Origin of the sequence: Shewanella sp. GutCb (assembly GCF_002836135.1) — a bacterium.
GTDB lineage: Bacteria > Pseudomonadota > Gammaproteobacteria > Enterobacterales > Shewanellaceae > Shewanella.
Map to the genome: position 1 here is coordinate 1 of NZ_PJBL01000016.1, position 57,671 is coordinate 57,671.

At 43.5% G+C, this 57,671-nt stretch carries 51 protein-coding genes (1 of these 51 running past the window's edge); 27 read left to right on the plus strand and 24 right to left on the minus strand.

All coding sequences use genetic code 11. The features are described from left to right. Positions 1–214 precede the first annotated feature (214 nt). The 4 genes from pepT (at position 215) to CXF86_RS08555 (ending at position 4,454) form a co-directional block, all read left to right on the plus strand. Positions 215–1,447, plus strand: coding sequence for a peptidase T (pepT, locus tag CXF86_RS08540; protein WP_101092865.1), 1,233 nt, complete (start codon positions 215–217; stop codon positions 1,445–1,447). An 807-nt stretch (positions 1,448–2,254) separates the two neighbouring features. Beyond that, positions 2,255–2,965 carry a Rossmann-fold NAD(P)-binding domain-containing protein gene (locus CXF86_RS08545; protein ID WP_102038785.1) on the plus strand — a complete coding sequence of 237 codons (711 nt, stop codon included), beginning with the start codon at positions 2,255–2,257 and terminating at the stop codon, positions 2,963–2,965. A gap of 100 nt (positions 2,966–3,065) precedes the next feature. Beyond that, positions 3,066–3,767, plus strand: coding sequence for a tRNA (adenine(22)-N(1))-methyltransferase (locus tag CXF86_RS08550; protein ID WP_102038836.1), 702 nt, complete (start codon positions 3,066–3,068; stop codon positions 3,765–3,767). Between the two features lie 171 nt (positions 3,768–3,938). Next, positions 3,939–4,454 carry an NUDIX hydrolase gene (locus CXF86_RS08555; RefSeq protein ID WP_101092674.1) on the plus strand — a complete coding sequence of 172 codons (516 nt, stop codon included), beginning with the start codon at positions 3,939–3,941 and terminating at the stop codon, positions 4,452–4,454. Positions 4,455–4,525: 71 nt separating this feature from the next. On the opposite strand, the gene CXF86_RS08560 is transcribed toward CXF86_RS08555, so the two are convergent. From CXF86_RS08560 to CXF86_RS08575, 4 genes are all read right to left on the minus strand, one after another. After that, positions 4,526–4,894, minus strand: coding sequence for a DUF6768 family protein (locus tag CXF86_RS08560; RefSeq protein ID WP_102038786.1), 369 nt, complete (start codon positions 4,892–4,894; stop codon positions 4,526–4,528). A gap of 1 nt (position 4,895) precedes the next feature. Continuing rightward, the gene (locus CXF86_RS08565) at positions 4,896–5,432 is read right to left on the minus strand and encodes an RNA polymerase sigma factor (protein ID WP_102038787.1); all 537 of its coding nucleotides are present in this window, start codon (positions 5,430–5,432) and stop codon (positions 4,896–4,898) included. A gap of 247 nt (positions 5,433–5,679) precedes the next feature. Continuing rightward, positions 5,680–6,909, minus strand: coding sequence for a sodium/glutamate symporter (gene gltS, locus CXF86_RS08570; protein WP_101092671.1), 1,230 nt, complete (start codon positions 6,907–6,909; stop codon positions 5,680–5,682). A gap of 264 nt (positions 6,910–7,173) precedes the next feature. Continuing rightward, on the minus strand, positions 7,174–7,740 hold the full coding sequence (locus CXF86_RS08575; RefSeq protein ID WP_101092670.1) for a DUF4136 domain-containing protein: 567 nt from the start codon (positions 7,738–7,740) through the stop codon (positions 7,174–7,176). A 163-nt stretch (positions 7,741–7,903) separates the two neighbouring features. On the opposite strand from CXF86_RS08575, the gene CXF86_RS08580 reads away from it, so the two are divergent. The 4 genes from CXF86_RS08580 (at position 7,904) to ruvX (ending at position 9,730) form a co-directional block, all read left to right on the plus strand. Beyond that, positions 7,904–8,224, plus strand: a complete 321-nt coding sequence (locus CXF86_RS08580; RefSeq protein WP_101092669.1) for a hypothetical protein — start codon at positions 7,904–7,906, stop codon at positions 8,222–8,224. A gap of 141 nt (positions 8,225–8,365) precedes the next feature. Beyond that, positions 8,366–8,695, plus strand: coding sequence for a stress response translation initiation inhibitor YciH (gene yciH / locus CXF86_RS08585; protein ID WP_101092668.1), 330 nt, complete (start codon positions 8,366–8,368; stop codon positions 8,693–8,695). A gap of 24 nt (positions 8,696–8,719) precedes the next feature. Then, a complete protein-coding gene (locus CXF86_RS08590) occupies positions 8,720–9,280 on the plus strand; it encodes a YqgE/AlgH family protein (RefSeq protein WP_101092667.1) in 561 nt (186 codons plus the stop codon). A gap of 27 nt (positions 9,281–9,307) precedes the next feature. After that, a complete protein-coding gene (gene ruvX, locus CXF86_RS08595; RefSeq protein ID WP_101092666.1) occupies positions 9,308–9,730 on the plus strand; it encodes a Holliday junction resolvase RuvX in 423 nt (140 codons plus the stop codon). Positions 9,731–9,846: 116 nt separating this feature from the next. On the opposite strand, the gene CXF86_RS08600 is transcribed toward ruvX, so the two are convergent. Both CXF86_RS08600 and CXF86_RS08605 read right to left on the minus strand, forming a co-directional pair. Beyond that, complete coding sequence (locus CXF86_RS08600) at positions 9,847–10,068, minus strand: hypothetical protein (RefSeq protein WP_102038788.1); 222 nt, start codon at positions 10,066–10,068, stop codon at positions 9,847–9,849. Between the two features lie 213 nt (positions 10,069–10,281). Beyond that, the gene (locus CXF86_RS08605; RefSeq protein ID WP_180961035.1) at positions 10,282–13,077 is read right to left on the minus strand and encodes a S9 family peptidase; all 2,796 of its coding nucleotides are present in this window, start codon (positions 13,075–13,077) and stop codon (positions 10,282–10,284) included. A gap of 667 nt (positions 13,078–13,744) precedes the next feature. Between CXF86_RS08605 and CXF86_RS08610 the strand changes: the two genes are divergently transcribed. After that, positions 13,745–14,755 carry an isocitrate dehydrogenase gene (locus CXF86_RS08610; RefSeq protein ID WP_101092663.1) on the plus strand — a complete coding sequence of 337 codons (1,011 nt, stop codon included), beginning with the start codon at positions 13,745–13,747 and terminating at the stop codon, positions 14,753–14,755. 89 nt (positions 14,756–14,844) lie between these two features. Here CXF86_RS08610 and rlmM read toward each other — a convergent pair whose 3' ends face one another. The 4 genes from rlmM to CXF86_RS08630 all read right to left on the minus strand — a co-directional run bounded on the left by rlmM (position 14,845) and on the right by CXF86_RS08630 (position 18,413). Continuing rightward, on the minus strand, positions 14,845–15,927 hold the full coding sequence (gene rlmM / locus CXF86_RS08615; RefSeq protein ID WP_102038790.1) for a 23S rRNA (cytidine(2498)-2'-O)-methyltransferase RlmM: 1,083 nt from the start codon (positions 15,925–15,927) through the stop codon (positions 14,845–14,847). Between the two features lie 396 nt (positions 15,928–16,323). Next, on the minus strand, positions 16,324–16,710 hold the full coding sequence (locus CXF86_RS08620; protein ID WP_101092661.1) for a DUF423 domain-containing protein: 387 nt from the start codon (positions 16,708–16,710) through the stop codon (positions 16,324–16,326). A gap of 67 nt (positions 16,711–16,777) precedes the next feature. Further along, a complete protein-coding gene (locus CXF86_RS08625) occupies positions 16,778–17,413 on the minus strand; it encodes an alpha/beta family hydrolase (RefSeq protein ID WP_232775181.1) in 636 nt (211 codons plus the stop codon). A gap of 91 nt (positions 17,414–17,504) precedes the next feature. Continuing rightward, the gene (locus CXF86_RS08630; protein ID WP_102038791.1) at positions 17,505–18,413 is read right to left on the minus strand and encodes a transcriptional regulator GcvA; all 909 of its coding nucleotides are present in this window, start codon (positions 18,411–18,413) and stop codon (positions 17,505–17,507) included. A gap of 182 nt (positions 18,414–18,595) precedes the next feature. On the opposite strand from CXF86_RS08630, the gene CXF86_RS08635 reads away from it, so the two are divergent. After that, positions 18,596–18,829 carry a hypothetical protein gene (locus tag CXF86_RS08635; RefSeq protein ID WP_101092659.1) on the plus strand — a complete coding sequence of 78 codons (234 nt, stop codon included), beginning with the start codon at positions 18,596–18,598 and terminating at the stop codon, positions 18,827–18,829. A 262-nt stretch (positions 18,830–19,091) separates the two neighbouring features. Here the strand turns inward: CXF86_RS08635 and thiI are convergent, their stop codons facing one another. From thiI to pomA, 3 genes are all read right to left on the minus strand, one after another. Then, positions 19,092–20,546, minus strand: a complete 1,455-nt coding sequence (gene thiI / locus CXF86_RS08640; protein WP_101092658.1) for a tRNA uracil 4-sulfurtransferase ThiI — start codon at positions 20,544–20,546, stop codon at positions 19,092–19,094. Between the two features lie 337 nt (positions 20,547–20,883). Next, positions 20,884–21,852 (minus strand): flagellar motor protein MotB, encoded by a 969-nt coding sequence (locus tag CXF86_RS08645; protein ID WP_102038792.1) that lies wholly within the window; start codon positions 21,850–21,852, stop codon positions 20,884–20,886. Positions 21,853–21,856: 4 nt separating this feature from the next. After that, positions 21,857–22,624 carry a flagellar motor protein PomA gene (pomA, locus tag CXF86_RS08650; protein ID WP_101092656.1) on the minus strand — a complete coding sequence of 256 codons (768 nt, stop codon included), beginning with the start codon at positions 22,622–22,624 and terminating at the stop codon, positions 21,857–21,859. 405 nt (positions 22,625–23,029) lie between these two features. Between pomA and xseB the strand changes: the two genes are divergently transcribed. Genes xseB through dxs form a run of 3 tightly spaced genes read left to right on the plus strand, consistent with a single transcriptional unit; the run spans position 23,030 to position 26,038 of the window. Next, entirely contained in the window at positions 23,030–23,269 is a 240-nt protein-coding gene (gene xseB / locus CXF86_RS08655; RefSeq protein ID WP_101092655.1) for an exodeoxyribonuclease VII small subunit, read from the plus strand. Beyond that, positions 23,270–24,151: a (2E,6E)-farnesyl diphosphate synthase gene (ispA, locus tag CXF86_RS08660; protein ID WP_101092654.1), complete on the plus strand. Its 882-nt coding sequence runs from the start codon at positions 23,270–23,272 to the stop codon at positions 24,149–24,151. Between the two features lie 21 nt (positions 24,152–24,172). After that, positions 24,173–26,038, plus strand: a complete 1,866-nt coding sequence (gene dxs / locus CXF86_RS08665; protein ID WP_101092653.1) for a 1-deoxy-D-xylulose-5-phosphate synthase — start codon at positions 24,173–24,175, stop codon at positions 26,036–26,038. Positions 26,039–26,227: 189 nt separating this feature from the next. Here dxs and grpE read toward each other — a convergent pair whose 3' ends face one another. Continuing rightward, positions 26,228–26,830 carry a nucleotide exchange factor GrpE gene (grpE, locus tag CXF86_RS08670; RefSeq protein ID WP_101092652.1) on the minus strand — a complete coding sequence of 201 codons (603 nt, stop codon included), beginning with the start codon at positions 26,828–26,830 and terminating at the stop codon, positions 26,228–26,230. A 99-nt stretch (positions 26,831–26,929) separates the two neighbouring features. Here grpE and nadK point away from each other — a divergent pair, with 99 nt between their 5' ends. From nadK to CXF86_RS08700, 6 genes are all read left to right on the plus strand, one after another. Further along, entirely contained in the window at positions 26,930–27,808 is an 879-nt protein-coding gene (gene nadK / locus CXF86_RS08675; protein ID WP_101092859.1) for an NAD(+) kinase, read from the plus strand. A 674-nt stretch (positions 27,809–28,482) separates the two neighbouring features. Continuing rightward, entirely contained in the window at positions 28,483–30,126 is a 1,644-nt protein-coding gene (locus CXF86_RS08680) for an L-lactate permease (RefSeq protein WP_101092651.1), read from the plus strand. An 89-nt stretch (positions 30,127–30,215) separates the two neighbouring features. Then, complete coding sequence (locus CXF86_RS08685; protein WP_101092650.1) at positions 30,216–33,035, plus strand: FAD-binding and (Fe-S)-binding domain-containing protein; 2,820 nt, start codon at positions 30,216–30,218, stop codon at positions 33,033–33,035. A 437-nt stretch (positions 33,036–33,472) separates the two neighbouring features. Beyond that, positions 33,473–34,216 carry a (Fe-S)-binding protein gene (locus tag CXF86_RS08690; RefSeq protein WP_101092649.1) on the plus strand — a complete coding sequence of 248 codons (744 nt, stop codon included), beginning with the start codon at positions 33,473–33,475 and terminating at the stop codon, positions 34,214–34,216. A gap of 8 nt (positions 34,217–34,224) precedes the next feature. Then, a complete protein-coding gene (locus CXF86_RS08695) occupies positions 34,225–35,598 on the plus strand; it encodes a lactate utilization protein B (RefSeq protein WP_101092648.1) in 1,374 nt (457 codons plus the stop codon). Between the two features lie 4 nt (positions 35,599–35,602). Next, on the plus strand, positions 35,603–36,172 hold the full coding sequence (locus CXF86_RS08700) for a LutC/YkgG family protein (RefSeq protein ID WP_101092647.1): 570 nt from the start codon (positions 35,603–35,605) through the stop codon (positions 36,170–36,172). Positions 36,173–36,248: 76 nt separating this feature from the next. Here the strand turns inward: CXF86_RS08700 and CXF86_RS08705 are convergent, their stop codons facing one another. Together CXF86_RS08705 and CXF86_RS08710 are read right to left on the minus strand one after the other, a co-directional pair. Further along, the gene (locus CXF86_RS08705; RefSeq protein WP_257985319.1) at positions 36,249–37,361 is read right to left on the minus strand and encodes an energy transducer TonB; all 1,113 of its coding nucleotides are present in this window, start codon (positions 37,359–37,361) and stop codon (positions 36,249–36,251) included. A gap of 254 nt (positions 37,362–37,615) precedes the next feature. Then, a complete protein-coding gene (locus CXF86_RS08710) occupies positions 37,616–38,749 on the minus strand; it encodes a CobW family GTP-binding protein (RefSeq protein WP_102038794.1) in 1,134 nt (377 codons plus the stop codon). 224 nt (positions 38,750–38,973) lie between these two features. Here CXF86_RS08710 and CXF86_RS08715 point away from each other — a divergent pair, with 224 nt between their 5' ends. Together CXF86_RS08715 and CXF86_RS08720 are read left to right on the plus strand one after the other, a co-directional pair. After that, on the plus strand, positions 38,974–41,316 hold the full coding sequence (locus CXF86_RS08715; protein ID WP_145992381.1) for an ATP-binding protein: 2,343 nt from the start codon (positions 38,974–38,976) through the stop codon (positions 41,314–41,316). Next, complete coding sequence (locus tag CXF86_RS08720) at positions 41,317–42,213, plus strand: mechanosensitive ion channel family protein (RefSeq protein WP_198553526.1); 897 nt, start codon at positions 41,317–41,319, stop codon at positions 42,211–42,213. It abuts the gene before it with no gap. A 98-nt stretch (positions 42,214–42,311) separates the two neighbouring features. Here CXF86_RS08720 and CXF86_RS08725 read toward each other — a convergent pair whose 3' ends face one another. Further along, complete coding sequence (locus CXF86_RS08725; RefSeq protein WP_232775067.1) at positions 42,312–42,635, minus strand: hypothetical protein; 324 nt, start codon at positions 42,633–42,635, stop codon at positions 42,312–42,314. A gap of 320 nt (positions 42,636–42,955) precedes the next feature. Between CXF86_RS08725 and CXF86_RS08730 the strand changes: the two genes are divergently transcribed. Further along, positions 42,956–44,368: an endonuclease/exonuclease/phosphatase family protein gene (locus CXF86_RS08730; RefSeq protein WP_102038796.1), complete on the plus strand. Its 1,413-nt coding sequence runs from the start codon at positions 42,956–42,958 to the stop codon at positions 44,366–44,368. A gap of 142 nt (positions 44,369–44,510) precedes the next feature. On the opposite strand, the gene CXF86_RS08735 is transcribed toward CXF86_RS08730, so the two are convergent. The 3 genes from CXF86_RS08735 to CXF86_RS08745 all read right to left on the minus strand — a co-directional run bounded on the left by CXF86_RS08735 (position 44,511) and on the right by CXF86_RS08745 (position 49,931). Then, on the minus strand, positions 44,511–45,842 hold the full coding sequence (locus tag CXF86_RS08735; protein WP_101092855.1) for a DEAD/DEAH box helicase: 1,332 nt from the start codon (positions 45,840–45,842) through the stop codon (positions 44,511–44,513). A gap of 152 nt (positions 45,843–45,994) precedes the next feature. Then, the gene (locus CXF86_RS08740; protein WP_102038797.1) at positions 45,995–49,093 is read right to left on the minus strand and encodes an EAL domain-containing protein; all 3,099 of its coding nucleotides are present in this window, start codon (positions 49,091–49,093) and stop codon (positions 45,995–45,997) included. A gap of 397 nt (positions 49,094–49,490) precedes the next feature. Next, the gene (locus CXF86_RS08745) at positions 49,491–49,931 is read right to left on the minus strand and encodes an OsmC family protein (protein ID WP_101092640.1); all 441 of its coding nucleotides are present in this window, start codon (positions 49,929–49,931) and stop codon (positions 49,491–49,493) included. 189 nt (positions 49,932–50,120) lie between these two features. Between CXF86_RS08745 and CXF86_RS08750 the strand changes: the two genes are divergently transcribed. Then, positions 50,121–50,567, plus strand: a complete 447-nt coding sequence (locus tag CXF86_RS08750) for a thioesterase family protein (RefSeq protein ID WP_101092639.1) — start codon at positions 50,121–50,123, stop codon at positions 50,565–50,567. Here CXF86_RS08750 and CXF86_RS08755 read toward each other — a convergent pair. Together CXF86_RS08755 and CXF86_RS08760 are read right to left on the minus strand one after the other, a co-directional pair. Further along, positions 50,564–52,066, minus strand: coding sequence for a putative bifunctional diguanylate cyclase/phosphodiesterase (locus CXF86_RS08755; protein WP_102038798.1), 1,503 nt, complete (start codon positions 52,064–52,066; stop codon positions 50,564–50,566). The genes CXF86_RS08750 and CXF86_RS08755 overlap by 4 nt on opposite strands. 146 nt (positions 52,067–52,212) lie before the next feature. Beyond that, on the minus strand, positions 52,213–53,055 hold the full coding sequence (locus tag CXF86_RS08760) for an HDOD domain-containing protein (RefSeq protein ID WP_101092637.1): 843 nt from the start codon (positions 53,053–53,055) through the stop codon (positions 52,213–52,215). A 289-nt stretch (positions 53,056–53,344) separates the two neighbouring features. On the opposite strand from CXF86_RS08760, the gene yegQ reads away from it, so the two are divergent. Together yegQ and CXF86_RS08770 are read left to right on the plus strand one after the other, a co-directional pair. Continuing rightward, on the plus strand, positions 53,345–54,724 hold the full coding sequence (yegQ, locus tag CXF86_RS08765; RefSeq protein ID WP_101092636.1) for a prephenate-dependent tRNA uridine(34) hydroxylase TrhP: 1,380 nt from the start codon (positions 53,345–53,347) through the stop codon (positions 54,722–54,724). 56 nt (positions 54,725–54,780) lie between these two features. Then, positions 54,781–55,029 carry a YfhL family 4Fe-4S dicluster ferredoxin gene (locus CXF86_RS08770; protein ID WP_101092635.1) on the plus strand — a complete coding sequence of 83 codons (249 nt, stop codon included), beginning with the start codon at positions 54,781–54,783 and terminating at the stop codon, positions 55,027–55,029. Positions 55,030–55,111: 82 nt separating this feature from the next. Here CXF86_RS08770 and CXF86_RS08775 read toward each other — a convergent pair whose 3' ends face one another. After that, positions 55,112–55,624 (minus strand): ubiquinone anaerobic biosynthesis accessory factor UbiT, encoded by a 513-nt coding sequence (locus CXF86_RS08775; RefSeq protein WP_102038799.1) that lies wholly within the window; start codon positions 55,622–55,624, stop codon positions 55,112–55,114. Between the two features lie 132 nt (positions 55,625–55,756). Here CXF86_RS08775 and CXF86_RS08780 point away from each other — a divergent pair, with 132 nt between their 5' ends. Together CXF86_RS08780 and CXF86_RS08785 are read left to right on the plus strand one after the other, a co-directional pair. Next, entirely contained in the window at positions 55,757–56,758 is a 1,002-nt protein-coding gene (locus tag CXF86_RS08780) for a ubiquinone anaerobic biosynthesis protein UbiU (protein WP_102038800.1), read from the plus strand. A 28-nt stretch (positions 56,759–56,786) separates the two neighbouring features. Continuing rightward, entirely contained in the window at positions 56,787–57,650 is an 864-nt protein-coding gene (locus tag CXF86_RS08785) for a U32 family peptidase (RefSeq protein WP_102038801.1), read from the plus strand. A gap of 2 nt (positions 57,651–57,652) precedes the next feature. Here CXF86_RS08785 and CXF86_RS08790 read toward each other — a convergent pair whose 3' ends face one another. Further along, a protein-coding gene (locus tag CXF86_RS08790; RefSeq protein WP_101092631.1) for a DUF998 domain-containing protein crosses the window boundary here: on the minus strand, positions 57,653–57,671 show its 3' end. It continues 668 nt past the right edge of the window; only the last 19 of its 687 coding nucleotides appear in the window; its start codon lies beyond the right edge, outside the window; it ends in the stop codon at positions 57,653–57,655.

Consider the following 57,671-nt stretch of genomic DNA (forward strand, 5'->3'; position numbering starts at 1 on the left):
ATGGGATAATGGCGACGCTTCAACGCTATACTCACTAACGAAAACAACAAACTAGCGGCAAATTAAACACGCATTAACACCATCCCAGTCACATTTTTAACATCGTCAATTTGTATAATTAGTTTTGAATTCAAAAAAACTTGATCAATATCTAATGAATTCGTTTTGCGCCTTGGTAGACTCTGGCCACTTTTCGATATTAAAAAACTTGAATATGAAACAACATCTACGTGAGCGTTTCCTCAAATATGTCAGTTTTAACACTCAATCTGACGGCCAACACTATAGTGTTCCAAGTACTCATAACCAATTTGTATTTGCCCAATTTCTACGTCAGGAGTTAGTCAGTTTAGGCTTTGATGAAGTGCAACTTTCAGATAAGGGATACTTAACGGCCACGGTACCGGCAACGATTGATAACGTCCCCTGTATTGGGTTTATCGCTCATTTAGATACCGCACCAGATTACTCTGGTGATGCAGTTTCTCCACAAATCATCGAAAACTATAATGGTAAAGACATTGATCTAGGCTTAGAGGAAGTTCTTTCTCCAAGCCAGTTTGATAGTCTTAATCAATATGTTGGCCAGACACTCATTACGACCGATGGCACAACATTGCTCGGCGCTGATGATAAAGCCGGAATTGCCGAAATTATCACTGCGCTACATCACCTCATCACTCACCCTGACATCCCTCACGGCAGAATAAGACTTTGTTTTACCCCAGATGAAGAGATTGGGCGTGGTGCAGACCATTTTGACGTCGAAGGTTTTGGCGCTGAATGGGCCTATACCGTAGATGGCGGTCAAGTTGGCGAACTAGAATATGAAAACTTTAATGCCGCAACCGCAGTCATTACCGCTACAGGTAACAATTGTCACCCAGGCACCGCATTTGGTGTAATGATCAATGCCCAAACGATGGCCGCTCGCTTCCATGCTAAAATGCCATTAAAAGACACGCCTGAATATAGTTGCGATTACGATGGTTTTTTCCACCTTATCGGCATGGAAGGTGTCACCGAAAAAGCAACACTTACGTATATCATCCGAGACTTTGATTTAGCCCTTTTTGAGCAGAGAAAACGCTGGTTGGTCGACTTAGTTGAGAAATATAACCAAAACCTCTCCATTGGCCAGCTATCTATTGAGTTACAAGACTCTTATCTCAACATGAAGCAGCAGATCTTACCTCATCCACATATTATCGATATTGCTAAACAAGCAATGAACAACCTTGATATTGAGCCCATCATTAAGCCCATTCGCGGCGGTACCGATGGTGCTCGCCTTTCATATATGGGATTACCCTGCCCCAATATTTTTACCGGCGGGCACAACTTCCACGGCAAGCATGAATATGTCTGTCTCGAATCAATGGAAAAAGCCAGTCGAACGCTCATTGAAATAGCGAGATTGACGGCACTAGAGCAAATGCTAAATTAAAACACCTGCAAGGTGATTTAACACTGTCACGATCAAAACCTAAATGTGGATTAACTCAAGCTTAATCCACATTTAGGTGCTGTATTATCAAACCTCACGATCGCTATCTATACCCGTTCTACCTGAAGATGCAGGATTCAGTGGGGGTTTAATCAAAGCATTGATTACAAGGAATGGTCGCTCCATTGGTAAAATCATTAATGTAGAGTAAACCCCACTCTTAATATAAAAAGCATACCCATCGGAGAAGGCGTTGTGCAAGCCCACTTCGTTGTTGCACTCACTTAAAAGGGAATAAGCCATTGACAATAAGTCAGGCAACTACTCCTGGACACGCATTTAGCGCTACCGTAGTGCAAGTCAATGATATCTTTGCCCAAGGTGCAGTCATGCCATCGGGCATCTAATAAAGCCGGAACAAAATGCTCAAGCAGGGCATAGCTAGTTAAAGTCGAGCTAAATCAGCCAGAGTTAATTGCTGATATGCCTTTATCTGCTGGTACCGATGCACATGTGGCTGTCTACTCGCCTAACTGGAAAGCATTTTCAATTATCCGAAAGTCATTTTGCGTATGCAAAGCTGGCAAGGTTGGTTGTTTGAAGGCTAGCCTAAATTCTACAACACTCAAAGTGCAGTGATCTCATCAGGTCTATTCCAATACAAAACTCGTTATTAATTTAATGAGTTTTGTATGGTTGTAGTGACTGATGCATAAGCGTAATCATGCAGACAAGATTAAGGGATTCAAATCCAGCTCGTTTGCCCTTAGACTGCAAGCTAACCATTTACGATAGAGACGTTATTTAATGAATGCTGCAATCATTGGCGCAACAGGTTTAATTGGTCGGCTACTTCTGCAAAAGCTGATCGATTCAGCGGCCTACAACAAAATTTTAGTCTTTGGTCGCCGTGAAGCTACGTTTGCAGCATCATTAGCAACTGAAGTCATATTCATCTCCTGCCAATTATCACAATTACCCACTGTCACTGTCGGCGAAAAAATAGACCATGCTTTTTGCTGTTTAGGCACCACGATCAAACAAGCAGGAAGCCAGCAAGCATTTATCGCCGTAGATAAAACGGCTGTTATCGACTTTGTGCAATTATGCCATGCCAGCACTAACCTCGTAGTGACGGCACTGGGTGCTGACGCCCAATCAAGTACCTTTTATAACAGAATTAAAGGTGAAACCGAATTAGCCTTAGCGTCTACGCTAGCCACTAACGAGCAAGCCAAAGGCGCTATCGCCAAGCTTATTTTATTTCAACCGAGCCTACTTTTAGGGGAGCGCTCTCAACACCGACCGCTTGAATCATTGGGGCAATCTGTTTTCAACCTCGTTTCTCCGCTGTTTATCGGGCCTTTAAAACGTTATCAACCCATCTCTGCCAACAGTGTGGCAAGTGCCATGTTAACGATGGCGCTCAACCCTAAAAAGTTATATCCAGTTAATTCAACTAATTCAACGATGGCTGAACGACAGGTGATAAGAGTTCACAACGAAACCATGCTGTGAATATCTATATTTACAGGTTTTATGGAGCTCATAGGGTTTAAATCAGTACAAGATAGATTAGAATGCTTTCCCATTCTCAAACCTAACATCACACATGCAAATGAAAATAAGCCAGCGACTTAGAAAGATAGCCACCATGGTGCACAAGCACTATGACCACATCTGGGATTGTTGCTGCGATCATGGCTTGTTAGGCGCTAAATTATTGGATAACAACTGTGCTGACACCGTCCATTTTGTCGATGTGGTGCCTGATTTAATGCAGGAGGTTTCAGCAAAGTTAGAGCGCTTCTATCCAGTAACTGACGGCAAAGAAAAGCGCTGGCAAGTTCACTGCATCGATGTCGCTTTGTTGCCAATAGCTGATAAAAAGCAATCCCAACTGATCATTATTGCCGGCGTAGGTGGCCAGCTTTTAATTGAGCTAGTACAGGCCATTTTGGCAAAGTATCCGCAGCATTCGCTTGAGTTTATCCTTTGCCCTGTGCATCACATCTTTGAGGTTCGCAAGGCATTAGCCAAACTTAACCTTGGGTTAATCGACGAACATCTTATTGAAGACAACCAACGCTTCTACGAAATTTTGCATGTATCGACGCAATCTCAACAAGCGGTTTCGCTGGTTGGCAATAAAATGTGGGATTTAACTCGCCTAATTGATCAACGTTATTTACAAAAAACCTTAGCCCATTATCAACGTACTCAAGTGGGCTTATTAAAAAAACCAAGCCTAGATGAAGTCCAAAAAAATGAGATAACGCAGATCATCAACGCTTATCAAGCATTACAACCTCAAAGCTGAAATGAGCAATATAACGACCATCATTAAGGTCATAATTGATAGTGCATTAGGCTATCATCTGCACTCTTTTGTAATGGTAAGACTCACAACACAGTAGCTGTACATCTTAACCATTAAGCATGACCTGATAATTAATATTATCGGTATTAGCAACCTAACCCTAAGTGAACTATGCGCCTATTAAAATCCACCATTCACCCCGAACTCGCCTCACTTGAGGGCAAGCGATTCCATCGCCAGGCTGCACGCGGCATTATTCTTGATGGCGAAAATATTCTCATGCTATACACCGAGCGCTATCATGATTACAGCATCCCTGGCGGTGGTGTCGATGAGGGTGAAGATCTGCGCCAAGGGCTAGTGAGAGAGCTTGAAGAGGAGACCGGTGCACAACATATCGATATTTTAAGTGAATTTGGCTGCTATGAAGAGTTTCGACCTTGGTACAAAGATGACTTTGATTTAGTGCATATGGAGTCATATTGCTATGTTTGCACCATTCATCCAGAACTGGGTGAAACTCGACTTGAGCAGCATGAGATCCAAAATGGCATGCGCCCTCTATGGATTAATATTCACCAAGCCATAGCTCACAATGAACATACCATTGCCAACAGTCCTAAAAAAGGCATGTCGATAGAACGTGAGACATACCTGTTAAAACTCATTGTAGAAGAATTGCTTTAGGCTTTGAATAACGGTTCTAAATAGCAATGAAGAACCGTCACCTTAACAGTAAGCGCTTAACTTAAGTCAATTTAGCCTTGATCCCGTTTTTCAATCGCCACTTCAAGGCGCTTTATTTCCCGCTGAATGGCGTTACGGTTCATTTCATTGAAGGTCCACATCTTTATCGCTATCTGCATCATACTGCTCAATAACAGTGTCACGCCCCACTTAATTAACGCAGCTTCGCTCTCTACAACGAAAAAGAATTGATAGCCCGACCACAACATTAACCCACTGAGTAACACGGCGATAAAACTCATTAATATCATCCAGCCGCCGAGCCGTCCCTTGTAAGCATCTCCTAGCATCCCAAACAGTGTTGGGTCCTGGCTGCGTGTTGCATTAACTTGCTGTTGCTCTCTTGCCAATTCTTGACGAATTTTTTTGTCGATATTCATATTAGTTCTCCTGCTCTATCTGTTGTTTGAGCATTTTTCTAGCCCGAAATAAACGAGACTTAACGGTGCCTATTGGGACCTCTAGTATTCTTGCAATATCAGTGATGCTAAATTCTTGTAAATAAAACAGGTATAGCACCTGACCTTCTACCAGTGGGATCTGTGCTAATAATGCTTTAAAGCCATCGGTACTATTATTAGCGTTAACCTCATCGCTATCATTCGAAATCGGCGCTACGACCTCAATATTTTCAATGTTTTGATAATGCTTTTGCTGTTTAATTAAATCCAGAACTTGCCAACGTACTAACTTGAACACCCAAGCATTAATCGTGGCTGGGTCCTGAAGTTTATGGATAGTTCTCGACAGCTTTAACAGAGCCTCCTGCACCGCATCTTCAGCCAAATTAACATCCCCTGCCACTTTGACTGCAAAGCCTATCGCGCTCGGATAGAAGTGATGACATAAGGCAGAGAATGACTGCTGACTACCCGCTTGAGTTTCAAGTGCCCACAACTCAATTTGCGCTTGCTGCATCGTGTGATCATCTCTCCATTAGCCCATTTGTATTAAAGACGATAGATATTGATAAAAGGTTCATTTAGAAGTTGAGAATAGTCTTTCTAACTGAACAAGATGAAAAGGTATGACAGGGTGAGACATTAGCCCTGTATCGAAAAGATTCGATACAGGGCTGGTTCTTTGATAACCAGCCAGTGAATAAGAAGCTGTAGGTCTGAAAATAAAAAAGGGAGCAAAAGCTCCCTAATCACATAGCATCAGCTTAGAAATAGACAAATAGATTAATAATCATTGCGTTAATAATGTCGATAAAGAAACCACACACTAACGGTACAATAATAAATGCCCTGTGCGCCGCGCCGTACTGTTGCGTTACCGCCGTCATATTCACAATTGCGGTCGCAGTTGAACCCAAAGTCACCCCGCCAAAACCAGAGCAGATCACTGCGGCCTCGTAGTCTTTGCCCATAAAACGAAACACTACAAAGATAGTAAACACCACCGAGAGGAACACTTGCAGCGTCATAATCACCGAAATGTATAATAAACTTCCCTCAAGTTCCCAGATCTTCAGACTCATCAGCGCCATGGTTAAAAACATACCAAGACAAATATCTTGAATTAACGATAACCCTCGCGAAGCATCTTCAATATAAGTTATGTCTTTGTTCTTACGTCGATTCAATATCACTCGACCTAAATTACCGATGATAATACCTGCGAGAAGACAAGCGACGAACATCGGCAGTTTCAGACCCGCTTCTTGCATCGCAAGATCAATAAAGTAACCGATAATAAGCGTCACGTTTAGCCATAACCAAGCACGTAACACACCAAAATAATCGACCTTCATATGTGCAGTATTATTTTGATGGCTGGCACCAATATCGAGTTCATCGTTATTATTAGCTTTAACTTGATGGCGCTTCATTAAGTAAGCAGCAATCGGACCACCAATAACACACGCTGAAATAAGCCCTAATGTATTTGATGCAATACCGAGTTCACTGGCGTTAACAATCCCTAATTCTTCAACAAACGTCGGCGTCCAAGCCATAGCGGTACCGACACCCCCTATCAATGCGATAGAACCTGACATCAAGCCCGCTTTAGGATCTAAACCAAACAAGGTCGCAACACCAACACCGGTAAAGTTCTGCAGAAATATAAACACGCTAGCTAAGACGATTAAGATGAGTAAGGGTTTTCCGCCCTTTAACAGCGTCGCAAAATCGGCTTTCAGACCAATTCCGGCAAAGAAGTAGAGCAATAAGGTATCTCTAACGGCTAGGTTAAATTCAATCTGAATATCAAATGCGTAATACAGTATCCCCACCGTAGCAGCACAAGCAAAACCGCCAACGACAGGCTCAGGAATACTGTACTTACGTAATAATTCATAACGAGAGATAATTGCCTTACCAATAAATAAAGCAATAATCGCTAATGTGAAAGACACAAAGTCCTTTATTTCAACTAGTTGTGGTTCCATAAAACAGGTTTCCTCCCAACAAACATTCAAATTCTAGACTATAGATACATCGACTCTCAGGCGAGATAAAGTGCTTTAACAAATGGCTCCTCTAAAAAAGCCGCTTAATACCAAACCTAACACGTTTCAACTTGATAACAATAGCAACCCGCAACAAACCAGTAACACTGACCACTAAATGCAACTTTGACGATTCACCTATCCACTGTTATCCCAAAAAAGACCAAAAAAAAACGGCCTTGCGGCCGTTTGTTATTGAGTCTTTTATTTCTCAGGTTGAGGTGGATAGTTTTGCAATAACGCACCAATGGCGATATTAACGACTTCCACTCTCTCTTCTGGCGTATCTTTATCGCGCATAGTGTCAGCTACTGAACCACGCCATACCAACTTGCCTGATTTTGTATCAACGAAGTCTAGAATCAGGGTTCCGACTTCATATTCACGGACCGTAGTTTGAGTATGCCCAACTCCGCCCATTCCACCCCGACCCCAACCAGCGCCATAATAAGGGTTGTAGCCATAATTAGTATTAAAGGTGTCGACATTAATCTTCTTGTCGACTTTAGTGAGGTAGTTCACCAACACATCCGCTTTATCAGCACTAACCATGCTCAGCCCTTTTAGCTGCAGCTGATCATTAACCGCAGCGCGCACACGCTGATCCATTAACCCATCGAGGTGATATGTCGCATCAGCGGTCTTTTTCTCAACCCAAGCATAAGTTTTAACATCAGTAAAATTTACGGCTGGATCATAGTCAGAGCTCGTTTTAAGAGAGCTACAAGCACTCAGTGCTAATGCAACGATAATTACCAATAACTTGTTCATGTTTTCTCCATCCACGCTTAAAGGCGTTCAACATTGTTTAAAGAAGCTTACATAGCAATCTATTAATCTACAACTCAATTTTAGAAAATACTCCGCTTGTTCAGCTTGACTTAAGCCTTTAACTTAATGATAATGATTATCAATTACTTTCTTGGGTTTTATTATGCTTTGGTTTATTGTTGCACTCACGGTTGCGAGTATTATGTTTCTGTTAACCCCAGAAAAAGTGGTTGAGCGGACTGAAAGCACCACCTCATTCTTGGATAAGTTCAGTCAGCATTCACTGCTCGTTTTGCCCGTCACCATATTAACCTGGATGGTAGTGGCCATAATGAGTGCTCCTGTGACACCTTTTGCAGGAACAGCCATCGGCTTTGTACTGACCTCATGCGCCGTAGCGCTACCACAACTGCATAAATATCTGGCCGTCATTGCCAGTTTAACCTTTGGCGCATTACTGATAGAACTGGCGTTATATTTGTAGCTGTCAGTAAGTAAACTCTCTTAGTCGATAACGCGTTTTTTGTACTCGTTATCCGCTGAGATAGATATCCTCTTTTTATCACTCCCGCTTCAACGTCATCTTTGTTAAACTAGCTCAATCAGTAAATCACTAATCATACTTATGAAATCCGATCCTAATGTCTCATTAGTTTATAGCACCGATTGCGGTAGAATCACTGCAGATAAAGCCCCTCAAAGCGCACCTCAGGGTGACGGTATTGTCAGGATCCATAAAGACAGTAAGGGCCGAAAAGGCAAAGGCGTTTCAGTGATTAAAGGGCTAGGCCTGTCAGAGAAAGATCTTAAAGCACTCGCACAAAAATTAAAGAAGCAATGCGGTTGTGGCGGCACGGTTAAAGACTTTTGTGTTGAAGTTCAAACTGATAATAGAGAACAACTTAAAACACTTATCGAAAAGCTAGGTTACACAGTCAAGCTAGCTGGCGGCTAGTCGCTTCTGTACAAAGGATGTTTTATGGATAGCTTACAAAACAATTTACTTATCGCGATGCCTTCTTTAACTGACACTTTTTTCGAGCGCTCACTGATCTACATCTGCGAGCATGATGAAAAAGGTGCCATGGGCATTATGATTAATCGACCGAGCGGTATTGTCGTCGATGAACTTCTGCTGCAGATGGAATTAACCGAAGAGCCACAGCCTGTGACATCGCTAGGGAAAGAGGTTCTCGTCGGTGGGCCCGTTAACCCTGAACGCGGCTTTGTTTTGCATACCCATCAAGATTGTTGGAGCAACAGTGAGCAAATTACGGATTCGTTGATGTTAACGACCTCACAAGATGTTCTCAGCTGTTTAGGTTCCGATAAAGCACCTGAAAAGTTTGTTATCGCACTGGGTTATGCCGGCTGGACACGAGGTCAATTAGAGCAAGAACTCGCCGACAACGTGTGGTTATCGGTTCCTGCAACACCCGCTCTTTTGTTTGATGTTGAACATGAACTCCGCTGGCAGCAAGCTGCAGAATCTTTAGGTTTTGATATCTGGCAACTGTCTAATTTAGCAGGACACGCTTAAGCTGTAACCACAGTAATGGAATGTAATATGAGTTATCAGAGTGTATTAGGGTTTGATTACGGTACAAAAAGTATCGGCATTGCTATTGGGCAAGAGATCACAGCAAGCGCACGTCCGTTAATGTCAATAAAAGCCGTTGACGGTATTCCTAAGTGGGAAGAAATTGGCAAGATTATCACCGAATGGCAACCAGACCTTATCGTCGTAGGCTTGCCACTCAATATGGACGGTACAGAGCAAGAAATCACACTTAGAGCCAAGAAATTTGGCAATCGACTCAATGGTCGTTTCGGTATAAAAGTAGTGACTCAAGATGAGCGATTAACAACAGCCGATGCCAAAGCAAGGCTGTTCGAGATGGGTGGCTATAAAGCGTTAACTAAAGGACAAGTCGATGCGATGTCTGCTGTGCTCATTATCGAAAGTTACTTTGAGAACCAGCATGGCTAGAGTCATTCATCGCTAGCCACCGAATTAACAGTCATCAAGCTCAAATTAATCAAAGTAAAAAGCAGCTCATTAGCTGCTTTTTTCATGGAAGAACCGGTATTAAACACACATTACAGTTACTTTTTTGTGTTAGGTTCTTTGTCTTTTTGGCTCTCTTCTTGCTGCTTCAGCAACAACTCAAGCTTTTCTTTTTCCTGCTGCGCCTTTATCTGTTCCTGAGTTACTTTATTTTCCCACTCAGGCTCCCCTTCCAATGGTGCTTTGGCATTAACAGACATAGACAGGACTAACAGACATGAGGCGCTGATAACATGACTCAAGAATATGACATTTTTCATTATTACTTCCCTGTAGTTTAGAGCGACGTCCTGAAGCTCTTTATTCTGACTTGCCTTATAAACATATCAGGCTTTGCAAGAAAATCAATAACTCCAACTACACCATTTCTTATCGTGCATTCGATTTATCGCCGATGGTTGATGTAGACTCGATAAGGCATAAAAAATGCCGAGATAGTTAACTATCTCGGCATTTTTATTCAGGGTTAATCACTAGCCAGCTTTTTTATACTCAGTATAAGCTTCACCTTCGGTTAACCATTTTGGCGCGGGCTTACCCTTTAGGTAGTGATCAAAATATTCCATCATGCGAATACTATAATCGAGCTTATTTGGGTATTTTTTAAGATGATGTGGTTCATCTTGGTATTGAAGCAACACCACATCTTTTCCGGCACGGCGCATCGCCAGATACATTTCAATCCCTTGCTCCCAAGGTACCGCATCATCTTTATCACCAAACATAATCATCATCGGCGTTTTAATGCGCTCAACGTAAAATACCGGTGAATTTTCAATATACTTCTGTGGCGACTTAAATAAACTCTCACCAATTCGGCTTTGGCCAGTTTCATACTGGAACTGTCTCGCTAAACCACTACCATGACGAATACCACTATAAGCACTTGTCATATTCGTCACTGGAGCACCGGCTACCGCCGCTTTAAAGATATTGGTTTTAGTCACTGCAAATGCGGTTTGATACCCCCCCCATGAGTGACCTTGGATCCCGACAGCTTGCGGATCCGCAACGCCCATATCAATAAGATGCTGTACGCCTGAGGTTAATGCTTGCACTGAAGAATCACCTGGATAACCCACTTCAAAACGGATATCAGGTAGGAAAATGGCATAACCATTATCAGCAAACCAAGCAAAGTTAGGGCGATGGTTAATTTTCATTTGTGGGAACGCATGCAATCTATCACTCATAAAGCGATAGAAATAAACCAGCACAGGATAACGTTGCCCTTCGACATAGTTGGTTGGCTTAATCAGCACACCATCTAACGGTTTTCCATCGCCATTGGTCCAATGAACCAACTCCGATTTACCCCAGTTAAATGCACGCTTCTGTTTATCAAGATCAGTTTGACGAGTCGCCTTTTGTGGCGATTCGTACTGTGCAGTATAAAGATCTGGGAACAGATCATATCTCTCTTTAGAGAATACAATCGTCTTGGCATCTTCACTGCGTGCAAGCACCTTCAACTTATAATCGCCAGCGATCAGCTTCGTCACACCCGCAGTGCCAACCTGAGCTTGATAAAAGCCATCACCTTTACTGATATCACTGTAACCTTGCAGCAGCACTTGTGCATTATTAGCTAGAACGCTTGGGTAACCTTTATCATCAACTAAGCCCTCTAGACGATATTGGATCCCCGCTTTACGCCCTTTGCCCGCCGTTAAATTAAAGGCCTCATAAGAGAGCGTGTTCAACTGCCAGATATCATATTTATCATAGATTAACAGGCCTGAATCATCTGCAATCCAAGGACCAAAACCATAACCGGGTGCATTAGATGGATAATCGTGATCTTCATCAGCAAAAGAAACGTCTAAGTTTTTAGTGATATTGATGCGTCTGTCATTGGCGACTTCATACAGGAAAACATTTCCTTGCTGGTAGTAAGCAACAAACTTTTCGTTTGGTGATAATTCAGGTTCTGCATCGCTGCTTTGCTGGGTTAACACCGGGATTTTATGCCCCGTATTTAAATCTACCAGATAAAAGTCTCGATAAAATCCCGCCCAGGTGATCATCTTTCGATATGGCAGGTCTGAGCTTGCGAGTACAAAACGAGTCTGTTGTTCAACTTCCATGTCAGGTACTTGAAGATCGGCAAGCTGAACCAAATTGTTCCCAGCCACGTGTAACACGGCAAGATACGTGCGTTTCAGCTCTTTCTTATACTGCTTTACTTCATGAGGTTTTATACGTGGGTCATCACCGTGCCAAACACGTAATTCTCTCTCGCCAGTAATGATATCTTGATTATACAGGTCAGCTTCTTTTTCAACTTTTGCCAATTCAATTTGTTGACTCACTTGTGGCACGCGGCCAAAAAACAAGCGCTGACTATCATCCGAGAAACGCAGTGTTGCGTATCGATTCAAAGTCCATTCTTTCGACGTTGGTGTTGGCGTGACTTTTCCAGACGCGATATTGAATAGAGATAATCGATATTCTCGTCCAAAAGGCGCTTGTCGAGCATCACCCGCTGTGAAACCTAAATACTGTCCATCATCACTCAATGCCACTGAGCCCAGCTGTTGCTGTTTCAAACGGTGTACTATTTTGGCGGTATTGTCAGCCAATGACATCAGTCTCAGTTCGTGCTTATCAACAGCGAAATTATTAATGGCTAATGCAAAGTGTTTACCTGACTTATCAAAATTGAACGCGGTTACATCTTTAAACGTTATGGATTTCAAATTACTAAGCGACACAAGCTCAACAGTGGTGCCTTTATCATAGTCATCGACTTTGCTGTCTTTTTTACTCGTTTTAGGCTTATCTTTTGCTTTAGCGTCTTTTTTCTTATCTTCCGCTTCATACCAAATGGCAATATGTGAGCCCGTATCGTTGAATTTAAACGATTTAACACGTTCATAACGAAGCTCAACGCCAGTGCTAGTATCAACTAACACCATTCCTGACTTTAATTTCTTCTTCTCTTTCGCTGACGCCATTTCAGACGCGAGTAAAGGCACTTTATCAACAAAGGCGACGTAACGACCGTCATGACTCACCTTTGGCTTAGTGCCGCCTTTTACACTAAACTCTTTTTTAGTGCTGAGGTTTTTAACGAGGCCACGGCTATCGCCTCTATCCGGAGAGACTTCTACTGCCAGTGTTTTCCCCGTATCAGAGATAACCGGTTTGCTAAGCGATTCAAATCGCATTATATCATCGGGAGTAATAGGAGAGGCAGCAGCAAGCAAACTTGCAGGCAATAAACTCGCTGTAAATAACAGCAATGATTTACTCGGTAATAACGTCAAGGTCTTCCTCATTATTATATTGATATTGGGTGCGATTACTCTTTCGAGTTTAGTTTTTGTTCGTCTCTTTATGATAAAAAATAATGGTTTTAGTACATCATTCACTACCCATTTCTGTCATAAAAGAATAACGGCGTTGAAACGAGCCCGTAGGGCCGCACTTCTTGTTAATTTTCGTGGTGTTGTGGGCCATTGTGGAAAACGACGAAACGACCTAGCCTTCGCCTTGCCAAAATAGCCAATAAACAGCCAATAAACAGCGATAAAGACAACCATGAAAGGTAAACAGCCCTTAGACTAAAGTAGACTTTTTTAACCTTTAACGATCAATCATCCTCATATGCAGTGATTTATGCAAGTTACCCTACAGAAAAAAACGTGAGATTGCTCACTAAATCCTGTAAAAAGTGTTTAAAAGTGTTTAAAATACGTCGCACAAAAAGAAAATAATACTAAGGCATGTTGTTCTTCCTTTTTAGGAAGCTGTTGCCCTTGAATAAATGCTGGAGCTATATAGAGGTTATTGAGTCCAAATGGGCCTCAATCGCTGATAAAGCCAGTATTTCTTCAAGTGCAGCATTTACAAACAACACGCCTTAATTCACTTACTGTGTCTTACGACATGGTCAGACAATTGCAGTAACGCCGCAGCGCGGTAGGACTATCCATGACAAAAAGAACTATAACCGTAATCCCAGGTGATGGGATTGGCCCAAGCATTATCGATGCAGCGATTAAAATTCTCGATAAAGCGGGTTGTAACTTTGAGTATGAATTTGCTGATGCAGGTTTAGTTGCTCTCGAAAAGCACGGTGAGCTATTACCTCAACGCACGTTAGATTTGATTGAGAAAAACCGTATTACGTTAAAAGGCCCTCTAACAACGCCAGTGGGTGAGGGCTTTACCTCTATTAACGTCAGCCTACGTAAGCAATTTAGCTTATATGCCAACGTTCGCCCTGTACTGTCTTTTAAAGGTACTCAAGCACGTTATGACAACATCGATATCATTACTGTTCGTGAAAATACCGAAGGTATGTATTCAGGTTTAGGCCAAACTGTTTCTGATGATGGTGCAACAGCTGAAGCCACAAGTATTATTACCCGTAAAGGTGCTGAGCAAATTAGCACTTTCGCTTATGAACTCGCACGTAAAGAGAACCGTAAAAAGGTCACTATCGTTCATAAAGCTAATATTATGAAATCGACTTCAGGTCTATTCTTGAAAGTGGCACGTGAAGTTAGCTTGCGTTACCCAGACATCACCACTGAAGAGATGATTGTCGATGCAACTTGCATGAAACTCGTGATGAACCCAGAGATCTTTGACGTTATTGTTACCACTAACTTGTTTGGTGATATCTTGTCAGATCTTTGTGCAGGTCTTGTGGGGGGTCTAGGTATGGCTCCTGGCGCAAACATTGGTAAAGATGCCGCTATCTTTGAAGCTGTACATGGCAGTGCGCCGGATATTGCTGGTAAGAACCTAGCAAACCCAACATCGGTGGTCCTAGCGTCTATCCAAATGCTTGAGTACTTAGGCATGTCAGATAAAGCAGAGCTTATCCGTAGCGCAATCACTGCTGTAATTGCAGAAGGCGACCGTACGACTCGCGATCTCGGTGGTACTCACGGTACAACTGACTTCACACAAGCGGTTATCGAACGTCTTTCATAAATAGACTTTTCATGCGCACCGCGCACTAAAAAGGCCCCAAGTGTTAAACACTTGGGACCTTTTTTATTAAGCAGACTAAACAAAATTAGTTACGAAGATTGGGCCGGCTTTAGGCACAAATGCACTGTGACTTCGTCACGGTCATGATAAAGATGTTTAGCTGCAATACTAAAATCTTTAATACCATTCTCTTTCAAAATATCTGCCATCGTTGCCAATATCGTCGACACTTCTTTATAACGCGTCTTCATTGGCAACTTTAAGTTAAATATTGCTTCCTTAAACCAACCGTTAATCGCCCAAGCTTCAACGAGCTCTGCAACACGTGCTGGCTTTTCAATCATATCGCAAACCAACCAAGAGATGTTCTTTCTCGGAGGTTCAAAACGGAAACCATCGGCTTGATAATGCTTTACCTGGCCTGTTTCCATTAATTTTTCATCCATTGCACCGTTATCAACAGCAGCAACGAACATACCACGCCTGACAAGTTGATAAGTCCAGCCACCAGGGCAAGCACCTAAATCAACCGCTCTCATACCACTACTAAGACGAGTCTCATGCTCTTCTTTAGGAATAAAGTGAATAAAGGCTTCATCTAGCTTTAAGGTAGAACGGCTTGGCGCATCGGCTGCTACCTTAAGACGCGGGATCCCCATAAAATAAGGAGAACTATTATTACTTAACGACAAACCAACATAGGCTTGTCCTGGTCCGACAAAACAGACATGGATTATAGGCCGTTTAGGATTTTCTTTGTCCAGTAAGGTACCCGACTTTCTCAGCGCCTGTCTTAATGGTACCGTAAACTTACGGCAGAAATTAGACAGCTCTTTTGCTTCGTTAGTATCAGGCGTTTCAACGCGTAGTTCACCCGCGTACTGGATGCCAGCTAAGGCCTCAACAATCGGCGAGATACGGTCTTGCTCTGGTAATCCCTTCAACAATGCTTTGGCGGCAAACATCTGTCTTGCAAAAATCAATGAATCCAAACTGATCTTCTTCGCCAGTATTTCAGCATCGCCCGCTTGGAAGCACTGAAAAATAACATAGGCATCATTGGTGTTGGTTTTAACAAATCCACCAATATCGTGCTCTGCAGCACGCACTTGGATCTCTGCCGCGCAATCTTTCTCATAACCAGCACGGCAAAATAAAAATAGGTTTATCATTGAATTTCCTGAAGATAACAAATAAAAATAGCGGCCAACAAAGTTGCTGCCCGCTATTTTACACTTTTACGGCCCACTAGTGTACTGCCAGTGTGCTAATGCTTAACGGCCGTCGATTTTTCAGTGCTGTTTGTGCCACTGTTTACGGGCTATTTGGGTAAGGCGATACTATACAGCTTAGTGATTCTGCCCACTAATTCTACAACACAGCAAAAATAGTCAAGTAATGCGGTTCGGAGGCTTGGTTTAAATGCTGCTCATATTTTGCAACCACAATACGTTATGAATGCTTCGATTAAGCCGCTAAGCGAAGCATTCATATTTTTGTACTAAATCATTATTGTCTCTATGAAAACAATCGAATCGAACTCGGTTCGAAAGACCAGCCCCCCTCGCTTAGTCGAGCTCTTTTACTCTGTTACGCCACACGGCCACAGCAATAAGTAACCAGCCCAGTAGCAAGCACACTCCGCCTAATGGGGTAATGGGACCGGTCCATTTAGCCCCTAACAACGCATAGAGGTATAGTGAACCGGAAAACAGCATGGTACCTACAATAAATAGGTAACCTGCCCAATCAAGCAAACGAGATTTAAGCCAATGACCCGCAAAAGCCACTGCGATTAACGCAAACGTATGGTAGAACTGATACTCCACACCAAGGTTAAAAATCGCAATCATCTCTGCCGTCGTCACATTCTTAAGGCCGTGAGCAGCAAAAGCCCCCAGCGCTACCGACATAAAACCACTCAACGCTGCCAACAATAAAAAACCATTACGCATTTAGCCTCCTAAATATCATCGGCATACAAGCCGAGAGAAAGATTAAGTTTACTGCCATCTCAAAGCATTACGGTTTAATGAATGCCTGAATAAGTGAGATAGCTTGATCTAGGTTAGCGGTTAGCGTGGTGCCTGACGACTTCCTTGGTTTAAAACTATGATCGCCATCCGTTAACCAATGCAATTGTACTTTGTCCATCACCGGCCAAGTCTCAACCAAGCCCTTATGACCAAATTTATCTCGCTCGCCTTGAATAACTAATATAGGCGCACTGCACTTCTCGATGGGCTCTAAACGGGGCTCACCGCCTTTTAACGGAATAAATGGGTAACCTAAGCAAACAACGCCATCAACAGCGAGACTCTCAGCCAGGATGGCCGACATGCGGCCTCCCATCGACTTACCGACTAAATAGATTTTTCGAGGCTTAAATTGGTGCTTTAAAATGCTCAGTTGTAACGCATAGTCAGCAATCAGTTTCGGAGCTCTATCTGGCGGACGGCGTTTACCGTCAATAGCATTGGCGCGCATATAAGGGAAATTGAAGCGGGCAATACGTAAATTACCGCCATCACCAAGCGCTAGACCGTTCGCCATGGTGGTCATAAACTCATGATGCATATTGGCGCCAGCACCGTGGATCAATATCACTAGCGTATCGCAATCACTTAGTTTTTCGGTGCTACAATCAGGCTCAAGCAGATATTGGCTAGCATCAAATGCCAGCTCCTCAATACCTATCTCAGCCACCGCGGTTGTCAGTCTGCCATCTAAGTAAGCTTGCTTTAAATTATCATGTAAGGAGCTCACTGCGGGTCTCCTCTTCAAACATGTCTAACATCCACTCTCTAAAAGCAGCAACCTTACCTATCTCGGCATGATTCTGTTGGCTGACTAGGTAATATGCATTTTTACTGACTAGAACCTCAGGGAACGGACATACTAGACGACCGGCTTTAATATCTGGCCTTGCCAGTACACTGAAGCCTAGCGCCACACCTTGACCATGAGCAGCAGCTTGCAACACCAAAGAAGAATGACTAAATATGGGACCTTGGTTCACATTAATATCAGTAATTCCACATTGTCTAAACCATGCCTGCCAAGATTCGCGGCTAGAGTCGTGTAACAAGGTATGATTTTTCAGATCACTGGGCTTTTCTAACGGCTTAGGACCATTCAATAACATCGGTGAGCAAACCGGAATAAGCACCTCATTACGTAGCTTATCAGCACGCATTCCGGGCCAGTTCCCTAAGCCATAATAGATGGCCACATCGACGTCATCAGTTAAAGAACCGTCTTCATTATCAACCGCTTTAATTCGCACATCGATATCAGGATTTTTCTCGGTGAATTTTGCTAAACGAGGTACTAGCCATTGAATGGCAAAACTCGGCGAAGTCGCTACAGTCAAGGAACCGATGGCACTTCTGGCAAGTAAACGGTCAGTCGCATCGGCAAGCTGTGTAAAGATATCTTTGATATCAAGAAAGTATCCTTGCCCCTCTTCTGTTAACAGCAGCGAGCGGTTTTTACGTCTAAATAACTTGAGCCCTAAATATTCTTCTAATGCCTTAATTTGATGACTTACTGCCGCCTGAGTAACAAACAGTTCCTCCGCCGCGCGTGTAAAGCTCAAATGCCTTGCTGCTGCCTCAAATGCTTTGACAGCATTAAGGGGGGGTAGTCGTCTAGCCATAGTGATCAACGTCTCATTTTTGGATTAGTTTTTCTAATGCTCATTGTTACATTTTATCGTTTGTAAAGACCAGTGATTTTGGTTAAATTCTGCGCCAACGAAATGACACTCGTTGGACAACCTCTACGACGTAATTGGGGAATGTCTAACAACCCAAATTTTAAGCCTGGAGGCTACCGAACATGTTAAACCTAAAATCTGTATTTGTTATCGCTCTTCTGTCAGCTTCTGCCACTGTTAGCGCAGATGAGATCACTATCGATACCACTGGCCTTGAAGCTACATTAACGGCTAACCTCGCAGAAAGCATGGAATTAATGCAAACACAGTTAACGACTGAGTTAAACACTATGCTGGTTGCTGATGAGCAAAAGCAAGAAGATAAAGAAACTGCTTCGATTCAGTTAGCTGATTAATACACTTATTACGCCTAAACATCTGACTTGATATAGTCAGACGTTACACTGTAATAAACGCAGCATGCGGCTCTCTGGCGCTTTAATTGCACATTAAAGTTAGCGCCATAGATGGAGCCTAGTCTCAGTCTTGCTGTTATCACATATAAAAACCACCGCTTAAGGTGGTTTTTTTGTGTCTATCGAAATACTTTCAGATTTTATTCCATAAAAAAAGCGACTTTAAAAGTCGCTTTTTGATCGGGAAAACTAATGACTATGACTAAGGGCGATAAACTTTTACATTACTGTAACCTTGATCCTGTAGATACAGAGCTTGTAGCTTGCTCATTACTCCACGGTCGCAATACAATAAATAAGTCTTCTCTTTATCAAGATCGGCAAATTGTGTCGACAGCTTATAAAAAGGAATCGCTTTAATTTCTATCCCCTCTATTACAAGCGGATCTTTCTCTTCCTCTTCCGGTGCACGCACATCAATGATGATTTCATCAGCATTGATTGCAGCAACCGTTTCAGCTGCGGTTATTTTAGTGTCCATTTGAGCGGCAATATCTCTAATGTCCATAATAACTGCGTCGTCAATCACTCTATCAAGCAGATCGTCTGAAAACTTAGCTTCTTCAGCTTCAATTTTTGCCAATACAGCTTTCACTGTCGGTTTTTTCGAAATCACGCCACAATATTCAGGGATAGTTTTAGCAAAGTCTTCGGTACCGATTCTGCGACAGGTATCAATAATATCTTGTTTATCCATCGCGATAAGCGGACGCAATATTAATAGCTCTGTGCAACGGTCAATAACATTAAGATTGGTCAACGTCTGGCTAGAAACCTGCCCCATCGCTTCCCCTGTCACTAATGCTTGAATACCCATTTTATCAGCAACACGGGCTGCTGCGCGCATCATCATACGCTTAAGCACAACGCCCATTTGCCCATTATCGACGCGTTCTAAAATTTCTTGTACAACGGGATCGAACGGCACAGAGATAAACTTAACTCGATGTGATTCACCGTATTTCTGCCACAAATGGTAAGCCACCTGCTTAACACCAATTTCGTGTTGATCGCCACCTAAGTTAAAGAAACAATAATGGGTACGAGAACCACGCTTTATGAATTGATAACTCGACACACCAGAGTCAAAACCACCTGAGATTAATGACAACACATCTTCTTGAGTGGCCATGGGGTAACCACCAAGGCCTGGAATACGCTTATCAACAAGGTAAAGTTGCTCGTTATCAATTTCGAGATTTACCGTTATATCTGGATTTTTCAAGCGAACGCCAGCAGCTTCAGTAAATTGGTTTAGCCCACCACCAACATAACGTTCAACTTCAATTGAGTTAAAGTCATGTTTACCAACACGCTTAACACGCACGCAGAACGTCTTACCTGCGAGTTCTTCTTTATAGACTGCCAATGTTTGCTGATAGATATCATCCATAGATTCAAAGGTGCTCACTTCGACTTGCAGCACATGCGCAATACCAGGAATACAAGCGAGGCGTTCAGCAAAGGCTTCAACCAAATCGGGTCTATCATCTGGCACCATAACCATGATTTTGTCCCATTGGCGCTGTACTTTCGCAGACTCATCTACTTTTTTAAGTACATTACGAATATTGGTTTCAAGCATTTTGGTAAAGCGCATTCTTACCGGCTTGCTTTTCATCATGATTTCAGGAAACAGTTTTACGATAAATTTCATTGGTCTTCCGCGGGAACAAGTTTAAACAGCAATGGCGAGATTATAACAATATCCAAGCACAATTGCGTATATCAGATCAGACATTATCCACGATATATTGCAAACTGAGACCATGAATATCGCACTTATGCTCAATAAGGATATAAAGCTGACGATTAATGGGGTAGGAAAGTAGCCACTCTGTGTACAGCGTAAACAATAACAGCCATAAAGTGAGCGCTCACTCTTGATGATAAGATCCCGAACGTTCACAGCCTGCTAAAATCCAACAATGGGCAAAACTACGATTGTTGCCATCGATGTAATAGCAACAATTTATCGAGGATCAGATTGAGTATTACGGGGAAACTTGGATTTCGTCTGACTCTTTAGGCTTACCTTGTTCGATAGCAATTTCAACACGGCGATTACGTGCTCTATTGGCCTGAGAGTTGTTTTCAACTAACGGCGCAGTCGAAGCCATCCCCACCACTTTTAGCCGCTGCTGATCAAAACCTGCTACTTTAATCATTTCATGGGTGACTGCGACGGCACGTTTACTGGATAGATCCCAATTTGAGCTATACAACTCATTTGAGATATTTAAATCATCTGTGTGTCCTGACACCGTTACAATACCGGGAACATCTTTTAGTAACTCGCCAACACGCCTAACAATCGGCTTAAAGCGTGGCTGCAAAAAGCCTGAGCCTGACGCAAATGCGCCTTTCTCACGGATCCGAATAATAATCTGTTGACCTAGCGACTCAATTTCAATGGCACCATCAACAATCTCTTTGTTGAGCTCTTGAGCCATCTTCTTAACTTGTTGATTGATTTTATCCTGCGCAGCAGCTTCTGCTTTTTTCGCTTCGCTTTCAGAATCTGCGGTTGATTTAGCTAACGCTTTTGCATCTTCTTGCTCTTGCGCTGTCGACGATGATTCACCGCCTCGCTGTTGACCGCGTTGCTGCTGTACACCGCCAGCACTATCATCTTCACCCGCTTGAAACTCTAGCATGGGCTCGGTCATTTCATTGGTTTGCTGATTAATAATTTCAATTGGAGTCGATTCTGGGCGGCCCGGTCTAAACTCTAATGCAATCACCGATGTCCCTTTGGGAATATCTTTCACTTCGACTTTATTCTGTACCCCAAATGCATACTTCATTGAACCCGCAATCTGCTTGAACTTCATCACGTCCATTTCAGAAAAAGCCAACAGCAACACAAAGAAACACATTAGCAGAGACATTAAATCAGCAAACGTGGCTAACCAAAGCGGCGCACCAGCAGGTGGACATTCACATTTGGCTTTTTTAGCCATCGCGCTATGCTCCGTCCATGGTATTGATGGTACGAGACTTTTCAGAGAGATAATTTTTGAGGAAACCTTCAATGACTCGAGGGTTTTGACCATCTTGAATAGCCAATACGGCATCCATAATCAAATTACGGTTTAGCATCTCTTCGTTCATTCGAAGCGATAATTTATCGGCAATGGGGATCGCCACCATGTTAGCGACCACGGCGCCATACAGCGTCGTCAGCAGTGCAACCGCCATTGCTGGACCAATCGATTTAGGATCATCCATGTTTGACAACATGCCCACGAGTCCAATTAGCGTACCAATCATGCCCATTGCTGGCGCAACATCGCCTATCGATTTAAAAATACCAATCCCGGTTTTATGGCGTTCTTCGGTGAGCGCGATATCTTTTTCAAGTGCGTCTCTGACAACATCGCCATCATGACCGTCGACTAACATATCAATCGCTTTTTGCATAAAGCTGTTGCTAATCTCAGCCTCTTCCAACGCTAAAAAACCACCTTTTCGTGCGGCATCAGCCATCGTAATAGACTGTTCAATCAGTTCTTCAGGTTTATCGATTTTAAAAATAAATGCTTTGGCTGCAATTTTAGCAGAGCCTAAAAATTGCTTGAGGTTATATTTCATCATTACGACAAATAACGAACCAATCATCACAATTAAGATAGAAGGTACATTGATGAAAATACCGATCCCGCCGCCACTTGCCATCGCCATGATAACAAACCCAAACGCGCCAATCAGTCCTATTAGGGTTGCTAAATCCAAAACCGCTCCTCAAATACCAATCTATTCGCTATACAACTTCAATCGAATGCTAACAACATTCAAAACTCACACGCAAGCGTCTACTCAAAAACAATAGCGACAATATTACGCCTTCACTGTGACAGCAAGCACCAACTAAACAAACGGCTAAATAGCGTACAAATTTTCAATATTGCACCTTATATAGCGACCGAAGTTAAGATCTCTTGAGTGATATTTCCCGCAATTGTTGCGCTATTTCCGTTAAAATAGATCCCAACTACATAAACAACGTATTGCAGTAACAAGCCGATAGCGGAATTTATGCACGAAAGCGTGCTTTCACGCAAATACTCAACGGCTTAGTTTGACCCTTGTGCCCTGCTGATATACTTTGTGTATCGCTTAATTCTAGGAATCATCATCGTGGCAAAAAAACCTGAAAATCTCTCTTTTGAAGAATCGCTTTCCGAATTAGAAAAAATCGTTGCGGACTTAGAACACGGCGATGTGTCCCTCGATGATGCGTTAAAACAGTTCGAACGTGGAATTAAACTGGTAAGAAATAGTCAGAGTAAGCTTGAAAATGCACAGCAAAAAGTAGCGGTGTTAATGACGGATGAAGGTGTCGACACCTTAAAGCCTTATGAAATAGAGGGTGAGTAATTGTTAGCAGAGGCACTTGGTAAATACCAACAACGCATTAATCTTCAGCTGTCATCTCGTATAGATGCACTTGCCGATACCGATCCTCGTCTAAAAGCGGCCATGAAACATGGCGCATTAATTGGCGGGAAACGTATTAGGCCATTTCTCGTCTATGCTATTGGCGATATGCTAAAAGTTAAGCTTGAGACCTTGGATGAATGCGCTGCGGCAATCGAATGTGTTCACGCCTACTCTCTCATCCATGACGACCTACCCGCTATGGATAATGATGCACTTCGTCGTGGCCAGCCAACAGTGCATATTGCCTATGATGAAGCGACGGCTATTTTAGCAGGTGATGCTTTACAGGCACTTGCATTTGAAATCATCAGTGAGCCCATCAAAAACATCACCCCATCACAGAATTTAGCGATGGTTAAAGCCTTAGCGAATGCCTCTGGGTATAATGGCATGTGTGGTGGCCAAGCGATGGATTTAAGGGCGACAAATAAACAGATAGAGCTTGCAACACTGATTCAGCTGCATCAGCTTAAAACAGGTGCATTGATCCGTTGCGCAGTCGAATTTGCCATTATTGCCGCTCAAGTTAATGATGAAGAGCGACAAGCTTTACTTGATTTCGCCGATGCCATTGGTCTCGCGTTTCAAGTACAAGACGATGTATTAGATATTATTGCCAGTACCGAAGAGCTTGGAAAACCTCAAGGTTCTGACACAGATTCAAATAAGAGCACTTATCCAAAGTTGCTTGGTTTAGAGGGCGCCCAAAAAACTGCTACAAGTTTGATTGAGGACGCACTATCAGCGCTGGCTAAATTACCATACAATAGCCAGTTAATTGCCGAATTCGCCCGTTATATCATTGAGCGAAGAGTTTAATAAAAGACAAAGAATCTCGTTATGAGTTTTGATATTTCTCAATTCCCTGTGCTTGCACAGGCAAACACCCCTGATGAGCTAAGACAGCTCCCTCAAGCCGTTCTGCCACAACTGGCTGACGAACTTCGAGGTTTCCTTTTGAAGTCAGTGGCTAAATCAAGTGGCCATTTTGCCTCAGGACTTGGCACAGTTGAACTGACTGTGGCCATTCATTACGTCTATAACACACCATTCGATCGATTAATTTGGGATGTAGGCCACCAAGCTTACCCGCATAAAATCTTAACGGGTCGTCGTGAAAGAATGCACACCATCCGTCAAAAAGGTGGGATCCACCCTTTTCCTTGGCGTGAAGAAAGTGAGTACGATACCTTCAGCGTAGGCCATTCTGGTACCTCTGTAAGTGCTGCGCTCGCGATGGCAATTACTGCGGAAAAAGAGCAAGCCGGACGCAAAGTAGTCTCCGTTATCGGTGACGGTGCGATGACTGGCGGCATGGTATTTGAAGCCATGAACCATGCAGGCGATCTTCACAACGATATGCTGGTGATCCTCAACGACAATGAGATGTCTATCTCTGAAAATGTGGGTGCGCTCAATAATCACCTTGCCCAGCTAATGTCGGGGCGTTTCTACACCACGATTCGTGAAAGCAGCAAGAAAGTCCTTAAGGGCATGCCTGTTATCAAAGAGATGGCAAAACGCACTGAAGAACACCTTAAAGGCATGGTCGTTCCTGGCACCATGTTTGAAGAGCTAGGCTTTAACTATATTGGTCCCATTGACGGCCATGATGTTGATGCGTTAGTTGAGACATTGCGTAATATGCGTAACCTCAAAGGGCCACAGATTTTACATATCATGACTAAAAAAGGTCGTGGTTACGAGCCCGCTGAAAAAGATCCTATTGGTTGGCATGCAGTGCCTAAATTTGATCCCTCTACATTTGAAAAACCGGTAAGTAAACCGAGTAACCCAACCTTCTCACAGGTGTTCGGTAAGTGGCTTTGTGATGTTGCCGAGAAAGATGAAAAGCTACTCGCTATCACCCCTGCCATGCGTGAAGGCTCTGGTATGGTTGAGTTTTCACAGCGTTTTCCAGGGCAGTATTTCGATGCTGCCATCGCCGAGCAACATGCAGTGACCTTAGCAGCAGGCTTTGCGTGTGAGGGTTACTCACCGGTTATTGCTATCTATTCAACGTTTTTACAACGTGGATACGATCAACTCATTCATGATGTTGCACTGCAAAAACTACCGGTGTTGTTCGCGATTGATCGCGGCGGGATTGTGGGTGCCGATGGCCCTACTCACCAAGGCGCGTTCGACTTAAGCTTTATGCGAACGGTGCCTAACATGGTGATCATGACGCCGTCTGACGAGAACGAATGTCGACAAATGCTCTATACTGGCTATCGCTATAAAGCAGGGCCGACAGCAGTGCGTTACCCTCGTGGCAGCGCGACAGGTGCTAAACAGGTTGAAACCATGACCGAGGTACCTATCGGTAAAGGCTTGATCAAGCGCCGTGGCCAGAAAGTCGCTATCCTAAACTTTGGCACAACACTAGCCAACAGCTTACAGGCAGCCGAAACGCTTGATGCCACTGTTGCTGATATGCGTTTTGTTAAACCACTTGATGTCGATCTGGTCAAAGCGTTAGCTGAAAGCCATGATGTATTAGTGACCGTTGAAGAAAATGCCATTATGGGCGGCGCAGGTTCAGCGGTGCTCGAGTTACTGCAAACGCTTAAATTGCCAAAGGCGGTATTGCAGATTGGTCTGCCCGATGAGTTTATTAAGCATGGCGCGCCAGATGAGATTATTAGTGAGATTGGATTGGACGCTGCAGGTATTCAAAAGCAAATTGAAGACTATCTAGCCTAAGATTAACGTCACTAAGACGATGAGCTTAACCGCATAAAAAAGGACTGCATTTGCAGTCCTTTTTAGTTTCAAAATATGACTCTTAAGATGTTAATTTCGAAATGTTATTGTCGAAATACTAGCGTCGAATGAATCGCTCTGACTCATTGAGACTGAGCGATTGCCTCTGAGCTATTTACCCAGAATGAATTAACCTTGAGAAACCATTACCATTGCCGGGCGCAATAGACGCTCGTTAAGGGTATAACCTTTCTGCATTACCATCATTACCGTATTGGCAGGAAAGTCAGTGCTAGGTTGCATACCGATAGCCTGATGAAGTTCAGGATTAAAGGTATCACCTTGTGGATCAACTTGAGTCAGTCCAAATTTCTCAACGGCATTCACAAAGCTCTTTGCGGTGAGTTCAACACCTTCGTAAATAGCTTTAGTTGCTTCAGCTTCAGCGTCTGTACCTTGAAGCGCGCGCTCCATATTATCTAATACAGGAAGTAGCTCGTTAGCAAATTTCTCAAGTGCAAACTTACGTGCCTTCTCTACATCAATGGCGGCGCGGCGACGAATATTATCGACTTCTGCAGCTGCACGGATCACAGAATCTTTTTGTGAGTCCACAGTTGATTGTGCTTCTTGCAAAGATTTCTCTAACTCTTCAACGCGAAAGTTCGCTTGAGTCAGTTCGTCCATTAAAGAAGCTTCACCGCTACCTTCGTTCAGTAACTCACCTTCTATAATTGATTCAACTTGCTCGTCAATTTGGTTATCTTGTGCTTTATTTGTTTCGTTGCTCATTTTTGCTCCAGCTAAAAATGCTTTGTTTCTGCATGCTCTGGGCATATTATGGGGATCAATTCTGAGGTTTCAAGCCCTAATGCCGGATCTGACACAAATATGAGCAATCCCTTTCACACTATCGGACTTATTGGTAAACCTAACCATGAAGGAACCAATCTCACCCTAAAGAGATTGCATCACTGGTTAACAATGCAAGGCTATAGCGTTTTGGTTGAGGAGCGAGTTGCCGCCGATGTTGGCTCACATACTCATTCGGTTGATTTACTAGAAATTGGCGCTCAATGTGATTTAGCCATTGTGGTCGGTGGTGACGGTAATATGCTGGGCGCAGCACGAGTACTGGCGAGGTTCGATATCGCGGTCATCGGCGTCAACCGCGGTAACTTGGGTTTCCTTACCGATTTACCCCCTGACTCTTTTGAAGAAGCGTTATCCAAAGTACTTGAGGGGGAGTTTGACACTGAGCAGCGTTTTTTACTTGAAGCGGAAGTTCACCGTCACGGCGAGTTAAAATCGAGCAACACCGCGGTAAATGAAGCGGTTCTCCACCCTGGTAAAATCGCTCACATGATAGAATTTGAAGTCTATATTGACGAAAAGTTCATGTACAGCCAACGTGCAGATGGAATGATTGTATCAACGCCAACAGGATCTACAGCATATTCGTTATCAGCAGGCGGGGCTATTCTCACCCCCAACTTAGAAGCGATGATCTTAGTGCCAATGTTTCCACACACACTGTCTTGCAGACCCATTGTTGTCGATGCGGGTTGTATAATCAAGTTAGTGGTCTCTCCTCATAATGGAGATAATTTGGAGGTCAGTTGTGATGGCCACGTCAACCTACCCGTTCTACCTGGTGATGAGATTATCATCCAACGCAGCCAAGATACCTTAAGATTGATACACCCTAAGGGGCATAACTACTTCCATGTGTTACGTTCTAAATTAGGCTGGGGCAGCAAGCTCTTTTAAAACCAAGAAGCAAGGTCTGCAACATCGCTGACCTTGCTCTGTTTCATTCCTATCCGTCCAATAAAATCAAAGTGACATACAACAGTATTCATGGATGTTGAATATCGTTAAAGCAAATTTAAGCCGTCATTTAAGTGCTAAATTGTCTTATAGCAACAGACTAAATGCGAATGATTACCCACATCAACTTTACCTCTAAAGCCACCATCAAAACTAAAACTCTTAAATAACATGGCATTACAAGCAAACTAACGATGAGAGAAAACACAGCATGAAAAAATACGTGATCATGCTCACAATACCAGTTTGTAACTCCAATTCAAGCTAACAATCGAAACCGAAAAACCCAGATCAAAACAAGGCATTTTATTCAAAAAATCAGCTCCCACATCAGTTGCGTTACCTATAATTAGCAGTATTCAGCTTTTTATATAACTTTAATTACATTTAACAAACAAATGCTCGCGATCTAGATCACACTCGGAAATAAAGTAAGCGGCGATACATCCCGCTACGAGTATTATCAGTCACAATTCAGGTACAAACTGATCTAGATCATATTAGGGTTAGCCTAATTAACGTCTAGTACGCATCTCAGCCCGCCATAATCAATAATTAACCATTAGTCGGGTAACAACAATTGAAGTTAGCAACCCATATAACACGAGGCAAGCATGACCTTTATTCAACTACTCGCAAGCTTAACGCCGATTATCAGCGTAATGCTATTTTTAGTACTTTTACGGATGCCAGCATCAAGGGCCATGCCTATTTCGATGGTTTTCACCGGATTGGCAGCCGTCTTTGTCTGGCAAATGGACACTACTTTCCTTGCCGCATCAGTCGTTGAAGGCCTTCTTTCAGCACTAACACCGTTAACGATTATCTTTGGCGCAGTGTTCCTACTCAACACACTGAAGTATTCAGGTGCCATGGACACCATTCGTGCTGGCTTCACTAATATTAGTGCAGATGCCCGAGTGCAAGTCATTATCATTTGTTGGTTATTTGGTTCATTTATCGAAGGCTCAGCAGGCTTTGGTACTCCTGCAGCCATTGGTGCACCGTTACTGGTACTTTTAGGTATTCCACCGATTGCATCGGCTGTTGTCGCACTCATTGCTGACTCAACGTCCGTATCATTTGGTGCTATTGGTTTACCGGTTTTATTCGGTATGGAACAGGGTTTGACTACCGGTGGCGTGAATATGGCTGCAGAGCAGATAGCGCAACACGGTGGTAGTTTTGCTGATTTCGCGCAATTTATTGCGATGCACATGATCACTATCGATCTGGTGACTGGTACCTTAATCCCATTGACGATGGTGGCGATTCTTACTGGTTTCTTCGGTCGTAATAAATCATTTAGAGAAGGGTTAGCCATTTGGAAGTTTGCCCTTTTTGCAGGTCTTTCTTTCACTATACCAGCGTGGTTAATTAACTACTTTGCCGGCCCTGAGTTCCCATCCGTTATTGGTGCACTCGTAGGTATGGCACTTGTTATTCCTGTCGCAAAGAAAGGCTACCTGTTGCCGAAAGAACCTTGGAATGATTTTGCCGAAAATGATGGGCAAGAGCGTAAAGAGATCGCAACGAAAGCACAATTCTCGCAAATTGCCGCATGGTCTCCCTACATAATAATGGCAGCACTGCTTGTTCTATCTCGCATTGTGACTCCGTTAAAAGTCTGGCTCACTAGCTTTAACATCAGTTGGACCGGTTTGTTGGGGACTGAACTGAAAGCGGGCTTTGCCACATTTTATGCTCCAGGTGCATTCTTTATATTGGTGTGTATTTTAGGTTTCTTCCTCTTTAAAATGAAATCACCTGCGATTAAAGAGTCTATTACCGTTTCTTGTAAGTCTATGGTACCCACGATTATCTCACTTGGCGCATCAGTGCCAATGGTGAAAATTTTCCTCAACTCTGGTGAGAACACATCTGGCTTAGCCTCTATGCCAGTCGCGCTTGCTGATACTTTGGCAAATAGCATGGGCTCAGTATGGGCTTGGGTTTCCCCAATCGTCGGTATTTTTGGCGCCTTCCTATCGGGCTCTGCCACCTTCTCAAATATGATGTTTTCCGGTCTTCAGTACAGCGTTGCTGACAATATTGGTGCCAACCATGCGCTTATATTAGCCATGCAGGGTATTGGTGCTAACGCCGGTAACATGATGTGTGTAATGAACGTTGTTGCTGCTGCAACCGTAGTGGGAATGGCTGGACGAGAGTCTGAAATTATCCGTAAGACGATGCCTGTGGCACTGGGCTATGCTTTAGTAGCAGGCACCATCGCCGCGGTTTGGGGTGGATTTTAATCCCAGCGCTATAAAAATAGAATAATAATATCGAAAGCCGCATTGTCTGCGGCTTTATTCACTTTAAGTACGAGTGTAGAGATAAATCAATGTCGATTAATTATGAAGCTGTATTAACAGATTTACGTAGCCAAATTGGTGAAGATGCAGCCACTAACGATCCTGTGCGCCGCTTCGCTTGGTCTACTGACGCAAGTTATTTTCGTATCGTGCCAGAAATAGTGGTTCATGCAGATACACTAGAGCAAGCTAAACGCACGCTTGCCATCGCGCGCAACTACGGTGCTCCAGTCACATTCAGAGCCGCTGGCACCAGTCTTTCTGGGCAAGCGATTGGTGAAGGCATTCTCCTTATCTTAGGCCATGATGGTTTTAGAACGCTAGTCGTAAGCGACGACGCTAGCCAAATCACTTTAGGTACAGCCGTCATTGGTTCTGATGCAAACGCTGCATTGAAACCGCTAAATAAGAAAATAGGTCCAGATCCAGCCACCTTAGCATCAGCAATGATTGGTGGCATAGTGTCGAACAACGCCTCAGGTATGTGCTGTGGTACTGCGCAAAACAGTTATCAGACGATTGCCTCAGCCAAACTGCTGTTTGCCGATGGAACTGAACTTGACACTGGGTGTGAAACATCAAAAGCCGCCTTTGCGAAATCTCATCCAGAACTTATCAAGTCGTTGCTCGACTTGGTCGACATGACACTGAGTAATCAAACGCTGGCCGATAGAATTCGCAAGAAATTTTCAATCAAAAACACCACTGGCTATAGCCTTAATGCATTGGTCGACTTTAGCGATCCATTTGAGCTTATCAACCACCTTATCGTAGGCGCAGAAGGTACATTGGCCTTTGTTGAAGAAGTGACCTACAACACCGTTGACGAAGCGCTCTTTAAAGCCTCGGCCATGGCGGTATTTTTCAATATGGAAGATGCGGCAAAGTCCATCCCACCTTTAGTCGGCGACAGTGTTGCCGCGGCAGAATTACTCGATTGGGCATCAATCAAAGCCGTAACGGGTAAAACGGGGATGCCATTATGGTTATCAGAGCTTCCTGAAGGCGCTTCAATACTGCTGATTGAATCTCGCGCTAATGATAAAGACACTCTTGAAAGGCATACTCTAGACGTTATTGCTAAGCTAGCTCATATTGAAACTGAACGTCCGATTACTTTCAGCGACGACCCCGTCGTGTTTGGTCAATACTGGGCAATGCGCTCGGGACTCTTCCCCATTATTGGTGGTGAGCGTCCTAAAGGCACCTCGGTTATTATTGAAGATGTCGCCTTTGAGCTTGAACATCTTGCCGCTGCCGCTAACGATCTGACGGAGTTATTCCATAAGCATAACTACCCAGAAGGCGTTATTTATGGCCATGCTTTAGCGGGTAACTTCCACTTCATTATCACACCAACGTTCAACTCTCAGGCTGATATTGAGCGCTTCCAGGCATTTATGCAGGATGTCGCTGAGATGGTTATCAACAAGTACGATGGATCAATGAAAGCCGAGCACGGCACGGGACGTGCTGTAGCACCGTTTGTTGAGATGGAATGGGGCAGCGATGCTTACACCTTAATGAAGCGCATTAAGCAAATATTTGACCCTGAAGGCTTGTTAAACCCTGGGGTCATTCTGAACGACGACAATCTAGTTCACGTTAAGAACATTAAGCCATGCCCGGTAGTTGATGACTTCATCGACAAATGCATTGAATGTGGTTTCTGCGAAAAGACCTGCCCAACATCTGCGCTAACGATGTCACCACGCCAACGTATAGCGACACTGCGTGAAATTGAACGTCTAGAGCAATCAGGTAATAAGCAAGGCGCAAGCGAAATGCGTGCTGCAGCAAAATACGATGTAGTCGATACTTGCGCGGCTTGTCAGCTTTGTACCATTGCTTGCCCAGTAGACAATAGTATGGGGAATCTTGTGCGTAAGCTTAGAACCCCCTACATAACGACTACTGAACAAAAAGTACTCGATTTCCAAGCCAAGCACTTTGGCGCTGTGAACCAAGTTATCAGCACTGGATTCAGTGTCCTTGGCACCATTCATAAAATTACTGGTAGCGGCATCACTGGCGCCATTATGAAAGCGGGTCGAGTGGTGAGTAAAGAGGTCCCTTATTGGAATCCAGATTTCCCTAAAGGCGGTAAGTTACCTAAGCTTTCTGCGCCAATACCAGGACAAGAAACCGTCGTCTACTTCCCCGCTTGTGGTGGACGTACCTTTGGTCCAACACCGAAAGATCCTGACAATCGAACCTTGCCAGAGGTGGTGGTTACTTTACTTGAACGTGCAGGCTATAACGTCATTACTCCAGAGAAAACACGCGACTTATGTTGCGGTCAAATGTGGGAGTCTAAAGGTGATTTTAAGAATGCAGACGCAAAACGTAAAGAGTTAATTGAGGCCGTTTCTGCCATGACTCAAGGCGGTAAGCTGCCAGTCATTATTGATGCATTGTCTTGCACCTACCGTACCCTTGCAGGCGACACATCGTTAGCTGATAAGGTCGAGATTGTTGATATGGTTGATTTCATCCATGATAAATTACTCGAAAAGTTAACCATTAACCGCAAAAAACCCGCGGTAGCACTTCACTTAGGCTGTAGTGCTCGTAAGATGAAGATTGAACCTAAGATGGAAGCGATTGTAGATGCGTGTAGCAACAAAGTCATTCGCCCTGCTGGGATTACTTGCTGTGGTTATGCCGGTGAGAAAGGGCTTTATAAGCCTGAGATTAACGCCAGTGCACTGCGTAACATCAAAAAGCTTATTCCAGTTGATGTCAATGAAGGGTATTACGCTAACCGCATGTGTGAAGTGGGCTTAACCCAACATAGTGGTATGTCATATCGTCACCTTGCCTACCTGCTCGAAGAGTGTACGCGTTAGAACTCTGAAACGTGATGAACATTAACCGGCTAAATTGCCGTTTTAATCGAGTCCTTTTAATCGGCAGCTTTTAATCAGGCTATAGAAAGTTAGGGGCGATGTTTGCCCTTAATTCTTTTCACTTTCATCAAGTTGGAATTCACTGACTCCCAAAAATTCATTTTTAACAACTTTCCACTTTTAACAACTGCTCATTTTTAATTAGAGTTTTAACTCGATATTTCTTTAATATACAACCACCTAGCTTATTTTCATTTTTGCAAAAATACTCACTCTTATTTGCTAAATTAGCACTACTTTTTACAAGGTTATGGGCCTATATTGAACAGGTGATAAAAACCTAAAGCGAATACCGGGTCTATATTAAAGTCCGCTTCTTGCAGACTTTTTACGGCTCTAAATTGCTAACAATGTCTGCAAATAGAAGAGAAAGCAAAATGAAGATAGCACTTTTCATTCCGTGTCTAGTGAATCAGATGGTCCCAGAAGTCGGGATCGCAACACTTGAACTACTAGAGAAACTCGGTCATCAAGTCATCTTGCCTTCAGGTCAAACCTGCTGTGGTCAACCAATGACTAACTCAGGTTGTTTTAACGAAGCCAAGAAAACCACATTAAAACTACTCAATGCCTTTAAAGGTGTTGAATGCGATGCCATCGTCTGCCCTGCCGCCTCATGCTTAGTGGCTGCTAAAGAAAATTTCCACGAGTTCGACGATAGCCCAGAAGCACAAGCCGTGATTGCAAAGCTATATGAATTGACTGAGTTTTTACACGACGTCGCGCCGATCCCTGCTTTTAGTAAATCATTTCCACACAAAATTAGTCTTCAGATGAGTTGCCATGGTATTCGTATGCTTGATTTGGCCACCCCAAGCGAGCAAATGGGCCCCCGCAAGAACAAGTTTGAAGCCGTACTTGCCGCGATCCCTGAAATCGAAATTGTGTATCCAGATAAGCTAGATGAATGCTGTGGATTCGGGGGGACGTTTGCCGTTGATGAAGGCGCGGTATCAGCCAAAATGGGCAAAGATAAGGCGCAAGCGCACGCGGCAACCGGAGCCAAATATGCTGTTGGATTCGATCCATCTTGCCTCCTTCATATCGACGGTATGGTTAGACGCCAAAAATTGCCTATCGAAACACGCCACATCGCTCAAATTCTTAACGCAGTGCTATAGGAGCAGACATGTCGACTTCAAAATCTAACGTTCATGCCCATAAAGCGGAGATATTCTGCAAAGACGAATCTCGCGTTGATTGGCACTCTAAAGCATTGTGGACACTGCGCGAAAAGCGCGATCGTGCTGCCGGAAGCATTCCAGAATGGGAACAGTTACGTCAAATCGGCTCAGAGATGAAACTGCATACACTGACCCATTTGACAGAGTATTTAGAAGAGTTTGAACAAAACTGTATTAAGAATAATATAAAGGTGCACTGGGCTAAAGATGGCGCAGAACACAACCGTATTGTGCATGAGATCTTGGCCAAGCATCACGTAAAGAAGGTAGTCAAATCTAAATCGATGCTCACCGAAGAGTGCCACATGAATCCATATTTGGAAGAGCGTGGCATTGAAGTTATCGATACTGATTTAGGTGAACGTATTATTCAGCTAGCTGAAATGCCACCGTCACATATTGTGGTACCGGCTATCCATATGAAAAAAGAGGAAGTGGGTGATCTATTCCATGAGAAGCTCGGCACTAATGCTGGTGCCTCTGACCCACTTTACTTAACGCGTGCAGCTCGCCAACACCTACGTGAGAAATTTCTGTCTGCCGATGCCGCAATGACCGGCGTTAATATGGCGATTGCAGACCAAGGCGCCGTGGTGGTATGTACCAACGAAGGTAACGCTGATATGGGAGCTAACTTACCCAAATTGCAGTTACACTCTATGGGAATTGACAAGGTTGTACCCAACCTAGAGAGTGCCGCGGTAATACTGCGTACCTTAGCGAGAAACGCCACAGGTCAACCAATCACCACTTACAGCTCTTTCTATCGTGGTCCACAGGACGGCGGTGAAATGCATGTCATTATTGTCGATAATGGCCGTACTGATATGCTCAAAGATAAGATCCTCGCGGAAGCGCTAAAATGTATTCGCTGTGGTGGTTGTCTAAATACGTGTCCTGTTTATCGTCGTTCTGGTGGACACAGTTACAACTACACCATCCCAGGTCCTATCGGTATCGCTGTGGGTGCTCAGCATGATGATACTAACTCTATCGCGTGGGCATGTACCTTGTGTGGCAGCTGCTCCTATGTATGCCCAACAAAAGTGCCGTTAGACAAGATTATTCACCACCATCGAAGACTTAAAGCTGAAGCCGGTAAATTGCCTTACGGTAAATCCAATTACATGCCATTAGTCGGTAAGTTTATGGCCAGTGAAACCGCGCTCAACTGTTCAATGGGTATTGCCCGTATGGCGTTAAAAATACTCCCCGGCAGTTTACTAAAACCTTTCTCAGGCGCATGGGGCAAATATCGCGAGCTCCCAGTGGCACCGAACTCAAGCTTCGAAGCTTGGTTTAAGAAAAATAGAGGCTAATAACATGTCTAGCAAACAACATATTTTAAATGCATTAAAAAGTGCCGCTATGGCACCACACGCTATGCCGACTATTGATGTTGCACCACGTATTGACGATTTAGTTGGCCAGTTCGAAGCTAACTTAATAACGGTTGCAGGTACTCTTCATCGCGAAGGTGGCTTAGTTAATTTGCAAACCACTGTCGATGAGCACATTGCTCAAGGTATGCAAGTTATCTCTATGGTTGAGGGCATTAGTGGTAACCGTGAGGTCAGCGCTACGGCTCATGAACTAAGAGATATCGACTATGCGGTGATCCCTGGGGATTGTGGTGTAGCAGAAAATGGTGCTATCTGGGTAAATACCAAGAATCTGGGCCACCGGGTGACGCCGTTCATTTGTGAAAATCTATTGCTAGTGATAGAAGCTAAAAGCATTGTTGCCAATATGCATCAAGCCACTAGTTTAATGACATTAGCACCAGGGGAGTTTGGCACGTTTATCGCTGGACCTTCTAAAACGGCAGATATTGAGCAAGCACTGGTTGTGGGCGCGCATGGCGCCTGTAGTTTAAACGTGTATTTAACCTAGTCATACATAATGACACTGAGGTGCTCACTTTTGAGTCACCTCAGCTTTTTATACCGTTTAATAATGTAGTTTGTAATTACTGTATTTTATAATCTAACTGTACCGTCGAATTTGCAGCAACCGCTTTACCATCTACAAATTTAGGCGCATAACGCCATTTCTTTAATGCCTTAAGTGTGCTTTTATTAAAAGCTGAACCCCCTTTAGAATCCATAATAACCGGATCAACCACAAAACCCATTTCATTAACAGTAAAGCTGACTTGGCTCCAGCCCTCCTGTCTTCTTTTCAAGGATGACATAGGGTACTTAGGCGGCACTCTAAACAGCGGTGTTTGCTCCTGCTCTGCACTCCAAGGCTTCATACTGCCAATAGCAATACAATGCTGAGTGGACTTATCACTTTCGCCTTGGATTTCATAAATCTCAACTAACTTAGCATGTGCAGCCAATTCATACGGATGATCAAAGTCCAAAGCTTCAAACTGCTTAATCACATAGAGTAATGCTACCTCAGCGGCATCATAATGTTTCTCCGCATATTCAATCGAGCCAACGGTAAAAGCGGCTAAAACTCGTTTCATTGAATTTTCAGGAAGTACTTCTTTATAGCCTGCATAGGCCTCTATTGCGTAATCACGTACTTTACGGCTGTAATAGCGAGTGTTCTTTAGCACTTTAAAGTAGGCCATTTGGGTATCGGCTAGCAGCAATACGTCATCAGAATCTTCTGCAATATCCAATGCATCATCTAAATACTCACGAGCATCTTTTTTACTACTGGAGTCAGCTAATCCCATCAAAGGATCTATAAGTTCAACCGCTTCATCACCGTAGCTTTTGGTGTAGTTAACCAGTGCAACCTTATAAAGCTCAAATGCCTGCTGCTTGAGCTTCTTGGCCTTTGCGGCATTTTCTTCGGCATAAGTACTTTTCGGTACATTTAGGATTAATGCATCCGCAGCATTGAGGGCAAGCATGGCAATATCAAGGCTATCTGATGCAAACTTTTGTTTACCAAGTTGATAAGCCTTAAGCGCATAGGTCTCAATATCAGCACTGTTCTCTGCTGCCACTGCCTCATTGTAGGCCTTATAGGTATCGCCAAACTCTGAGGCTGATAGTGGGCTAGCGGCAAACATTGTCACGGATAATGCTGTGGCCAATATCGTTTTAGAGAATAATTTCATTTCTAACATCCTGTTTTATAAAACTTCATATCATAAACTTGCCATTGCTTAAAAAAGTCAGCAGCCTATCGATAATAACGATTCCTTTATAACACTCTACTTTTTTACCGCTTACTTTCACAGCTAATTATTAATAAGTTAATAAGTTAATCCCTGTTTAGCCCTCGCTAATCATAACGTCTACGCGGACGACTTTACCTTAAACTGTTGTACTCAGTGAAAATGTATATCAACAGTCCTCAAATAGACGTTTATTATCCGAGTCGCAAACAAACCGATAAGAGTGCACCTTCGATAAGCTCACGGTCTATTTTTGACATAGACAGCAACTCAATTCTCGAGTCCATCGCATCGTCAAGTTCAACGATAGATAACTCAGAGTCCACACTATTAAACCCAGCAATCCCCTCTTCGGTGATCATCACGGCTTTAAGACGAATAACCTCTAGGCTTTTAATCAAGTGCAATAACTTATCAAAATCAAATTCATAACTTAAATCGAATACCCAGCCACAACTGTAAAACCCATCAGCATGTTTGGTTTTACACATGATGCCTTGTCCGTCAAACTCAACATCTTGTGGTTTAGCTTCTTTAGAGAACAACGGGCTGTAATTAACATCTAAAAGCCGTGCTGGTTGCTGTATCACAAAAGATGAACCGTTTAATTGTTGTATTTCGCGCTGATTAACTATCTGCTCATGTGGCTGATTGAGTCGTGCGATTATTGATGGCATTAACAACTCAACCTGCTTAGTACTCCAGGGTTCAATAGCACGGTGTTTCCACGCGTTGGTATAACTTGAGTTACTATTTGAGTCGCTATTAGAACCACGAGTAACAGCACCATTATTTACGGCCATAATATAGTCAGATAATTGTTCTATAAGAGGTGTTTCATAACAATCGGCCTTACTCGCTAATACCAGATCAGCCACTTGTAACTGCTGGTTAAAAATATCATGCTGAGTATATCGACTGTCGTTGAGCTTTCTTGCGTCCACTAAAGTGATACATGTTTTCATCGCTAGCACTTGCTGATAATGAGCTTGAGTTAATACCTTAAGCACCTCTTGAGGGTGACCCAAACCAGTGGGTTCGATAAGTAATCTATCCGGTTTAGCTTTAGCGATTAACTGGTTAATAGCCACTTGCATCGGTAAACCTGCAGCACAGCACATACAGCCACCCGCCACCTCTTTAATTTGTATCTGCTCCGTTTCTCCGCCTAGCAGGCCAGCATCAATACCGACCTCGCCAAATTCATTGACCAACACAGCCCACACTTCATCTGCAGGCTTTTGGCTTAGCAGGCTCCTAATAAATGACGTTTTACCAACGCCAAGAAAGCCGGTAATGACGTTAGTAGGAATTATTTTTTGGATCATAAAAGTGGCTCATAAGCACTAGTTGCTCGAGATTCTAATCGGGATCTTGGGTCGATGTCACTGCTTAACCCATAAATAGTAATGCTAAATCCACACTGCTGATGATCAAATCCGGCATTATACGAGGCTAAAATATCGGCAGATTCTGTCACTTATGCTATTTTCAATAATGAGAAATAAGAATACTGCAGCTGGAGTACGACTCTTGTATGTTGCGAAAACAGATGCTAAATAAACTGCTTTTTTGCGCCCTAGTACTCGCACCATTTGACCTTCTGGCTAATTGGTCTACTTTTGATACTCCAGAATTGACAGATAAGAGCAAGGCAATTTCGACCCAAGTCAATGCCCTACCCGAGCAACACCTCGCCGATAATCGCGATCAAAGTCGCGCAACCAATATATTAATCAATACATTTGAACAGCAGCAATCTCATGCCAAGCAACTGAATCAACAGTTACGTCAGTTTCGAACCTCCAAAGACCCTAATGACTGGCCTGCAATTGAGCAAACCAAGTTATCGCTCGATAGCCTCAGCCAGAACAAAGCAAAACTATTAACCTACGTATCGGTCAATATTAATGAGCAGTTTACAGGTTTTGGCCCAGATGGCGTTAGGCAGCTTTTGCTCGAGGCACAAGTCACCGAAGCGATCATCAATTATCAGCTGATCTCCCAGTTTAGACATCTAGTCAGATTCACCACAGATCTAAAGGTCTCACCCTTTCCTTTATTAGTGCTTATTTTCAAACTCAGTTTAATCGGCATACTGTTATCTTGGTGGCTTAAAACAGCACCAAAACTCATTGTTTCTCAATTAAAAAACACTAAGAGAAAGCCACTATCTGGCGAGCCTATTAGCCACGTAATTTGGCGTTACCTCAATAAAGTACAAGCACCTTTAGCTTGGTTTGCAGCCCTAAGCATTATGATTAACACCTTAATGACCTTGCCCGGCCTCGATAGTATTAACTATTTGAGTGTGGTCATTAATTGGAGTTTTGCGGCAGCCATTATCATTCGACTGCTCACTGAATTCACCTCACACCACAGCCATTACAACAATCAATCTGAGATAGTAGAGCTGCGCGTTAGTACCGTAAAACATTGGGTTTGGACACTAATGGCAGCCGGTATTATTCTTAAAGCAACCGAGATGAGTGTCTATCAAGGAACGATATACACTTGGGTCAAAACCTTAATGCTGCTGGTATTACTCATACTATTAATTAAAACATTAACCAATTGGCGTAGTGTGGTGTTTAAACAGTTAAGCCATTCTGACGAGCAACCCGCTTATATTGACTGGGCAATAAAAAGACAAGCCGTGACTCTTTTAGCCCCTATAGCTACGCTCATTGGCGTATATAGACTCTTTTCGCAGCGCCTATTTCAAGAGCTCTTTAATAAGCTATCTAAGTACCAAACATTTAAGCATGCTATCGCCTATTTTTTTCGAGTTGAAGTGGCGAAGCAGAGCCAAGCTGATAAACAGAATGCCAATATGGTGCGAATAAAAGGTGAAGAGACTTTTTCCTACGTAAAGCCAGGGCACGAAGATAGCGAACTTATCGAAAATTACGCCAGCACTGAGCTCAATGAGATTGCTCGCTATGTACTTGCCCCCACTCCCGCCATGGCGCTAATTTATAGTGAGCGAGGCTTAGGCCTAACAACACTACTAAAAAGAGTAATCTACCGAGCAAACTCCGAAAATGCTATTTACATAAGCTGCCCTTATGGTGGTTATCAACCACTCGTGCAACAAATCAATACTGCACTGGGTTTAGCTAAAGACGCCGATGAGACTGAACTGCTGCAACTGCTAAGAAGTACAGAGAAACGATTTGTATTCTGCATCGATGATTGCCAGCGAATTATTAGCCCTAAGGTCGGTGGCTTAATTGACTTAATGAAGCTATCTAAGTTATTACGTCGAGGCCGTAATCAACACGGTGTACTCCTAGGAGTAGAACAATCAGCTTGGCGCTTTGTTGACCGAGCAAGAGGGGAAAGGCTGTTGTTTGATAAAGTGGTAGCAATGCCCCGCTGGAGTGAAACTCAAATTGCAGCGCTATTAAGCAGCCGTATTGATATGGATGGCGAGCATGCGCTCAGCTTTGCTGGATTAAAACTGCCTAAGCAGTGGGATGAACACGAGCTAACAGAAAAGCAACGAGCAGAACAGGGGTTTTATCGTATTCTATGGGACTACTCAGACGGTAATCCAAGTGTTGCATTGCGCTTTTTTAGACAATCTCTGCACCAAGATAAGATCAGTGGTGAAGTCTTTGTGAGGATCTTTAAAGCACCCGATGCCAAGGAGCTTGAGAATATGCCAAAACCTATGTTGGCAGTGCTGCGAGCGATAGTCCAGCTAGAGGTAGCGTCAGCGGAAGAGCTGTCCGCTTGTACCCAGCTAGGTTTTGCAGAAGTGCTAAATACCCTGCGCTATTTTCAAAATCGGGGCTTTATCGAGCTAATTGACGATAAAGCCAAAATATCCTCACATTGGTTTAGGTACATCACAAATACACTGCATAACCAACACTTGCTGGTAAAGTAGATGATGCTAAAACGATACTCAAAGCTGCTTCTGCTGACGCTATTCATAAGCTTTCAACCATTAGCAGAAGATCTATCGCCCAATCTGGATAGCCTAACTGACATTGCCAGTCTTATTCGATGGAGCGGTGTTTTCATTTCAGGATTAGTGCTTTTTGTTGCTTGGTTGATGTTGAAATTCACCCAGAACATTGTCAACTCAATAAGTAGTCAATTTGCACAAAGGCGTATGTTAGCGCAAAAGCTACAGTCATTTTTCCAGTTTTTTGTCTACATGACCGCTGGGATCTCGGTGTTCATGCTCAGCTTTAGAGTCGATGACAGAGTACTCACGCTTATTGGCGGCACACTAGCAGTGTCAGTCGGCTTTGCGATGAAAGACCTCGCAGCCTCCTTTATTGCAGGGTTAACCGTAATGATAGACAGGCCATTTCAAGTCGGTGATAGAGTCACGTTTGAGGGACATTATGGCGATATCATCACGATTGGGCTTCGCTCGGTCAGAATGTGCACCTTAACTGATGACATTATTACCATTCCTAACAGTAAGTTTCTAAGCGATGTGGTGGTCAGTGGCAACTATGGCGCATTAGACATGCAAGTGGTTATCCCCTTCTATGTCGCGCTGGATCAAGACTTGTCACTCGCGACCGACATCATCAGAGAAGCCGCTGCATCGAGTCGCTATATCCACTTACCTAAACCGATTGTCGTTTTGGTCAAACAAGATATTAGTGACAGTTACTTTGCTATCAAACTGACACTAAAAGCCTACGTTCTCGACACTAAATACGAAAAGCTGTTTGAAACTGATATTACACTTAAAGTGATGCAAGAATTTAAAAAACAACAGATTTGCCCTCCCACTATTATGCAGAGCACTAAGCTCTCTCGCTAACCTTGCATAGCGCTATACTTTACTGTCACTAACATTCTCGATGAATAAGTGTTTCGAGTAGAGTACAAAACTGATTAAAACGCTAAATACTGATGACTCTATTCAACACCGGCCTTTTTGATAAAATGCTCATCGATATAGTGACACCACAAATCAGAGCTTATTTCCGGCAACCACTCATCTCCTCGTACGCCTAACTTAAACTCCACCACAGAACGCCACTCAAGCGAGCCTAAATCTGGCCCATGGCCATTGTCATCGCCTGTTAATATCTGCATTTCAACTTTTTTAAACCAAGTTAGATCACAGTCTTGTGCTTGCTGTAGTTGCGAAACTTGGCTCAATTGCGGCTCGCTCGTTGAGCTGCAACCACAAAACAACAATATAGCGCTCCCTATAGCCATTGCTAAACGCACACTCATTATCATCTCCATCCACACATTAACAAAACAGCATTATGATCTGAGCCATGAGTAAAAGAAACTGTGATCCACACGTTCCAATCCCACCGGCTCATCGCACAGCCCTCTCATGGCCACCAATACGGAGCCTAACATCACACACTCAAGTGCAACATTAACAACCAAACCCAGTTACCAACAAACAACAAAAGCTCATTAAAACAACACTTAAACACCAAGTTAACCGAGATTCATTTTCATCAAATCTACAGCTGTATAGAATACCTGCGAAGCTCAAAAAATTGAGCGTTTTATAATAATTATTATTGATGGGTCAAAACATGAAATTACTAAAAACAGCAGCTGCCGCTGCAATTACTGTCGCACTGCTAGCTGGATGTAGCGATGAAACCAACAACTACTATCCAACAGATCCAACTCCAGACACAACGAATGTTCGTATAGCTACTTATAACTTATCTTTCGACAGAAATACCTACGCCGATCTCGTTACCGAAATGAAGCTCACTCAAACTGAGCAACAAGACTTAATGGACAAATGGTTTGATGGTTCACTAACCGATGCTGAAAAAGCGGTCGCTGAGAAAGTGATTCAAATTCGTAACATCGCTGCCATTATCCAAACTGAACGTCCAGCTGTACTGTTAATGGCTGAATTCAACAACGATGGCACCGGTGAAGATCAACAAGCCATTCAAGGTTTTCGTTTAAACTACCTTGCAGTACCACAGAATGCGTTAGGGTCTACTTCCGACGACGTCACATTACTTGAGCCAATCCAATTTGGTTACGCTGAGAGCTTTGCCACTAATACAGGTTTACTCAGTGATTTCGATTTAGACCGTAACGGCAGCGTTGCCCTACCTGGCGATGCTTGGGGCTTTGGTTTCTACCACGGTCAATATGCATTCGGTCTATTATCACAATACCCAATTGATACTGACAACGTACGTACTTTCCAAAACTTTAAGTGGAAAGATATGCCAGGTGAAGCAAACCCAACAATCACCAATTGTGAAGATGCTAATAACCCAATTCCAGCCGGCATGGCATGTGGTGACGAGTGGTACAGTAAAGAAGCATGGGCAGCAAAGCCATTGTCTTCTAAAAACCACGTTGATGCCCCTATCATCATCCCAACTGAAAATGGCGACAAAGTGGTTCACTTATTGTTATCACACCCAACACCGCCTATTTTCGATACCATAACCGAAAATAATAAGCTGCTTAACCGCGCTGAAATTAAATTCTGGGATGACTACATCTCTGGTGAAGGCAGCTACATCTATGATGATGCTGGCAACAAAGGTGGCATTACTGCTGATGCATCATTCGTTATTTTAGGCGACTTAAATGCCGATCCAGAAAGTGGTGACGGTTATTTAGATAGCATCAAAGGCTTAATATACAGTGACCAAGTTAACCAGTTAGCAACTCATGGTGTTTATGCACCAACGAGTTTAGGCGGCCCTGAATGTTTAGCCACTGGCGAATGTCGCGCTGAAAACTGGGGCACTAAGTACCCAGACATGGTGACCAGTACCTCAGGACTACGTTTAGACCACGTCATTCCATCAAGTGACTTAAATGTGACTGACTCAGGTGTATTCTGGCCAGCGACTTTTGAAGATGGTCGCCTAATGATGAACGACGCTCGTGTTGGCAAGTATGGCGGCGGCGGAAAGTCAGTCTCTTCAGATCACCGTTTAGTATGGATCAACGTTGAACTGTAATTAACGATGAATAAAGATGATAAGCGCAGTGAAACATCACTGCGCTTTATCGTTAAAGTTAAAAGTCAGACATAAAAAAAGTGAACTTAGCGTTCACTTTTTTTTATTCTAAAAACGATATTATTCGCGCTTTAATAAACGTTTATTTGCTCACTTTGGTATTGGTGCGACCATAACGATTTTTTTCGCTATCACCTTGTCGTGGCTTTGCATCATTGCGTCTTTTTTCTTGGTATTTACGCTTATTATGACTCTTCTCTTTCACAGCCTTTGTGGTGACATCGCGATAGCGTGCAGGTAAAGGCGCGCCCTCTTCATAACCGGGAAGTGTAATACACGGCAGTGTCAGCTCAATGATTTGCTCAATCTCTTGCAACATCTCTTTGTCTTGTGGAGATACAAATGATATTGCACGGCCAGATAAACCCGCTCGACCAGTACGACCCACTCGATGCACGTAATCTTCAGCGGCAAAAGGCAGCTCAAAGTTAATCACTAATGGCAGTGCTTCAATGTCCAAACCACGGGCTGCAACGTCAGTTGCTACCATGACTCTTAGCTTGCCCGTTTTAAACTCTTCTAACGCTCGGTTTCTAGAACCTTGAGTTTTATCACCGTGAAATACAGCACTTTTTACGCCATCGAGTTTAAGCTCTGTGTGTAAATGTTCAGCGCCTTCTTTGGTGCTGACAAACACCAAAACCTGCTGCCAGTTATTACGACCCACAAGCTCAGACAATAACTCAGATTTACGGCGCTTATCGACTAAGTAAACCTCTTGAGTGATGCTACTCGCTGTTGGCGCAGTGGCAACATTAATCCACTCAGGGGCTATAAGCATCTTCTGCGCTAACGTTTTAATATCTTCGCTGTACGTTGCCGAGAAAAAGAGTGTCTGATGCTCACGGGCCACCAGCTTTTTGACTTTTTCAATATCTCTAACAAACCCCATGTCTAACATACGGTCTGCTTCATCAACCACTAAATGACTGACATTGGACAGGTCCAAGCCAAACTGACCGATAAGATCAAACAGGCGACCAGGAGTAGCCACTAGAATATCAACGCCACCTTGCACCGCTTTACGTTGCGGATTCATATTGGCGCCGCCATAAACCGCCGCGGTTTTAAAAGGCAAAAACTTTGAATAGGCTTGAATATTTTCAGCAACCTGGATAGCGAGTTCGCGAGTCGGCGTTAACACTAAGACTCTCAACTCAGCCTTATACTCACTTGGGGTAGCCGTTTCTGCTTCATTGCTTTGCTGAAGCTCCATTTGCTTCGATAAGGTATTCAGTAACGGTAGCGCAAATGCTGCCGTTTTGCCGGTGCCAGTTTGGGCACATGCCATGATATCTTTACCCTGCATTGCCACAGGTAATACTTGTACCTGTACTTCCGTTAACGCTTGGTAACCGCGCGCAGAGACAGCATCTAAAATGTGGGGATGTAAATCGAATGCATCAAAGTTCATGGTTGGCTCAGTACAGGGAATAAAAGTGAGCGCGGAGTCTACCAAAAACCCAGCGCAGTTAATATAGCCAAGCGTAGTGAAGCCACGACAAGACACATTTTCTCTATGCTGTTATTAACCACTCAAGGAAAAACGATAACAGTAAGCTAACATCACTTATTTTTAGTATAAGCTTCAACTGCACTTTGCTTACGCTCTTGTGGTTCCTCAACGGTCACCTTTTGGGTCGCGGGAATAATACAGTTCGTTTCAAATTGCTCCGCAGGCACAGGCCTTGAGAACAAGTATCCTTGACCATAGTCACAACCCGCATCCAATAACACTTGTCGTTGGTAATCTGTCTCAACACCTTCTGCAATCACTTTCATTCCTAGCTTATGTGCCATCACAATAATCGCTTCACACAAGGTAGAGTCATCACTGTTGCTGTCCAAATTCTGGGTGAAAGACTGATCGATTTTTAAAAAATCAATGTCGAATTTTTTAAGATAGGCTAAAGAGGAGTAGCCAGTGCCAAAATCATCAAGTGAGATCTGCATCCCAGCAGCACGGTACTGTGCGAGTTTATGGTATATCGTCTCATTACTATCAAGTAACAAGCCTTCGGTAATCTCGATGCAAATAGAGTTCCGACTAAGATTAAGAGTTTTAAGCAGTGCAATCCAAGATTCAAAGCTCTCACCTTCATCCCTAAATTGTACTGGCGATTTGTTGATACTGATCTGTACTTCAATTCCAAATCGATCGCGCCACAGAGCACATTGACGCGCGGCTTGTTGAAAGACCCAATCACCAATCTCAATAATCAGTCCTGTCTCTTCGGCGACAGAGATAAACTCTATCGGTGACACTAAGCCACGCTTCGGGTGATTCCAACGAATGAGCGCTTCCGCTTTGATCGCATGATTATCAGCTAAACCGACTATCGGTTGATAATATAATTCAAACTCTTGGTTTGAAATCGCCAACCTGAGATCTTGAATTAAGCGCATACGGTATTTAGCGTTCCGTTGCATTGACGGGGTGAAGTAATGGAATCGGTTTCGACCTTGATCTTTAGCGGCGTACATCGCTTGATCGGCGTGTTTCAATAACCCTTCGATACTTGCGGCATCATCAGGATAAAGGGTAATACCAATACTGGCACTTATATACGCGCTCTCTTCGCCAAGGTTAAAGGGCTCTGCAATACGGTTAAGAATGTTTTGAGCGACTTTATCCACCCCTTTTATATCAGTGATGCCAGAAAGTACCACCGTGAATTCATCACCGCCTAGTCGTGCAACAACATCGCTATCTCGAATACAGCTCTTCAAGCGCTTTGCGGCTTCGGTTAACAGTAAGTCCCCCATGTCATGCCCTAATGTATCGTTAACCTCTTTAAAGTAATCAAGATCAAGAAACATCAATGCAAAGTGTTTTTCTCGCCTATCTGACTTTAAAATCTCAGCGCCAAGATAGTCGAGCAACATTCGACGATTGGGCAATCCGGTCAGAGGATCATAATTAGCTTGCTTCCAGATTATCTGTTCAGCCTGTTTTTTATCGGTAATATCGGAAAACAGCGCCACTCGACGTTCAGTTTGTGCTTCAGCATCAAACAGTGTGTTAAGGGTTAACCACACCACAAACTCTTCACCATTTTTGCGCCTTAACCATGTCTCCCCCTGCCAGCGACCTGTTTCTTCTACTGACAATTCCATCTGCTCATATGTACTGCGATTATTTCGGTTACATTGCAAAATCTGAATATTCTGCTGCTTAATTTCAACGTCGCTATAGCCGGTAATATCAGTAAACGCGGCATTTATATTGATGATAGTGCCAGCTTCATCTTGCACACTCATCGCTTCGCTACTGTTGTTATAAACCGATGCCGCTAACTTTAATGACTCTTCAACCCGCTTACGGTCGGTAATATCCGTATGCACACCGCACATACGTAACGGTTTATTATTTTCGTCTCGACTCACTATTTTTCCTGAATCCAAGATCCAGCGGATCTCGCCAGTATGAGAGTACATTCGATATTCAATTTTATGCTGTTCACTCACACCACTAATATGTTCATCTATCGAGCTAAGCACTCCTACTCTGTCTTTCGGGTGAATTGCCCGCATCCAAAGCTTGGGGTTATTATTGAGCGTAGTGACATCGCAGCCAAGCAAGTTGGCACTATGTTCGTTGCGCTCGACCTTATCATTAACAATATCCCAGTCCCAAAAACCTAGCTCACTGCTATCTAACACCAAACCCAATTGCTCTTGGCTGGCTAACATTGCCATTTCGGCTTGTTTTTGCGAACTTCGATTTAATAAACCAATAATGACTAATTCGACTTTGCCTTGATTTCTTTGGCAAGCCACTGTCATGTGGGTATACACAATAGAATCATCGTTAGCGATAAATCGAATATCAAGCTCGAACTCGTTGTTATCCCCCGCCAACATCTCTGAGAAGTAATGCTGATAAAGGTTAAAGTCATTGTGATGGATCAAGTCTGACCACAAGAGTTCAAGTAGCTCGGGTTCGCTGTATTGCAACATATGGCATAAATTTGGGTTTACTTTTATCCACTGATGCTGATTATCGGTAATCGCAATGCCCATGCTGCCCGCTTGAAAATGAGACTTAAACAACAGGTGATCTTGCAATTTTATTTTTTGGTCTCTTTCTATTTCAATCCGTCGGGATAACAACATTCCCAAGAACGCAGTAGTGATTGGAAAGATTATTAAAACAGGTAACGTTATCTGTCTAAGCATTGAAATAGCCGCATCTAACGGCATCACTAGCCCCCACAACAGCACTAATGTATTAAGGCTAAAACCGAATATGAGTAGCTCTCTAAAGCGAATGTCACTGATATCGCCTTTACGATATTTCCCCCACAAGTAGCCCACTAATGCCGATGTCATTATCGATCCAATACCAGACCATACGCCAACCCCGCCCTCGCTTAAACGGAACAGACCACTAATAAGTACGGCAACCAATGTCGGTATACCACCAAAAAACATGCCAGAAATACCGAGAATAACCGTTCTTGAATCGAAGAAAGCGCCTTCACTATATTGCCAAGGACTCAGCATAACTGAAACAGCAATAACCCCAACCAGGGCGCCGATCCCAATTCTCCAGAGCACATCAAGTTCTCGTTTATGACTGCGAGGAAACGCGTCGTAAACAAACACCATTACTAACAACAATGCCGCATTTTGAATAAGCGAAAAAATTAAACTTTGATCCATAAAGTACGATTCATCCATGCAAAAAATTTAATAGGGGTTACTAAGATTCTAGCAGAATAGAGGTGAAATAATATCCCCCAGCGCCTGTCCATTTTTCATTCAAGCCATTCAGCCCCAGTTATTCAATATACTATTTGTTTTTACACATTTTTATAAAGGCTTAAAGCACAGGGTTTTGATGACAAACAGCATCAAATCACCCAATCATTCAGGCATATTTAATCGATAAATATATTATGAAATTAGGGTCACTGAAGATTGGGCATTAACGCCGATTTGAATGAGGGGGAATAACTTATTTACGTGGCATTAGTTTTTATATGACATAGCTTTACGCTAGTAAGCTGCCCCGTCGCGCTTTCGACAACAGGGCGGTCTAAACTAACATAGGCTATAGCTAAGCAACTGCGTGTGTTACCAAGGTTGGATTCAGCAAATTATCGTGAACCGGACAGCGGTGGCAAACAGTGTCTAAAAAAGTACTTTTTTGCTCATCAGTGAGTTGAATATCATCTTTCATCGCATCCATTGTGGCGATAATATCAATCACTTTGAAACCGACCGGATCATCTGAAGGTTTGCCCAGTAGTCCAGCACTATTAAGTTGAGCTTTCATCGACATATCAAACTGCTGCAGATCAATTTTTTGCTCTCTCGCTACCATTTTTGCAATGGTGGAGATACATCCGGCCAGCGAGAAAACAAAAGTTTCCAGTGGGTTAGCACCTTCATTTCCAGCGGTAGGTTGATCAATCACCAGTAGATGCTCTCGGATCTGCGCGCTGACTTTCCAGCCCTCTCCCATTTGAGTGTTTACTGCTACAATTTTGTCCGCCATATCTATCCAACTCCATTAGATTTATTTCAATGAGAACATTCTAATGAATATATAGGTGAAAACTCAAATTGATCTCACACTTTTTGGCATTAATTAAAATATCGCTCTGGCATAGGATTTAAGCCGTTAACGCTTCCTATGCTAAGCTAGTGTCACTTTGATACGATTCATGACTAGACCACAACCAATATGCCCTCGACTAAGTCAGTACAACACAGTAAAACCTTTAATTTTCCGGTACAAATTTACTATGAAGACACCGATTTTTCCGGTGTTGTGTACCATCCTAATTTTTTAAAATATTTTGAACGGGCTCGTGAACATGTAATTGGTGCAAAAAACCTGGCAAGCTTATGGGATGAGCACGATTTAGGTTTTGCCGTTTATCGTAGCGATATGTTGTGCCACGATGGCGTTGAATTTGCTGATATTATCGATATTAGGACGCGTTTCTACTTCGAAAGTAAGTATCGCACAGTCTGGTTACAGGAGATTTGGCGTCCAAATGCTAAAAAAGCAGCGGTAACAGCGTTAATTGAGATGGTGTGTATGAATAAAAACCGTCAGCTGAGCCCAATGCCACAAATATTGATAAACCGACTTGGAGAAGCTTTTTCTCAGCCGGTCACTTTCTAGCGAGTGGCTCCGGGCGATATCCCACTAAGCTGTGGCCACCTCATTTCAAGGTCAGTCGAAGTCAATGGTTTAGCAAATATGTCGCCCTGAATTTTATCGACCCCCATCGGAATAATGATCTGCCGTACCGATTCAGTTTCCACGCCTTCAACCGTGACTTTAAAGCCTAAGCCTTTGGCTAATCGGATACTGGTATCCATGATATGTCTGGCATGCTCATCGGTATCTAAGCCTTCAATAAAGGCTTTATCTATCTTGACCTCATCGACAGGTAAGTACTTGAGGTACGCTAAAGAAGAGTGACCAGTGCCAAAGTCGTCAATCGCAATATCAACACCAATATTACGCAACTTATTGATTGCAATCACTGCGTTATCGATATCTTCCATTAATTTGCTTTCAGTTAGCTCGATAGATAATGCATTGGCAGGTAATTGATACTTGGTCAGCCTCGCTTCTATCTCTTCAAGCAACGATTGATTCTTTAAGTCTTGGGTTGATAGGTTGACCGCCACTTGCACAACGATGCCCATTTGTCGCCATTTTGATTGTTGTAGCACCACTTGATCTAACACCCACTGGCTCACCATATCAATCATACCGGCATACTCCGCGAGCGGGATAAACTCTGCTGGGGAAATAACGCCTAATGTTTTATGCTTCCAGCGCATTAACGCTTCGACTTGAGTACAACTATTAGCGACACAATTTTGCTTAGGCTGATACACCATATAAAGCTCGCCGTCTTGTAACGCTTTAGCCAAGCTATTAATAATCGACACATCCCTTAGCTGCACGGCGTCATCGCCGGCGGAGTAATGTGCGATGCCAATATCCAATACTTTCGCTTTTTTAAGCGCCAAATCGAGGCGACGTAGCATGGTACTAATGTCAGCATGAAAACGTTCAAGTTCGAGGTGTCCTAGCTGAATACGCACGCTAATTGGACTGTCGAACACGCTGTAAGGTTGTTGTAAATACGCAGTTAGCGTTGTTAAATCTGCGTCTGCAAAACCTGAGGGGGAATAGATGATAAATTCATCTTCATTCATTCTTGCGATAGTCGCGGATTCGAGAAAATTAGCTTCAATCCTGCTCGAGATTTGTTTGAGCAGTTCATCACCAAAGCTAAAGCCGAAAAGATCGTTTACATAGCGAAAGCGATAGATGTCCACCAGCACTAAACTGCCTTTTTCCAATGGCATCTGTTCAGCCAGCTTTCGCTTCATGCTTAAGCGGTTACCCAATCCCGTTAATTTATCGTGTCCTGCTTGATGTAACTGCTGTTGTAACTGCGACACCATTTGCTCACTTTGCAGCAACGCTTGGGACATGCTGGATACGATTAAACCACTTTCATTGGGTTGATCGGGTTTATGATTAGTCGATAAACGCAATTTAATTAATTGGCGACGGCAAACTAAAAAACGCCAAAATACTGCAGCTAGCAGCAGTATAAGCACAATACACGTTATCGAGAGCAATCCAAATCTATCCATTAATGATGACTTTTACCGTTTCAATCTGAGGTGTTTTAAGCTGTTGTAGCAAACTGTATATAGTGAGTTCATTGGGAGGCAATAAAAAGCAATTTGCTTCCCAATACTCAACCTCTTTGACTATAGCCTAATCTCTATCGCAAAGGTTATTCATAACTATCTTTAATCGAGTGATAGGTATCCAAAAAGCCATCACTGGCCAATACCTCTGGTGATACTGGTAATCCCCTCGCGCTGAATGCAGCCAGCCTTTCTTGTAACTCATTACCTGAGCGCAACTCACCGCTATACAGTGCCGCGGCTCGAATGAAATCAAGATAGCCAACATGCTCTGAGGTATAGGACAGATCAGCCCAACGTTCAACGACTTCCATAACACTGGGCGAAAAAGCCCAATTTTTAAGCACTGCCCGACCGATAGGCCCTTGCAACTTACGCACTAAAGCACGTAATTGGTCAATGCCATTGACTAATTCTGAATCGGATTCAACTTCGGTAAGCACCGGTAAAGCACCAATATTGTGCACCAGACCGGCTAGCGTCATGGTATCGGCATTTAAGCCACTATTGGGGTGAGAGCGATTATAAATTTGTAACATTGCCACCGCTGCAGAGGTCACATTAATGGAGGACTGCCATACTTCATCCATCACTTCCCATACCATCTCATTGGTTGATATGAACAGCTGCTCCATCGCAATAGAGGTTACAATCGTTTTAATCTGAGTGAGTCCAATACGGCTAATGGCAGCATTAACATTTGAGGCTGGCACACCTCGGCTATAAATAGCGCTATTGGCGACGCGAATGATCCGGGCAGAGATGGCGGGATCTTGGCCAATAATATTAGCGACATCTTTTAGGCTAGTGTCTTCTCGGCCAACGACTTCTTGAACGCGCATAGCCACTTCCGGCAGCGTTGGCAGCACTAATGAATCTGCCTTTAATTTTCTCAACAAACCCACTAATACTTGATGCTCTTTTGACATCCTTACTCCCTATATTACTCGTATTAATTTGCAGCTCGCCGAGTATATCAGCTCAATGCATACGGGCACGTGCAAAATAGTAATATAGGGTTAATACTTAGATAATTGCTTTAATAAAACCTAAATTAAGCCAAAAATGATACCAGCGTCACAAGAACCCAAGATAAACGACTCAGAACGCCTCTATAGCCCTTATCATGTGCGGCTGACTGCCTTGCATTAGCCTTTCAGCATTTAGTAGAATGTGCGGCCGTTTGCCTAATCCTTACCCGTTAACAGAGAAGTTATTATGTTTAAACCTGAATTACTGTCCCCAGCCGGAACCCTTAAAAATATGCGTTACGCCTTTGCCTATGGCGCTGATGCTGTTTACGCTGGTCAGCCAAGATACAGTCTTCGTGTACGTAATAACGACTTTAAAATGGAAAACCTTGCCGCAGGAATTAAGGAAGCCCATAGCCTAAATAAAAAGCTATACGTGGTCAGTAACATTGCGCCGCATAACGCCAAGCTAAAAACCTATATCAAAGATATGGAGCCCGTTGTAGCAATGCAGCCTGATGCGCTAATCATGTCTGATCCAGGGCTAATCATGATGGTTCGAGAAGCATTCCCCGATCAAGTCGTGCATCTATCAGTACAGGCAAACGCAATTAACTGGGCGTCGGTTAAGTTTTGGGAGTCTCAAGGCATTAAACGGGTTATTTTGTCGCGTGAATTATCACTTGATGAAATTGAAGAGATCCGTCAGCGTTGCCCAGATATCGAATTAGAAGTGTTTGTTCACGGTGCATTATGCATGGCCTACTCAGGGCGTTGCTTGCTCTCTGGCTATATCAACAAACGCGATCCCAACCAAGGGACTTGTACCAACTCTTGCCGTTGGAAATACGATGTACATGAAGCTAAGCAAACAGAGACTGGCGATATAGTTGCCGTCAACCCAGAGGTGCAAATCGCAACGCCAACACTCGGCGCTGGCGAACCTTCAGACCAAGTCGTATTATTGCAAGAAGCCGGACGCCCTGGCGAATACATGCCAGCATTTGAAGATGAACATGGTACTTATATCATGAACTCTAAAGATCTTCGTGCCATTCAGCATGTGGATCGCTTAACAAAAATGGGGATCAATTCACTTAAAATTGAAGGACGTACTAAGTCTTTCTATTATGTCGCCCGTACCGCTCAGCTGTACCGTCAAGCGATTGAAGATGCCGCCTCAGGTAAAGATTTTGATAGAACCCTTATGCACAATTTAGAAGGGCTAGCACACCGAGGTTACACCGAAGGTTTCTTGCGTCGTCATGTGCATGATGAATACCAGAACTATGATTATGGTTATTCAATTAGCGATACTCAGCAATTTGTCGGTGAATTTACCGGTGAATGCAATGAAGCAGGCCAAGCTGAGATTGATGTAAAGAACAAATTTAGTGTGGGCGACAGCGTTGAAATCATGACGCCACAGGGCAATTTAACCCTCAATATTGATTCATTGGTTAATCGTAAAGGCGAGAGTGTTGAAGCCGGCCTAGGTTCTGGTCACTTTGTCTTTTTAGATGTGCCAGCTGGCGTAGAGCTAGACAAAGCCGTATTACTGCGTAACCTGCCCCAAGGGCAAAATACCCGTAATCCGCATCAAGCCGCTGACGTTGCAGCGAAATAGACTGAACAAACAAAAGGCGCTTTATAATGCGCCTTGAAAAAGGTATTAAGTAAACGATGGCATTATTAATCGACGACAGCTGCATTAACTGCGACATGTGTGAGCCTGAGTGCCCTAACGAGGCCATCACCATGGGCGAAGAGATCTATGAGATTGAACCGCTGCTTTGCACTGAATGCAAAGGTCACTACGATAAACCGACCTGTATTTCGGTCTGCCCAATTGATTGTATTGCCGTTGACCCAGACCACAAAGAGTCGGATGATGAACTGCTGGTGAAATACCATGTTATTACAGGTAAATAGGTTTAATCATTGGTTATTACTCTAATGTAACCGGTCATTGATTCAAAAAAAGGTGCTTAACAGCACCTTTTTTTATGTCTTACTAAGCCATTTTCGGCTCAGCCTTTCTCTGCAAAGACTGCAGTGCTTCGGCAAGCTTAGTGATTGCGGCACTGATCACGGTGGGCATAGAATCAAATTCAACACCCAGCAGTAGGTTTTTAATCTCAAGCCCGAGCTCGGTATCGCCCTCGATACTGAGTTTACGTTGGAAGAACAGCGTATCGGGATCTTCTTTAGCAGCGGCAATTAACAGCAGCGCCTTAGAGTTACTTTTAAAGGTCACTTCAGCACTTTGCAACGGACGGACTAACCAATGACCGTCGTAGCTCACCTCAAAGGTTAACCCTAAGTCTTCAATATTGATCGCCACCCAGCGGTCGAGCAAAAAATCTAACTCATCATCTGCTGCCTGCTCGGCAAGCATCAAACCCAAAATACGTTTCAATAAGTCCGCTTTAAGCGAAAACGGAATAAGCGCTAAGGGCTGTGATAAGGCTTTAGGGCCGATGCGCAGAATTTTTTCCGCCAAAATATTAGGAAGTACACCTTGCATTTAAAAATGCTCCAGCATTGATACAAAGAAACCGATCTTACCTAGGTTTTATGATCACAAACCTGTTTTACATCAAAAGTTTGATCTTCATTCCCTTTTAAACTCCTGTTTCCTTATAAATGGAGCCGACCTATGGAACTGCTGTGCCCCGCGGGTAACCTCGCATCATTAAAAATCGCCCTCAATGCTGGCGCTGATGCGGTCTACCTAGGATTAAAAGATGATACCAATGCTCGTTCGTTTGCAGGGCTGAACTTTACGCCTAAAAAACTGCAACAAGCCGTTGAGTATACAAAGAGATGCGGCAAGAAAGTGTTCTTAACCATTAATACTTTCCCCAAACCAGGCGAAGAAAGCCGTTGGTACCAAGCCATTGATTTAGCGGCAGCCTCTGGCGTTGACGCATTGATCATGGCTGATATTTCCTTATTAGATTATGCCCACAGCCGTTACCCGCATCTGCCGCTGCACTTATCGGTACAAGCCAGTGCAACCAATCTGGGGGCGCTCACGCTTTACAAAGAAGCTTTTAATATCCAACGCGCCGTATTACCGCGTGTATTGTCGATGAAGCAGGTCAGAGATTTGTCAAAAGTGACCCCTGTCGATTTAGAAGTTTTTGCTTTTGGTAGCTTGTGCATCATGGCCGAAGGGCGCTGTCATCTATCATCTTACGTGACAGGGCAATCACCCAACACTGGCGGCTCATGCTCCCCTGCTAAACATGTACGCTGGCAAGAAGATGGCGGTAGCCGCCTGACGTGGTTAAACGACGTGCTCATTGATAAGTCCGGTGTCGATGAACAGATGGGCTATCCCGTGGTCTGTAAAGGCCGTTACACCACCGATGAGAATAGCAACGCCAGCCATATCCTTGAGGCGCCGACCAGCTTAAACACTTTAAGTTTACTGCCCGAGCTTGCCAAAGCTAATGTTGTGTCACTCAAAATTGAGGGGCGTCAGCGCAGTCCGGCATATGTCGAACAAGTGACTCGCGTATGGCGTACTGCAATCGATAGCTATCTCTCGTCTCCTGAGAAATACCAAACTCAGCAAGAGTGGAATGTCGCCTTGGCAAAAGTGTCTGAAGGGCAAACTACAACACTCGGCGCTTACGAACGAACCTGGCAATAGGCCATTTGCTTATCAACAAGGAAAGCCAATGAAAACATCTCTCGGGCCATTACAGTATTGCTGGTCAAAAGAAAAAGTGAATCAATTTTATCAGCAGGTGGCTGAAAGTAGCATTCCCGTGGTCTATCTTGGCGAAACGGTGTGCAGCAGAAGAAGACAACTCAAGTTTGCCGATTATCTTGCGCTGGCGCATATGCTACGAGAGTCGGGCAAAGAGGTTATCTTGTCGACCTTAGCGCTATTAGAAGCGCCATCTGAGTATACCGAGCTAAAAAAGCAGGTGAATAATGGCGAATTTATCATTGAAGCCAATGATATGGGCGCTGTGCAAGCTGCTAAAGAGCTTGAGCTACCTTTTGTTTGCGGCCCAACCATCAATAACTACAACTTAGCGACACTAAAAAAACTGCATCAGTGGGGAATGCAACGCTTTGTGATGCCAATAGAGTTGTCAAAATCTTGGTTAAACCATGTTATCGAAGCTGAGGTTACCGCCACCGGTGCCCCACTGCCGTTTGAGATTGAAGTCTTTGCTCATGGGTACATACCATTAGCACATTCAGCTCGCTGCTTTACCGCCAAGCAGCAGAATCTGCCCAAAGATAACTGCCAAACTGTGTGTCTATCGCATCCAAAAGGCTTGCTTGCGCAAACCCAAGATCAGCAACCGTTGTTAAGGCTCAATGGTATTCAAACTCAATCTGCAAGCCAGATAGATTTATCCAGTGAAATCGAGCAAATGAAGCAGATGGGGGTGAACTACTTTAGAGTCTCGCCAAGTAGTTTAAAGAGTGTTGCGCTGGCAGAGAGTATCCTAACCTGCAAACCCAAAACTAAGCCGCTAACCTGTAATGGCTATTGGCACCAAACCGCGGGTTTGGCGCACATATAATGTTAGCTGACTCTAGGTCGT

Bases quoted from the DNA above. Each gene is read 5' to 3' on its own strand.
- CXF86_RS08720 (WP_198553526.1), top strand. From the start codon at position 41,317: ATGATGCTAAAACGATACTCAAAGCTGCTTCTGCTGACGCTATTCATA.
- CXF86_RS08555 (WP_101092674.1), top strand. From the start codon at position 3,939: ATGCGCCTATTAAAATCCACCATTCACCCCGAACTCGCCTCACTTGAG.
- CXF86_RS08705 (WP_257985319.1), bottom strand. From the start codon at position 37,361: ATGAAATTATTCTCTAAAACGATATTGGCCACAGCATTATCCGTGACA.
- CXF86_RS08620 (WP_101092661.1), bottom strand. From the start codon at position 16,710: ATGCGTAATGGTTTTTTATTGTTGGCAGCGTTGAGTGGTTTTATGTCG.
- CXF86_RS08575 (WP_101092670.1), bottom strand. From the start codon at position 7,740: ATGAACAAGTTATTGGTAATTATCGTTGCATTAGCACTGAGTGCTTGT.
- CXF86_RS08725 (WP_232775067.1), bottom strand. From the start codon at position 42,635: ATGAGTGTGCGTTTAGCAATGGCTATAGGGAGCGCTATATTGTTGTTT.
- CXF86_RS08690 (WP_101092649.1), top strand. From the start codon at position 33,473: ATGAAGATAGCACTTTTCATTCCGTGTCTAGTGAATCAGATGGTCCCA.
- CXF86_RS08700 (WP_101092647.1), top strand. From the start codon at position 35,603: ATGTCTAGCAAACAACATATTTTAAATGCATTAAAAAGTGCCGCTATG.
- nadK (WP_101092859.1), top strand. From the start codon at position 26,930: ATGAGCAATCCCTTTCACACTATCGGACTTATTGGTAAACCTAACCAT.
- CXF86_RS08775 (WP_102038799.1), bottom strand. From the start codon at position 55,624: ATGCAAGGTGTACTTCCTAATATTTTGGCGGAAAAAATTCTGCGCATC.
- yegQ (WP_101092636.1), top strand. From the start codon at position 53,345: ATGTTTAAACCTGAATTACTGTCCCCAGCCGGAACCCTTAAAAATATG.
- CXF86_RS08635 (WP_101092659.1), top strand. From the start codon at position 18,596: ATGTTAAACCTAAAATCTGTATTTGTTATCGCTCTTCTGTCAGCTTCT.
- CXF86_RS08645 (WP_102038792.1), bottom strand. From the start codon at position 21,852: ATGGCTAAAAAAGCCAAATGTGAATGTCCACCTGCTGGTGCGCCGCTT.
- CXF86_RS08550 (WP_102038836.1), top strand. From the start codon at position 3,066: ATGAAAATAAGCCAGCGACTTAGAAAGATAGCCACCATGGTGCACAAG.
- CXF86_RS08580 (WP_101092669.1), top strand. From the start codon at position 7,904: ATGCTTTGGTTTATTGTTGCACTCACGGTTGCGAGTATTATGTTTCTG.
- ruvX (WP_101092666.1), top strand. From the start codon at position 9,308: ATGAGTTATCAGAGTGTATTAGGGTTTGATTACGGTACAAAAAGTATC.
- CXF86_RS08770 (WP_101092635.1), top strand. From the start codon at position 54,781: ATGGCATTATTAATCGACGACAGCTGCATTAACTGCGACATGTGTGAG.
- gltS (WP_101092671.1), bottom strand. From the start codon at position 6,909: ATGGAACCACAACTAGTTGAAATAAAGGACTTTGTGTCTTTCACATTA.
- CXF86_RS08750 (WP_101092639.1), top strand. From the start codon at position 50,121: ATGCCCTCGACTAAGTCAGTACAACACAGTAAAACCTTTAATTTTCCG.
- CXF86_RS08780 (WP_102038800.1), top strand. From the start codon at position 55,757: ATGGAACTGCTGTGCCCCGCGGGTAACCTCGCATCATTAAAAATCGCC.
- CXF86_RS08695 (WP_101092648.1), top strand. From the start codon at position 34,225: ATGTCGACTTCAAAATCTAACGTTCATGCCCATAAAGCGGAGATATTC.
- dxs (WP_101092653.1), top strand. From the start codon at position 24,173: ATGAGTTTTGATATTTCTCAATTCCCTGTGCTTGCACAGGCAAACACC.
- CXF86_RS08630 (WP_102038791.1), bottom strand. From the start codon at position 18,413: ATGGCTAGACGACTACCCCCCCTTAATGCTGTCAAAGCATTTGAGGCA.
- CXF86_RS08610 (WP_101092663.1), top strand. From the start codon at position 13,745: ATGACAAAAAGAACTATAACCGTAATCCCAGGTGATGGGATTGGCCCA.
- CXF86_RS08715 (WP_145992381.1), top strand. From the start codon at position 38,974: ATGCTAAATAAACTGCTTTTTTGCGCCCTAGTACTCGCACCATTTGAC.
- CXF86_RS08785 (WP_102038801.1), top strand. From the start codon at position 56,787: ATGAAAACATCTCTCGGGCCATTACAGTATTGCTGGTCAAAAGAAAAA.
- CXF86_RS08745 (WP_101092640.1), bottom strand. From the start codon at position 49,931: ATGGCGGACAAAATTGTAGCAGTAAACACTCAAATGGGAGAGGGCTGG.
- CXF86_RS08590 (WP_101092667.1), top strand. From the start codon at position 8,720: ATGGATAGCTTACAAAACAATTTACTTATCGCGATGCCTTCTTTAACT.
- CXF86_RS08565 (WP_102038787.1), bottom strand. From the start codon at position 5,432: ATGCAGCAAGCGCAAATTGAGTTGTGGGCACTTGAAACTCAAGCGGGT.
- CXF86_RS08545 (WP_102038785.1), top strand. From the start codon at position 2,255: ATGAATGCTGCAATCATTGGCGCAACAGGTTTAATTGGTCGGCTACTT.
- grpE (WP_101092652.1), bottom strand. From the start codon at position 26,830: ATGAGCAACGAAACAAATAAAGCACAAGATAACCAAATTGACGAGCAA.
- rlmM (WP_102038790.1), bottom strand. From the start codon at position 15,927: ATGATAAACCTATTTTTATTTTGCCGTGCTGGTTATGAGAAAGATTGC.
- pepT (WP_101092865.1), top strand. From the start codon at position 215: ATGAAACAACATCTACGTGAGCGTTTCCTCAAATATGTCAGTTTTAAC.
- CXF86_RS08685 (WP_101092650.1), top strand. From the start codon at position 30,216: ATGTCGATTAATTATGAAGCTGTATTAACAGATTTACGTAGCCAAATT.
- CXF86_RS08755 (WP_102038798.1), bottom strand. From the start codon at position 52,066: ATGGATAGATTTGGATTGCTCTCGATAACGTGTATTGTGCTTATACTG.
- CXF86_RS08740 (WP_102038797.1), bottom strand. From the start codon at position 49,093: ATGGATCAAAGTTTAATTTTTTCGCTTATTCAAAATGCGGCATTGTTG.
- CXF86_RS08710 (WP_102038794.1), bottom strand. From the start codon at position 38,749: ATGATCCAAAAAATAATTCCTACTAACGTCATTACCGGCTTTCTTGGC.
- yciH (WP_101092668.1), top strand. From the start codon at position 8,366: ATGAAATCCGATCCTAATGTCTCATTAGTTTATAGCACCGATTGCGGT.
- CXF86_RS08560 (WP_102038786.1), bottom strand. From the start codon at position 4,894: ATGAATATCGACAAAAAAATTCGTCAAGAATTGGCAAGAGAGCAACAG.
- CXF86_RS08735 (WP_101092855.1), bottom strand. From the start codon at position 45,842: ATGAACTTTGATGCATTCGATTTACATCCCCACATTTTAGATGCTGTC.
- thiI (WP_101092658.1), bottom strand. From the start codon at position 20,546: ATGAAATTTATCGTAAAACTGTTTCCTGAAATCATGATGAAAAGCAAG.
- CXF86_RS08680 (WP_101092651.1), top strand. From the start codon at position 28,483: ATGACCTTTATTCAACTACTCGCAAGCTTAACGCCGATTATCAGCGTA.
- CXF86_RS08600 (WP_102038788.1), bottom strand. From the start codon at position 10,068: ATGAAAAATGTCATATTCTTGAGTCATGTTATCAGCGCCTCATGTCTG.
- CXF86_RS08730 (WP_102038796.1), top strand. From the start codon at position 42,956: ATGAAATTACTAAAAACAGCAGCTGCCGCTGCAATTACTGTCGCACTG.
- CXF86_RS08760 (WP_101092637.1), bottom strand. From the start codon at position 53,055: ATGTCAAAAGAGCATCAAGTATTAGTGGGTTTGTTGAGAAAATTAAAG.